Source organism: Variovorax sp. MPBD4-3, from assembly GCF_058809745.1.
The window spans coordinates 1-42,180 of the sequence record NZ_JBXASW010000052.1 but is presented as its reverse complement, the minus strand read 5'-3'; the positions used below and the strand labels follow the sequence as shown (position 1 = coordinate 42,180).

Sequence of the window (42,180 nt, the reverse complement as noted above, 5' to 3'; positions counted from 1 at the left end):
CCGCCCCCGGTTCCGCTGCGCGATCGTCTCCCCGCGCCCATCGCCAACCTGATCTTCGGCGGCAACATGCTCGTCAAGCTCGGCGTGCTGATCCTGTTCCTTGGCCTGGCTTTCCTGCTGCGCTACACGGCCGAACGCGTGACAGTGCCGATCGAATTGCGCTACGCGGCGGTGGCGCTGGTCGGCGCCGGCCTGCTGGTGCTGGGCTGGCTGCTGCGCAACAAGCGCGCGGGCTATGCGCTGATCCTGCAGGGCGCGGGCATCGGCGTCTTCTATCTCACGACGCTCGCGGCCATGAAGCTCAGCGGGCTGCTGCCGGCCAGCGTCGGCTTCGCATTCCTGTTCGGCGTGGCGGTGCTGAGCGCGGCGCTGGCGGTGCTGCAGAACGCGCCGGTGCTGGCGATCGTCGCGGCGCTCGAGGGCTTCGCCGCGCCGGTGCTGGCGTCCACCGGCTCCAACCAGCCGGTGGGGCTCTTCACCTACCTGCTGGTGCTCGATGTCGGCATCGTGCTGATCGCGTGGTTCCGGGCCTGGCGCGTGCTCAACCTGATCGGCTTCGTCGGCACTTTCACGCTGGCGGCCGGCTGGGCGCACAAGTACTACACCGACGACCAGTACGCGACGGTGCAGCCCTTCCTGATCGTCTTCTTCCTGCTGTTCACCGCCATCGGCCTGCTGTTCGCGCGCCGCACGCTGTTCGACGCCCCGGTGCAGCCCGCCCAGCCGCTGGCCACCCGCGCGCTCGACACCCTGCGCCGCGCAGGCCGTGTCGACAGCTCGCTGGTGTTCGGTACGCCGATGGTCGCGTTCGGCATGCAGGTCCTGCTGATGCGTCCGTGGGAATACGGCGCCGCGTTCTCGGCGATGGCGCTCGCGGCCTTCTATCTCGTGCTGGGCCGGCTGGTGTTCGCCACGCAGCCCAAGGGGCTGGCTTTGCTCGCGGAGGCCTACGCCATCGTCGGCGTGATCTTCGGCACCCTCGCGATTCCGCTGGGCCTCGAAGGGCGGTGGACCGGCGCCGCCTGGGCGGTCGAAGCCGCGGGCATGTACTGGCTGGGCGCGCGGCAGCAGCGGGTGTATGCGCGGGCCTTCTCGTTCGTGGTGTTCGCCGGCGCCGTGCTGAAGCTGTTGGAGGCCACCCGGCTCGACGCAGCACCGGGGCATCCTTTGCTCGACGGTTCGGTGATCGGCCCGGTGCTCGTGGCCGTGAGCGCGTTCGCGATGTGGGCCATCCACCGCCGCGCCCGGCTCGACGAGGACAAGGGCGTGGAGGCCGTGGCCGGCGGCGTCCTGCCGTGGCTCGGCATGGCCGCGCTCACGCTGCTGCTGTGGCAGTGGTGGACGCCGCCGTGGGCCGCCGCTGCAACGGCGGTGCTCGCCTCGGTCACCTTTGCGGTGGCGATCCGCTTCGCGTTGTCGCCGCTCGCGCGGGTGAGCTTCGGCATGCAGGCGCTGGCGGTTGCGGGATTCATCGCGACGCTGCACCGCACCGGCGAAGTCGTCGACGGGCGCGTGCTCGAAAGCGGATGGCAGGGTGCCGTGGCGGCCACTGTCATCGCGCTCAGCGTGCTCGGCAGCGCCGCGTGGTCGATGCTGCAGGCGCATCGCGCCGCGTTGGCGCGCGGCGTGCAGCCGGTGTGGTCGACGGGCAATGTGGTCGGCGTGCTGGCCGGCGTGAGCCTGCTGCATCTGGCGATGCTGTTCCAGCTGAGCCTCGCGCAGGCCGCGCTGCTGTGGCCGCTCACCGCCACGGTGGTGCTGTGGGTCGCGCTGCGCATGGCGCATTTCCCGCTCGCCGCGCTGGCCGGGGTGCTGCAGGTGATCAGCGCTCTCGCATTCGGCGCGACCCAGTCGGCTGGGCTCGATGCAGCCGGCGCACCGGCCTTCGCCAGCCTGCGTTTCTGGACGCCCGTGGTGCTCGGCCTGGCCGCATTGCTGGCAGGCGACTGGCTGCGCGACGAAGCGCGGCCTCGCATGAGCGAGCCTGCCGGCTCGGCGCGGCAGCGCTGGGCCAATGCGTGGTGCGCCATCCCTGTGGTGCTGTGGACGCCGGTGGTCTGGGGGCTCGGCTGGTGGCTGTTCGGCATGCTGGACGAAAGCGTTCGCGTGCTGGATCGCCACGGGTTGTCGATCTACGTGCCGGCGGCTGCGACGGCCGTGGCGCTCGTCACCTCCGCGCTGGCGGCGCTGGTCGCGCATCGCCGCGATTGGCAGCAGCTGGGCAGGGCGACCATCGCCACCTTGCCGGGCTTCGGCCTGATCGCGGCCTTTTGCATCGTGGGCGGGCCGACGCTGTTCTACGTGCCGTCGGGCGCGCTGGGCTGGATCGCCTGGCCCCTTGCGCTGGCCTGGCATCTGCGCCTGCTGCGCGCGCAGAAGCAGTGGTTCGAGACCGCGACGTTGACGCCTTTCCATGTCGCCGGCTTCTGGCTCTTCCTGCTGCTGGCCGCGCGCGAATGCCAATGGCAGCTCGGCCGGGTCGGCGCCGAGTGGTCGAGCTGGCAGCTGCTGGGCTGGGCGATCGTGCCGGCGCTGGTGCTGTGGGCGATGCGCTCGCGCGTGCTGCTGCAACGCTGGCCGCTGGCCGAATACCGCGGCGCCTACCTGGAGCTGGCAGCGACGCCGGTGGCCGCATACCTGCTCGCCTGGGTGTGGGTGACGAACGCCGTTAGCCCCGGCGACGCGGCGCCGCTGCCCTATGTGCCGGTTATGAATCCGCTCGAACTCGCGCAATGGCTCATGCTGTTCGCGCTGGTGCTGTGGTGGCGTGCGCTGCCGACGGCGTCGTTCGCACGCGTGCAGCCGATGGTCGCGAAGGGCGCGGCCGGTTTCACCGGGCTTGCGCTGCTCACCGGCATGGTGCTGCGCACCTGTCACCACTATGCGGGCGTCGAATGGCGCTTCGATGCGCTCTATGCCTCATGGCTCACGCAGGCCGCGCTGTCCATCACCTGGGCCGTCTGCGGCGTGGTCGCGATGGTGCTCGGCCATTCGCGCCGGGTGCGCACCCTGTGGGTGGCTGGCGCGGCGCTGCTCGGCGTGGTGGTGCTGAAGCTGTTCTTCGTCGAACTGGCGGACCGAGGCGGCCTGTTCCGCATCGTGTCGTTCATTGCGGTGGGAGCCCTGCTCCTGCTGGTGGGGTATTTCGCGCCCGTGCCGCCGAAGCGGGAAGAGGCACAGGATGCGTCGGAGAAGTCGCCGACGGAAGGAGGGGTTGCATGAGCCGAGATCTTTCTTCCATGCGGGCGCTCCGCGCGGTCACCGCGCTCCTGGCCGTGATGGCTGGGAGCGCCGTCGCGCAACCGGCGACCAGCGCGCCCATCACACTGCAAGGCCCCGGGCCTTACCACCGTCTCACGCTGCCGCTGTCCATCCATGGCCGCGCCGCCTATGCCGACTTGCGCGACCTGCGGGTGCGCAACGGCGCCGGCCATGCGGTGCCCTACGCATGGCTGCGCAGCGAAGCCGCGACACCACGAATCGCCTCGCGGAACGTGCCGATCTTCGCGTTGCCCGGTGTCGATGCCAGCGCGGCATCCGGCGATGCGGCGCTCGCCTTCACGGTGCGCCCCGACGGCTCCCTGGCGCTTGAAGGCAAGGCCGCCAGCCGCAAGGTGACCGACGCGGCCCAATGGCTCATCGACCTGAGCCGGGTCAAGGGCAGCCTGCTGCAGGCGCGCTTCGAGATCGCGCCCGACGCGCGCGGCCTGTTCGCTTTCCATCTGGAGGCCAGCGACGACCTGCGCCGCTGGCGCCCGGTGGGCGGCGAGGAGCAACTCGTGCGGCTGTCCCATGGCGGCCAGACCATCGAGCGCCTCGCGGTCGACCTGGGCAATTTGCGCACGCGCTTCCTGCGCTTGCGCTGGAGCGATCCGCAGCACGGCGTGGCGCTGACCGGCGTGGGCATCGACAGCGTGCAGGAGGTCGAACCGGCCGCGCCGCTCGAATGGTCTGCTTCGCTGAAGCCCGAACGCTGCGCCGCCGACTACTGCGACTACCTGCTGCCGCGCGGCCTGCCGCTGCAGAGCCTGCGCATCGACCTCGCCGACATCAACACCTTGGCGCAGGTCGCGATTTCTGGGCTGTCCGATCCCGCGCCCACGTCATCGGCCGTACAGCCGCGACCGGTGCCGCTCAATCCGCTTTACGCGCTGCGGCATCGGCAGCGCCAGCCGGTGCAACGCTCGGCCCTGGCGGATGAAACTCCGCTGGTCGACACCGTGGTTTACCGGCTCGCGCAGGCCGGCGGCGAAGCGCGTTCCCCGGTGCTGGCGCTCGACGGAGCGGCGCATGCGCGGTTGCGGCTGCGCACTTCCGGTCCCGTGAGCATGCTTGGCGCCACGCCGCCGACCATCTCCGTGGGCGCGGTGCCGCGCACGCTGGTGTTCCTGGCGCAGGGAGCGGCGCCGTTCTCGCTGGCATGGCGCTCGGCGCCGGAAGCCGCGGGCAGCGTGGAAGGCGCGGAGCCCGGTGCGCCGCTGGCGCTGTCCACGCTCATTCCCGGCTATGCGGCTGACAAGCCCGTTGCCGCCGACGGTGCATCGGTCGTGCTGCCCCTGATGAGCGTTGCCGCCGCCGTGGCGCCGGCTGTCCAGGCGCAAACCGCTCCCATGCAGGCGTCGTCGCGCAAATGGTGGCTATGGGGGGCTCTGGGTGCCGGCCTGCTGCTGCTGGCCGGCATGGCGTGGTCGCTGTTCGCGAGCCTGCGCAAGGCAAGGGAGCAGGCCGCGGGCGACTGATTTCAGTTCGGGTCGAAGGTGTCGCGGAAGGTGAACCAGGTAGAGCTCAGCGACATCGCCGCGAGCACCAGCGCCGTGCCGATGATCAGGATGTTGCCCACCGCCAGCGCGGCGCCGCCGGCGCCCAGTGCGCCCACGCCGACCAGCACCGTTGCCACCAGCCCCATGCCGATGCCGGCAATCAGGAACACGCCGAACCACGCGATGCCGAACAGCGCATAGGCGCCGAAGTTGCGGAACAGCGCGACGATGCTGAAGAAAATGCTCTTCACCGGCTCCACGCGGTGCCAGTGAATCAGCGCCGGCGCGTGCCACATGGCCAGCGACAGCGGCAGGTTCAGGCACATCAGCAGCATGCGCGAGAGCTGGAAGTCGCTGCTGGCAATGATCTCGGGCGTCAGCGGATCGTCAAGCAGATAGGCCTTTGCGAGCTGCCCGCCGTCGACCAGCGCGGTCAACAGCACGGCCAGCACGAAGTAGATGGCTGAAATGACGCCCAGCACCAGCAGCGCGCGCCACTCGGCGCGCATGGCGGAAAACACCGCCACGAGCATTGCCGAACCCGTGGGGCGCCGTGCATCGCCCGCGCGGCCGGCGCCCTCGGCGTTGTCGGTGTATGCCACCGACGTGGCCACCATCAGGCCCAGCGTCATGAACGGCACCAGCGCCGGCGCGATGATGCTGCCGATCACCGGCAGGATCGACACCGTCGACATCATCGCCATCAGCAGGAAGAACAGCGAGATGAAGGCCAGCGGCTGCCGCCAGAAGGTCTTGAGTCCGAGGCGGACCCATTCGGCGCCGGTTCGCGCCGGCACGAGGTTGAGTTTCATGGGTGAGGGTCAGGCTGCCATGAGCGGCGCGAGCGCCTGGGCCATGGCATGCGGGTGGGTGGCGCGGTCGCGCAGCACGCGCTCGAAATGCGCGGGGTCGTGGGGCTTGAGCATGCTCGCCTCGCGCGGCAGGTGGAAGTCCCAGAGGCGCGAGATCCAGAAGCGCAGCGCGGCGGCGCGCAGCATCGCGGGCAGCAGCGCGCGCTCGGCCGCGTTCAGCGGGCGCACGGTTTCGTAGGCGGACAGCAGTGCCTCGGAATGCTCGGCGTCGTGCCGGCCGCTCGGCAGGTCGATGGCCCAGTCGTTCAGGCACACGGCCAGGTCGAACAGCCAGGTGTCGGTGCCGGCGAAATAGAAGTCGAACACGCCGGTCAGGCGAGGCGGGGCGCCATCGTCGTTGTCGCCGGTTGCGAACATGACGTTGTCCCGGAACATGTCGGCATGCACCGGCCCGCGCGGCAGTGCCGCATAGGTCGACGATTCGGCGACGTGGTTCTGGTAGGCCAGCTCGGCGCGCAGCAGCGTCGCCTGCGATTCCTCGATATACGGCAGCACCACCGGCACGGTCTCGTTCCACCAGGGAAGGCCGCGCAGGTTGGGCTGGATGCGGGGGTAGTCGCGGCCCGCGAGGTGCATGCGCGCGAGCATCGCGCCCAGTTCGGCGCAGTGGGCGGGGCCGGGCGCCAGCTCGCTGCGGCCTGAAAGCTTCTGGACCACCGCGGCCGGCTTTCCTGCGACGGTGTGCAGCAGGTCGCACGCGGCTTCGGCGGTGCCTGCGGCGGGGGATTGCCCCTTCCTGGCGGCCTTCTCGGGCGCTGGCGGCTCGGCCACAGGCGCGGGCACCGGCAGGCCGGCGCTCGCCAGGTGCTTCATCAGGCAGAGGTAGTAGGGGAGCTGCTCGGCGCTCAGGCGCTCGAACAGCGTGAGCACGAACTCGCCGGACTCGGTGGTCGCGAAGTAGTTGGTGTTCTCGATGCCGCCCTCGATGCCGCGCAGCTCGCGCAGCGGGCCCAGGCCCAGGCGTTGGACGAGCGCGTCTGCCTCGCCGAAATCGACTTCGGTAAAAACTGCCATGACGGGGCTCAGCGCCGCGTTGCGCTTGCTGCTGCGGAAACGGAGAGGCGCACGGTCATCAGAACTTCATCACGTTCCAGACGCGGGGGCCGTTGGCGCCCGTTTCCGTGGAGCCCTGGCGACCGGTGGCCGCGTCGGCCGGGAGCACTTCGTAGCCGGGCATGTTCGACTTGGGCTTGACGTTGATGCTCTGCGTGCGGCCGCCGTAGCGGACTTCGTCGACGGTGGCGGCGCTGTCCTCGGTGTGCAGGTTCTCCACCTTCTGGTTGCGCCGGCCTTCGGCGGCTTGCTCCTGATTTTGTAGCGGATCGCCCGGCGGAGCGGCGGCCGGCGCGGGCGCAGGCTGCTGCGCGTGCACGGTGGCGGCAAACGGGGTTGCGAAAGCCAGCGCCAGCAGGATGCGGCGGGCGACCAGGAGTGTGGAGCTAGGCATGCACTGATTGTAGGCGTGCGCCTGCACGGGGGTGTCGGTTTGCACCTCGTTCCGGTGTGGTTCCGCAGGCCAGTGCGGGCACGGCAAAATGACCCGATGACCGACAAGAAAACGCTGCTGCTCGTGGATGGCTCGAGCTACCTCTACCGTGCCTTCCATGCCATGCCCGACCTTCGGGCCGTGCCCGGCGACCCGAAGAGCCCGGCCACCGGCGCCATCCGGGGAATGATCAACATGATGACCGCGCTGCGCCGCGAGGTCCGCGCCGACTACGCGGCCTGCATCTTCGACGCGCCCGGCAAGACTTTCCGCGACGACTGGTACCCCGAATACAAGGCCAACCGCTCGCCCATGCCCGACGACTTGCGCAGCCAGATCGACCCCATCCACGAGGTGGTCAGGCTGCTCGGCTGGCCCGTGCTCAGCGTGCCCGACGTGGAGGCCGACGACGTGATCGGCACGCTCGCCAAGATCGCCGCCGCGCAGGGCATCGAGGTGATCGTCTCCAGCGGCGACAAGGACCTGAGCCAGTTGGTCGACGAGCACATCACCATCATCGACACCATGAACGGCAAGAAGCGCGACGTGGCCGGCGTGACGGCCGAGTTCGGCGTGCCGCCGCACCTGATGGTCGACTACCAGACGCTGGTGGGCGACTCCGTCGACAACGTGCCCGGCGTGCCCAAGGTCGGTCCCAAGACGGCGGCCAAGTGGCTGCTGGAATACGGCTCGCTCGACGCGCTGGTCGAACGCGCCGCTGAAGTGAAGGGCGCCGCCGGCGAAAACCTCCGCGGCGCGCTCGACAAGCTGCCGCTGAGCAAGCGCCTGGTCACGATCCGCACCGACTGCGACCTCGATGGCCACGTCGCCGGGCTGCCGTCGCTCGAAAGCCTGCCGGTCGGCGCGCCGCAGACGGCCGAGCTCAAGCCCTTCTACGAGAAGTTCGGCTTCAAGAGCCTGGTGAAGACGCTCGAGGCACAGGAAGTGCCGCCCGAGCTGATCGAGGAAAGCATCAAGAAAAAGAAGGCCGGCGCCAAGGCCGGCAAGGACCAGGGCGGCCTGTTCGACGAGCCCGCCGACATGTCGGCGCTGGAGGCGGCCGCCCCCGCGAGCAATCTCAAGTACGACACCGTCATGACCTGGGAGCAGTTCGATGCGTGGCTCGCCAGGCTGGAGGCATCGGAGCTGGCCGCCATCGACACCGAGACCACCTCGCTGGACGAGATGGTCGCGCAGATCGTCGGCGTGAGCTTCAGCGTCACGCCCGGCGAGGCGGCCTACATTCCGCTCGCGCACAACTATCCCGATGCGCCCCAGCAGCTGCCCATCGACGAAGTGCTCGCCAAACTCAAGCCCTGGCTCGAGAACGGCGACAAGAAGAAGCTCGGCCAGCACATCAAGTACGACCGCCACGTGTTCGCCAACCATGGCATCGAGGTGCAGGGCTATGCGCACGACACCATGCTGCAGAGCTACGTGCTCGAAGTGCACAAGCCGCACGGCCTGTCGAGCCTGGCCGAGCGCCACCTGGGCCGCAGCGGCATCTCGTACGAAGACCTGTGCGGCAAGGGTGCGCACCAGATCCCGTTCAGCCAGGTCGACATCGCCAAGGCGGCCGAATACTCGTGCGAAGACAGCGATCAGACGCTCGACGTGCACAACACCCTCTGGCCCCAGCTGGAGCGCGACGAAAAGCTGCGCTTCATCTACCAGCTCGAAATGGATTCGAGCGAGGCGCTCTACCGCATCGAGCGCAACGGCGTGCTGATCGACGCGCCCACGCTGGCCTCGCAGAGCCACGAACTCGGCACGCGCATCATGGCGCTCGAGCAGGAGGCCTACGACATCGCCGGGCAGCCTTTCAACCTCGGCTCGCCCAAGCAGATCGGCGAAATCTTCTTCACCAAGCTGGGCCTGCCCGTGATCAAGAAGACGCCGAGCGGCGCGCCCAGCACCGACGAGGAAGTGCTCGAGAAACTGGCCGAGGACTACCCGCTGCCGGCCAAGATCCTCGAGCACCGCGGCCTGTCGAAGCTCAAGGGCACCTACACCGACAAGCTCGGCCAGCTCGCCAATCCGCGCACCGGCCGCGTGCATACGCACTATGCGCAGGCCGTGGCCGTCACCGGGCGCCTGAGCAGCAACGATCCCAATCTGCAGAACATCCCGATCCGCACGCCCGAAGGCCGCCGCGTGCGCGAGGCCTTCGTGGCGCCCGCCGGCAGCGTGATCGCGAGCGCCGACTACTCGCAGATCGAGCTGCGCATCATGGCCCACATCAGCGGCGACGAGTCGCTGCTGCGCGCGTTCACCGAAGGCATCGACGTGCACCGCGCCACGGCTGCCGAGGTGTTCGGCTCCACGCCGGGCGAGGTGTCGAGCGAGCAGCGCCGCTATGCCAAGGTCATCAACTTCGGGCTGATCTACGGCATGAGCAGCTTCGGGCTGGCCAGGAACCTCGGCATCGAGACCAAGGCCGCGGCGTCCTACATCGAACGCTACTTCGCGCGCTACCCGGGCGTGAAGGCCTACATGGACGAGACCAAGGCGCTGGCCAAGGAGCAGGGCTACGTGGAGACAGTGTTCGGCCGGCGCCTGTACCTGCCCGAGATCAACTCGCCCAACGGCCCGCGCCGCGGCGGCGCCGAGCGCGCGGCCATCAACGCGCCGATGCAGGGCACGGCGGCCGACCTCATCAAGCTCAGCATGGTGAAGGTACAGAACGTGCTTGACGAAGAGAAGCGCGGCACGAAGATGATCATGCAGGTGCACGACGAACTGGTGTTCGAAGTGCCCGAGGCAGAGGTCGAATGGGTGCGCACGGAAATCCCGCGCATCATGGCCGGCGTTGCCGCGCTGAAGGTGCCGCTGCTCGCCGAGATCGGCGTCGGCCCCAACTGGGACAAGGCGCACTGAAAACCACGCTCGAACACGAGACGAAAGAAAACACCTCCCCAATGAAATTCCCGCATCGCAAGTTCCTGCACACCGCCGTCTTTGCCGTCTGCGCCGCCACGCTCGGCACCGCCTTCGCCGCGCCGGACGCCCGCATCGCTGCGCTCGCCGCCAAGGAAAAGCCGGCGCTGCTCGAGACGCTGAAAGACCTGGTCTCCATCGAGTCGGGCAGCCGCGACCTCGAAGGGCTCGAGAAAATCTCGAACCTCATCGCCGACAGGTTCAAGGCGCTGGGCGGCGAGGTCGAGCTGATCGACCCCAGCGCCGAGGCCTACCGCATGGAAGACACGCCCGAGAAGATGGGCCGCGTGGTGCGCGCCACCTTCAAGGGCACCGGCAAGAAGAAGATCCTGCTGATCGCGCACATGGACACGGTCTACACCATCGGCATGCTCAACAAGCAGCCGTTCCGCGTCGAAGGCGACAAGGCCTACGGCCTGGGCATCGCCGACGACAAGCAGGGCATTGCCGTCATCACGCACATCGTGTCGATGCTGCAGGCGATGAAGTTCAAGGAATACGGCACGCTCACCGTGCTGATCAACGGCGACGAGGAAATCAGCTCGCCGGGCGCCCGCGCGCTCATCACGCGCATGGGCGCGGAGCACGACGCGGTCATGTCCTTCGAGGGCGCCTACGTCAAGGAAGACAAGCTCTCGCTTGCGACGGCCGGCATTGCCTCGGTCACGCTGCATGTCACGGGCAAGGCCTCGCACGCAGGCTCCGCGCCCGAGCTGGGCGTGAACGCGCTGTACGAGCTGTCGCACCAGATCCTGCAGATGCGCGACCTGTCCGACCCGGCCACGGGCCTCAAGATGAACTGGACCATCTCGAAGTCGGGCAGCAACCGCAACGTGATTCCGGCCAACGCCACCGCAGGCGCCGACGTGCGCGTGCTCAAGGTCAGCGACTACGACCGCATCGAGCAGCAGGTGAACGAGCGCGTGAAGAAGCAGCTGATTCCCGAAGCCAAGGTCCAGCTGAATTTCGAACGCCGCCGTCCGCCGCTGGAAGCCACGGACGCCTCGCGCGCCATGGCCCGCCATGCGCAGCAGATCTACAAGGACGAGCTCGGCCTGCCGCTGGGCGCCGACGACAAGGCCGCCGGCGGCGGCACCGACGCGGCCTTCGCGGCGCTGAAGACCAAGGCGCCCGTCATCGAGCGCTTCGGCCTGCAGGGCTTCGGCGCGCACTCGGCCGATGCCGAATACGTGCTGGTCGACTCCATCGAGCCGCGCCTGTACCTGGGCACGCGCATGGTGATGGACATCGCCCGCGGCAAGACAGCAGAAAAATGAGCTCGCCCCCAGTCTGCGCGCACTTCGTGTCGCTTCGCCAACCCCCTGCCGGGGGCAACACCGGTGGCCCGGCAAAGCCGGTTCCACGGTGTTCCGCGAAGAAGGCATGACCCACCGCTGATCATCATGCGCCTGCGCCACATCGAAGTCTTCAACGCGATCATGCTCACCGGCAGCGTGAGCGCGGCGGCGCGGCTCATCAACATCACGCAGCCGGCGGTCAGCCGCACCTTGCAGCATGCGGAACTGCAGCTGGGCTTTCCGCTGTTCCAGCGCGCCAAGGGGCGGCTGACGCCGACCACCGAGGCGCTCACGCTGTATCCGCACATCGAGCGGCTGTTCGCGCAGCTCGACGAGGTGCAGCGGCTTGCCGCCAACCTGCGCACGGCCGGCGACTCGGGCGAGCTGCGCATCCTGAGCGTGCTGGCGCTGAGCTACGAGATCCTGCCGCGCGCGCTCAAGGCCTTTCGCGAGCAGTACCCGGGTTATGCGATCACGGTCGAGTCGCTGCACTCGCCGCAGATCATGTCGGCGCTGCTGCTGCAGGAGGCCGACGTGGGCTTTGCGTTCAGCCCGGCGGTGCATCCTTCGCTCACGCAGGAGTCGCTGGCCGACAGCCGCATGGTGTGCATCGCGCCCAAGGGCATGCTGCCGCGCGCGCTGCTGCGCAACGGCTCGGTGGCGCTGCACGACCTGGTCGACCGGCCGGTGATCGGCCTGGACAGCCGCGACCCCGTCGGCACCAGCCTGAGCCAGGCCTGTCGGCAGGCCGGCGTGGGCTTCCAGCAGGCGGTGGTGACGGTGCAGACCTACCACGCGGCGCTGGCCATGGCGCATCACGGCATCGGCATTGCGCTGATCGACGGCTGCACCGCGCGCTCGGCCGATCGCGAGAAGGTCGACGTGCTCACGCTGGAGCCGCACATCCCGGTGCCGATACGGGCGCTTCGCTTCGCGGGGCGGCCCGATTCGGTGGTGGTGCGCGGCATCACGCGCTGCATGCAGCAGGCGCTGCAGGACGCCGTCTAGCGCGCTGTTCCGTTCGTGCCGGTCAATCCGCCAGCGCCCGCGCGATCCGCTGCGCGGAGCCGAAGGCCAGCGTGAACCCCAGCGCGCCGTGGCCGGTGTTGAACAGCATGTTCGACGGCGCGCTGTCCAGCCGGCCGATGATCGGCAGGCCCGTCGGCGTGGCGGGTCGCATGCCGGTCCAGGGGTGCAATGCTTCGAAGCGGCTCGCTTGCGGGAAGAGGGCGCGCGTCGCGGCCTCCAGCGCCTCGATGCGCGTGGCCGGAATGCGCGCGTCATGCCCCACCAGCTCGGCCATGCCCGCCACGCGCAGGCGCGAGCCGATGCGCGCGAACACCACCTTGCGCGCGCTGTCCGTCACGTTCACGCGCGGCGCCGCGCCGGGTGCGGGGTCGACATCGACCGTGATGCTGTAGCCCTTGAGTGGATACACCGGCAGGTAGGCACCGAGCAGGCGGCCCAGCCTGTGCGAGGCGGTGCCCAGCGCCATCACGAAGGCTTCGGCCTCCACGTCGCCATTGCTGGTGCGCACTGCGGCGATGCGCTCGCCGTTGCGCGCGAAGCCGTGCACGTCGGTGCCGAGCATGAAGCGCACGCCGCGTGCGCTCAAGGCGCGCATCAGCTCGGCGCACACCTTGAGGCAGTCGGCGGCACACTCGCTCGGCGTGTAGACAGCGCCAGCCATCCGCGCCCGATAGCCTGCCAGGGCGGGTTCGATGGCGACGCACTCGTCGGGCGTCACCAGCCGCTGTTCGCTGCCCATGGCGCGCTGCAGCTCCAGCTGCGCACGCGCGCTTGCCAGCGATGCCGCACTCGCATACAGCACCAGCTTGCCGGTGGCGGAGAAATCGCAGTCGGGCGAGATGTCGGCCCGCATCGCCTCGAAGCCCGCGCGGCTTTCGGCCGCCAGCGCCAGGAGCTGCGCCGTGGTGCGCTGCGAGGTTTGCGCGTTGCAGGCAGCCAGGAACGCCATGCCCCAGCGCCACTGCAGCGGATCGAGCTGCGGCCGCAGCTTGAGCGGCGAAGTGGGCGAGAGCAGCAGCTTGGGCAACTGCTTCCAGATCGACGGGTCGGCCAGCGGCTGCACATAGGAATAGCTGAGCTGCGCGCCGTTGCCGCCGCTGGCCCCGGCTCCCGGCGTCGCGCGATCGATCACAGTGACCTGGTGGCCCTGGCGTTCCAGCTGCCAGGCCGTGGCCAGGCCCACGATGCCGGCACCGAGCACACACACATGCATTGGGACAACTTTCCGGGAGTGATGAAGAAAGAAGAAAGAGGCGCGATGCAGACTTTAGAGCCGCGCGCCGCCCGCCGCCCATGCAAATAGCACGCCGCCCCATAGCCAAAGTGCATGCCCGGCAGACCCCGTCTTGCGCCCATAACCTTTGGGCATGGCCCGGGTTTCTATTGGAATTATTCGCCTGGGCCCGTCCTTCCTACACTGCCCTTCTGTTCAATCCAACCGAACGGAGCTCGAATGAAATCCTCTTCACTGATGGCTTCCATGGCCGCGGCGGTGCTCTTTGCCGGCACCGGCGCGCAAGCCGCCGACACGCTCGCCAAGATCGCCGAGTCCGGCAAGATCACGCTCGCCTACCGCGAGTCTTCGGTGCCTTTCAGCTACCTCGACGGCCCGGGCAAGCCGATCGGGTTTTCCGTCGAGCTTTCGAATGCCGTGGTCGAGGCGGTGAAGAAGAAACTGAACAAGCCCAACCTGCAAGTGGCGCTGATGCCCGTCACCTCGCAGAACCGCATTCCGCTGATCACCAACGGCACCATCGACCTGGAGTGCGGCTCCACCACCAACAACACTGCGCGCAGCAAGGACGTGGCCTTCGCCATCAATCATTTCTATACGGGCACGCGGCTGCTGGTGAAGAAGTCCTCGAAGATCAAGGACTACGCCGACCTCGCAAAGAAGACCGTGGCCAGCACCACCGGCACGACCAACGTGCTGGTCATGCGCAAGTACAACATCGAGAAGAACCTCGGCATGAACATCGTGCTGGGCAAGGACCACGCCGATTCGTTCCTGCTGCTGGAGAGCGACCGCGCCGTGGCCTTCGCGATGGACGACGTCCTGCTGTTCGGCCTGATCTCCAACGCGAAGACGCCTTCGGACTTCGAGGTGGTGGGCGAGTCGCTGCAGGTCGAGCCCTATGCCTGCATGCTGCCCAAGGACGACCCTGCGTTCAAGAAAGTGGTCGACGACACCTTCGCCGCCATGATGAAGAGCGGCGAATTCGAGAAGCTCTACGACAAATGGTTCATGCAGCCGATTCCGCCGAAGAACCTGCCGCTGAACCTGCCGATGAGCCCGCAGCTGAAGGAAAACCTGAAAGCCTTGAGCGACAAGCCAGCCATTTGAGTTCGCCCCCAGGCGGGGGCAATGCCAGCGGCCCGGCAGAGCCGGTTCCGCGGCATTCCTGAAATAGAAAGAGATCATGGTTTCGACGAACGTTGTCGGCATTCTTGGGGGCATGGGCCCCGCGGCGGGCGCCGATTTCGTCCGGCTCTTCGTGCAGGCCTGCGCGCAGCAGATGCGCGCGCGTGGCGAGCCGGTGCGCGACCAGTCCTTTCCCGAGCACTGGCTCGCGCAGGTGCCGGTGCCCGACCGCACCAACGCGCTGGCCTCCACCGAGCAGGGTGCGCACCAGCCGCTGGAGCCAATGCTGCAGGCGCTGGGCCGGCTGGCCGCGCTGGGCAGCCGGGCCGTGGCCATCGCCTGCAACACCGCGCACGCCTGGCATGCCAGCCTGCAGGAGCGCTTTCCGCAGGTCGAGCTGCTGCACATGGCGCGCGAGACCGCGCGGCAGCTGTCGGCGCAGGGCGCGAGCGGCGTGGCGCTGATGGCCACCGAGGGCACGTACCGCGTGCGCCTTTATGAGCAGGCGCTGGCCGACGTGGGGCTGCACTGCCACATCCCGCTGGCGGAAGAGCGCCGGACCATCACGCGCGGCATCTTCGACGGCGTGAAGGCCGGCAACATGGCGCTGGCCGAGCAGTGCTTCTCCGAAGTTGCGCTGCGCCTGGCGGAACGCCACGGGCCGGTGACCATCGTCATGGGCTGCACTGAAGTGCCGCTGGGCCTGCAGGGCTCGGCCGCCGTGGCCGGGCTCGACCTGATCGATCCGGCTCAGGTGCTTGCGGCCGCGCTGGCGCGCCGCGCCTACGGCATCGACCAACCCCACTGAAATTCCGGGCATGGAGGCCGCCGGCCGAATACCGCCTACATTGCGGCGGTGCGTTTTTCGCGCATCCCCCTTGTTCGACGATTCCACTGGAGCCTCCCCATGTCCCTTGACGACAGCCGTTCCGACTTCGACTCGCTTCGCCCCGGCGAGAGCACAGGGCAGGGCGCCACGCGCCGCACCGCGCTCAAGGCCGCCATCGGCGTGGGCTATGCCGCGGCCGTGCTGCCGGTCGCCGCGCAGACAGCCGTCGCCACATCGTCCGAGGGCCTGAAGGCCGGCCCGATCAAGTACACCGTCAACGGCTTCGAGGTGCCCGCCTATGCGGCGGCGCCCGAGGGCAAGACCGGTCTGCCGGTGATCCTCGTCATCCAGGAAATCTTCGGGGTTCACGAATACATCGCCGACACCTGCCGCCGCTTCGCCAGGCTGGGCTACCTGGCCATTGCGCCGGAGCTCTACGCGCGCCAGGGCGATCCGCGCGGCTACACCGACATTCCCAAGCTGCAGGCCGACATCGTCACCAAGGTGCCCGACGCCCAGGTCATGGCCGACCTCGACGGCGCGCTGGCCTATGCCAAGGCCCACGGCGGCGACACCAGCAAGGCCGGCATCACCGGCTTCTGCTGGGGCGGGCGCATCACCTGGCTCTATGCCGCGACCGGCAAGGTCAAGGCGGGCGTGGCGTGGTACGGCCGGCTGGTCGGCCAGGCCAGCGAACTGACCCCGAAGCACCCCGTCGACATCGCCGCCAGCCTGCAGGCGCCGGTGCTCGGCCTGTACGGCGGAAAAGATCAGGGGATCCCCCTTGACACGGTTGATAAGATGAAAGCTGCTCTGGCCAATGGGACTCCGGCGGCCAAGGCTTCGAGCTTCGTCGTGTACCCCGAAGCAGGCCACGCGTTCCATGCCGACTACCGCCCCAGCTACCTCAAGAGCGCGGCGGACGACGGCTGGCAACGCGCCACGGCCTGGTTCAAAGCCAATGGCGTCGCCTGAACACGGCGCCCTGTAGCCACCCCCGCCGAAGGCCGTCCGATGTGACGGCCTTTTTCTTTTTTATGATCGGGCAACGGCCCCGAGACCGTCTCGGTGGCCGCCCCTCTTGCGCAAGCAGCTATGAATTTGATAGTCATCATCGTGGCAACCCTGGTTGCCGGTATCGGGAGCGTCTGGCTCGCGGCCCTGTTGCTGAAAGTGGGCGTGCGCACTGGTTCGGGCGGCGTCAACCCGCAGCACCTGCTGAGCCTCGCGGCGGGCGCGCTGCTTGCCACCGCCTTCATGCATCTCCTGCCCGAAGCCTTCGAAAGCGGCATCGAGCCCGCGCTGCTGTTCGCGGTGCTGCTGTTCGGGCTGGTCTTCTTCTTCCTGCTCGACAAGGCCGAGCTTTGGCACCACGGCCATGAACACCACCACGGCGGCGGGGCCGACGCGCATGCGGGGCACGACCATGGCCACGATCACGGGCACTCTCACGGCCATGCCCACGGCCACGACAACACGCCGCGCACAGGCGGCTGGGCCGTGCTGACCGGCGACAGCGTGCACTGCTTCGGCGACGGCATCCTGATCGCCTCGGCCTTCACCGCAGACATCCGCCTGGGCCTGGTTGCAGCCATCGCCGTGCTGGCGCACGAGATTCCCCACCACATCGGCGACCTCGTGGTGCTGCGCCAGAGTTCGGCCAACCAGCGCGCGGCGCTGGTGAAGGTGTCGCTCGCCGGCACCATGACCACGCTCGGCGGCATCGTGGGCTGGTGGCTGGTCGACCAGTTGCACGGCTGGCTGCCGTACTTCCTGGTGCTGGCCGGCAGCAGCTTCGTCTACGTGGCGCTGGCCGACCTGATTCCGCAGTTGCAGAAACGCCTGCCGGCCCGTCAGACGGCGGCGCAGATCCTGTGGCTGGCCGCGGGCATCGTGCTGGTCACCGGCGTGAGCCGGCTGGCCCACGGCGAGCATGGCCACGATCACGGCCACAACGACCCCGGGCACGGCGAACACGGCCACGTGCACAAGGACTGACGCGCCCGGCGGGAAACGTTCCGACACCGACGCTGCGTGCCGGATGAACCGGAACGGCTGAAACAGGCGCACCATAGGGGGCCTGTCAGCAATCAGCCTAGGAACCGATCATGAACAACGTCGACGCCACCGCGCGCTCCGCTTCGCCCTCAGACGACGATGAGGACAACACGCCAGCCGACGACTTCGATGAGATAGAGAGCGATGCCTCCGACGACCTGTCGGATGAAACCGGCATCGATCTCACCGATGCGAGCGAACTCGATGCCGACAACGTGCCGGCGGACGAGGAATTCGATCGCGTGATGAACGCCCCCGACTGAACGAGTCCTTGAAGGGGGTCAGGCCGCCTTCGTCTCGCGCCGCGTGATCACCTGCCCATTGCGCGCACCGCTGTGCACGCCGTCGCGCCAGGTCACGGCCCCGTTCACGATCACCGCGTCGATGCCTTCGGCTGGCTGCATCGGCGTTTCGTAGTTCGCGGTGTCGCGCACCGTCGCGGCGTTGAAGATCACCACGTCGGCGTGGTGGCCCGGCTTGAGGGTGCCGCGTTCATGCAGGCCGAAGTTGCGGGCGGTGAGGCCGGTCATCTTCCACACCGCCGTTTCGAGCGGGAACAGGCCGATGTCGCGGCTGTAGTGGCCGAGCACGCGCGGGAAAGTGCCCCACAGGCGCGGGTGCGGCTTGTCGCCCAGTGGAATGCCGTCGGAGCCGATCATGGTGTCGTCGAACGCGAGGATGCGCTGCACGTCGTCCTCGTCCATCATGAAATAGATCGCGCTGCCGGGTTGCAGCCGCTGCGCGGCCTCTTCCCCCGACACGCCCCATTCTGCGGCGATGTCCTTCAGGTCGCGGCCGGCGCACTCGGGGTGCGGCACGCTGGACGCGATGAGCACGCGGCCTTCCATCATTCCGCGGTCGGTGCGGATCATGGTGGAGCCGGCGGTGTAGGGGTAGCAGTCGAGCCCGATGCACTGGTGCCGCATGGCCTCCTTGATGAAGGGCAGCGTGACCTTGGTCTTGCCGAAGTTCTGCGTGTTCTGCACCTTGTGGTGCGACACCACCACGGGGATGTCCAGCGCACGGCCGATCTGGAAGGTTTCTTCGAGCGATTCCATCACGCGGTCGCTCTCATCGCGCATGTGGGTCACGTACAGCGCCTTGCGCGCGCTGAGCGGGCGGCCGACTTCGATGATTTCCTCGGTCGTGGCCTTCACCGCAGGCGGGTAGAAGGTGCCGGTCGACATGCCGATGGCGCCGGCCTGCATGGCTTCTTCGACGAGGGCCTGCATGGCGGCGATCTCGCTGTCGTTGGCGGGGCGGTCGAGGTCCGCCATGACGACGGCGCGCAGGGTCGAGTGGCCGACCATCGCGGCGACGTTGACCGAGGAGGGGGTGGCGCGCAGTGCGTCCAGGTAGGCGGCAAAGCTGGTGAAGCGGCCTTCGGCGGGCGACTCGAGCAGGCTCAGCGGCATCGGCAGGTCCATGTCGATGCGCAGCGGCGCGGCGCTGATGCCGCAGTTGCCGGCGACCACCGTGGTCACGCCCTGCGAAACCTTGAACGGCATCTGCGCCTGGGACAGCACGGCCTGGTCGTCGTGGGTGTGCGAGTCGATGAAGCCGGGTGCGACGATGCGGCCGGTGGCGTCGATGGTCTGTTCCGCGGTGTGGCCTGCGAGGTTGCCGATGGCGGCGATGCGGCCGGCGGTGATGCCCACGTCGGCGTCGAAGCGCGGCGCCTTGGTGCCGTCGATGACTGTGCCGCCGCGGATCAGCAGGTCGTAGTGGGGTGTGGGTTCGGTCATGTCGGGTCCTTTCGTGTTTTTTTGGGCGTTTTTTCCTTGGTGCTCTGGTTCAGGGTGCGTGCACAGGCCGCCGGGTACTCCACTCCGCGAATGTCCCCCGGCCTGCGGCCTCCTCCTTTATTTCGCTGCGGGGAGTACCCGGCGCCCTGTGTACATGGACGCAGCGCTTGTGCGAGCCAATCAACCAGGGCTCTGAACGATCGTGCCGGCGGGGTGCCTTGCGCAGCGAAATAAAGGAGGAGGCCGAAGGCCGGGGGACATTCGCGGAGCAAGGTACCCCGTCGGCACGATCGCACCCCGAACAACCGACCTGAGGAACAAGCAAAGTCATCTCAGCGGAAATGGCAGGCAACCCAATGCCCGCCATTGGAAGAAGAAGGGCGCTCACCGAGCTCGGGCACCTTCTCCTTGCACACCGCCTGCGCCATCGGGCAGCGCGTGTGAAAGCGGCATCCCGAAGGAGGATTGGCGGGGCTCGGCGGATCGCCCTGCAGCAACATGCGCCGCGCGGGCGTGCGCGGGTTGGGTACGGGCACGGCCGACAGCAGGATCTCCGTGTATGGATGCAGCGGCGCCGAGAACAGCGTGTCGCGGTCCGCGATCTCGACGATGTGCCCGAGGTACATCACCGCCACGCGATGGCTGATGTGCCGCACCACCGCAAGGTCGTGCGCCACGAACAGATAGGCGATGCCGAATTCGGACTGCAGGTCCATCAGCAGGTTGACCACCTGCGCCTGCACCGACACGTCGAGCGCGGACACCGGCTCGTCGCACACGATCAGCTTCGGGTTCAACGCCAGCGCGCGTGCAATGCCCAGCCGCTGCCGCTGGCCGCCCGAGAACTCGTGCGGATACTTCTTCGCCGCCTCCGGCCGCAGGCCCACGCGCGAGAACAGCCACTGCACGCGCTCGCGCCGCTCGGCCGCGCTGCCGCCCGTGCCGAGGTTGCTGAAATTGCGCATCGGCTCGGCCACGATGTCGCCGGCGGTCAGGCGCGGGTTCAGCGAGGCGTACGGGTCCTGGAAAATGATCTGCAGGTCGCGCCGGCGCATGCGCATGTCTTCGGACGAGAGCGTCAGCAGCTCCTCGCCCTCGAGCTGCACCGAGCCACCGCTGGGCTCCACCAGCCGCAGCACCGACTTGGCCGTGGTCGTCTTGCCGCAGCCCGACTCGCCGACCAGCGACAGCGTCTCGCCGCGCGCCACCGAAAAAGACACGCCGTCGACCGCCTGGATCGGCGGCTTGCGAGGGCTGAGCCAGCGCTTGGGCGCGGTGTAGTGCTTGCGCAGGTCGCGCACCCGCAGCAGCGGTGCGCTCGCCGTGGCCGTGGTCGTTGTCGTCATGCCGTCACCTCTTCCACGCCGGCCCATTGTTCTTCGACCGCGAAGCAGGCCACCACGTGGTCGCCGCCTTGCAGGGTGAGTTGCGGCGCCTCGGCGCGGCAGCGTGCGCGCGCGTGGCTGCAGCGCGCCGCGAAGGCGCAGCCGCGCCCCAGCTCGTGCGCGGCGGGCACCAGGCCCGGTATCTCGGTAAGACGCGTGCTCGCGGTGTTCATCGCGGGCATCGAGGCCATCAGCGCGCGGGTGTAGGGGTGCAGCGGGCGGTCGAACAGGTCGACCACGTCGGCTTCCTCCACCTTCTTGCCGGCATACATCACCACGACGCGGTCGCAGCTCTCGGCCACCACGCCCAGGTCGTGCGTGATCATCACCACGCCCATGCCCAGCTCCTTCTGCAGCCGCTTGATGAGGTCGAGGATCTGCGCCTGGATGGTCACGTCGAGCGCGGTGGTCGGCTCGTCGGCGATCAGCACCTCGGGGTTGCAGGCCAGGGCCAGCGCGATCATCACGCGCTGGCGCATGCCGCCGGAGAGCTGGTGCGGGTACTCGTTCACGCGGCGCTCGGGCTCGGGGATCTGCACCACGCGCAGCATTTCTACCGCGCGCTTCAGTGCGTCGGCGCGGCTGGCCTTCTGGTGCAGCTGCACCGTCTCGGCGATCTGCCGGCCCACGGTGAGCACCGGGTTCAGCGACGTCATCGGCTCCTGGAAGATCATCGAGATGCGGTTGCCGCGGATCTGCCGCATCTCGCCTTCGCTGAGCTGCATCAGGTCGGTGCCGCGCATGCGCACGGCGCCCATGTGGCGGCCCGGCGGCGTCGGCACCAGCCGCAGGATGGACAGTGCCGTCACGCTCTTGCCGCAGCCCGATTCGCCGACCACGCCGAGCGTGCGGCCGGCGCGAACGGTGTACGAGACGCCGTCGACCGAGCGCACCACGCCCGCCAGCGTGTGGAAGTGGGTGCGCAGGTTGTCGACCTCGAGCAGCGGCTCGCCCGGGGCGAGCGCGGTGTGGGACATGTGGATCGTCATGGCATGTCCTTCACAGTTGCCGCGCCAGGCGGGGGTCGAGCGCGTCGCGCAGGCCGTCGCCGAGCAGGTTGATGGCCAGCACCGTGGCCGCCAGCAGCAGCCCCGGGTACAGGATGATGTGGAAGGCCACGGTCACGAAGTTGCGGCCCTCGGCCATCATGTTTCCCCAGCTCGGCGTCTGCGAAGGCACGCCCACGCCGAGGAAGGACAGCGCCGCTTCCGTCAGCACCGCGGCCGCCGCCACGAAGGTGGCCTGCACCACCAGCGGCGCCACGATGTTCGGCAGCACGTGGCGCACCAGGATGGTCGGCAGCCGCGTGCCCACCGCGTGCGCGGCCTCCACGAACAGCTGCTCGCGCAGCGTGAGCGCCAGCGAGCGCACCAGCCGCACCACGCGCGGGATCTCTGGCACGGTGATGGCGATGATCACCGTCGTCAGGCTGGCGCGCGTCACCGCCATCAGCGCGATGGCCAGCAGGATGCCGGGGATGGCCATGAGCCCGTCCATGACCCGCATCACGGGGCCGTCGGCCCAGCGCACGAAGCCCGCCACCAGCCCCAGCGCGATGCCGAAGAAGGTGGCCAGCACAGCGACCGTGGCGCCCACGATCATCGACACCTGGCCGCCCCATACGGCGCGGCTGAACACGTCGCGGCCCAGCGCGTCGGTGCCGAACCAGTGCTCGGCCGAGGGCGGCTGCATGCGCGCGAGCGGGTCGATGTCCTGCGGATCGTGCGTGGCGATCCACGGCGCGGCAATGGAAAGGGCGGCAATCGCGATCAGCAGCAGCGCGCCGATGATCAGCGTCGGGTGCTTGCGCACCCAGCGAAAGCGCGGCGGCACGAAGGGCGCTTCGTCATCGGCCGGGGCGGCCGAGGCAGCCGAGTCGGCAGGGGCTTGTGCGGTGTTCAAGGGAAGGACCGTGGACATTGCGTGGGGTTCTTCTTCGTCAGTACTGGATTCGCGGGTCGAACAGGCGGTAGCTCAGGTCGATCAGCAGGTTGATCAGCACGTACACGCCCGCCGACAGCAGCAGCACGCTCTGGATCACCGGGTAGTCGTGCCGCTGCACAGAGTCGATCACCAGCCGGCCCACGCCGGGTATGGCGAACACCGTCTCCGTGACCACCACACCGCCGATCAGCAGCGCGATGCCCGCGCCGATGGTGGTGGCGATGGGAATGGCCGCGTTGCGCAGCGCATGCCCCAGCACCGGCAGCACGCCCAGGCCCTTGGCGCGGGCGGTGCGGATGTAGTCCTCATGCAGCACCTCGAGCACGGTGGCGCGCGTCATTCGCGTCACCAGCGCGATGTACACCAGCGCCAGGTTCACGCAGGGCAGCACCAGCGAGCGCAGCCATTCGCCCGCGCCGTCCGCGAAGCGCACATAGCCCTGCACCGGAAACCACGGCAGCTGGATGGCGAAGCTGTACACCAGCAGGTAGCCCACCAGGAACACCGGCACCGAAAAAGCCAGCACCGCGAACAGCATCACCAGCCGGTCGATCCAGCTGCCCGCGCGGTAGGCCGCGAGCGTGCCCAGCGGCACCGCCACCACCAGCGTGATGAGCATGGTCAGCGCGGCGATCGACACCGTGGGCTCCAGCCGCTGGCCCAGCAGCTGCGCCACCGGAACCTGCGTGAAGATCGATGTGCCGAGGTCGCCGGTGAACAGCTTGCCCAGCCACAGCCTGAACTGCTGCCACAGCGGCAGGTTCAGCCCGAGCGTGGCGCGCAGCTTCTCGATGTCTTCGGTGGTGGCGAGGTCGCCCGCGATGAGCGCGGCCGGGTCGCCCGGCGACAGGTGGATCAGCAGGAACACCACCACGGCCACCACCGCCATGACCGGAAGCGTCGAGAGAAAACGTCGAACGATGTAGCCCATGGAATGACCCGCGTGCGCCGTTCGGGCGCGTTATTTGTCGAGCGCCCAGAACACCGGCATGCCGGCCCAGAGCTTGTCCAGCCCCTTGAGGCTGGAGCGCGCGGCATACGCGGCCGAGTACTGGCCCGCGTTGATGTACGGCACGGCCTGGTACGCGCGGGCCTGGAAGGCGTCGAGCAGTTCCTTGCGCTTGGCGGGAGCGGTCTCTTTCAGCCAGGCGGTGCGCAGCTCGTCGAGCGGCTTGTCGCAGGGCCAGCCGGGCAGGGTGTTGCCGCAGGCCGCGCCCAGGTAGGCGTTGGCGATGGGCGAGTTGGCGTCGAACTCGCCGGCCACAGTGACGTACATGTTCCAGCCGCCGGCATCGCCCGCGTCGCGCTTGGCGCGGCGCGCGCCGATGGAGGCCCAGTCCATGGTCTGGGCATCGACGTTCAGGCCGATGCTCTTCATGGTCTGCGCGGCCATCAGCGCCTCGGCGTTGAGGTAGGGCACGTCGCTGGGCACCATCAGCACCACCTTCTCGCCCTTGTAGCCGGCGTCGGCGAGCATCTTCTTGGCCTTGGCCACATCGGCCTTGCGGTAGGGCTCGGCGCCGGCGGAGGTCTCGTTGGGGCTGCCGCAGATGAAGTAGGTGGCGCAGTAGGCCATGCGCATGTCCAGCGGAAAGCCCATGCCCGCCATGAAGCGCTCCTGGCTCACACCCTGCAGCAGCGCCTGGCGCACCTTCGGGTTGTCGAAGGGCGGGTGCAGCTGGTTCATCACCAGGAAGGCCTGGTAGGCTCCGCCGGAGCCGATCTTGACGTTGGAGTCGGTGCGCAGCGGTGCGATGTAGTCGGGCGGCAGCTGCTCGATGAAATCGACCTCGCCGCGCTTGAGCGCCGACACCGCGCTGTTGGCGTCGGGCAGGTAGAGCCATTCGATGCGATCGAAGTTGCTCTTCTTGCTGCCCGCCAGGCCGTTGGATGGCTCGCTGCGCGGCACGTAGTTGGGGTTGCGCACGAACACCGTCTTGTTGCCCGGCACCCATTCGTCGCGCTTGAAGATGAAGGGGCCGGAGCCCAGTACTTCAGGCAGCGGTGCGGAGGCGGGCATCTTGGCCAGCCGCTCGGGCAGGATCACCGGCGGAAAGCCCGAGGGCTTGGCCAGCGCGTCGAGCACCATGCCGAAGGGCTCGTTCAGCGTGAGCGTGAGGGTGCGCGCGTCGGTCGCCTTCCATTCGGCGCCGACGGCCGTCATGGCGCGGCCCAGGCTGTCGCGCGCGGCCCAGCGCTGCAGCGAGGCCACGGCGTCGGCCGCGGTCACGGCGCTGCCGTCGGAGAACTTCAGGCCCGGGCGCAGGGTGAAGCTCCACTGCTTGCCGTCTTTCGAGGTGGTGTATTTCTCGACCATCTGCGGCTGCGGCTTGCCGGTGGAGTCCTGCGCGAACAGGGTGTCGTACACCATGTACCCGAAGTTGCGCGAGATGTAGGCCGTGGTGAAGGTCGGGTCGAGGATCTTCAGGTCGGCGTGCGCCACCACCTTCAGGGTCTTGGGCTGCGTCTGGGCCAGTGCCGGGAAGCTCGCCGCGCAAGCGGCAAGACCCAGGGCTGCAAAGGCGGCAAGCGTTCGTCGTTTCATCGTCGGTTCTCCGGTCGGTGGGGGCGAAAGAAAGGCAGGAAGAAAATCAGGCCGCGACGCCGATCGGCCACTTGGGCAGGCGTGCCTTGCGGTAGGGCAGCGTCGTGAGGTCGAGCGTCACGGCGCCCGGCGCGCCCGCGTAGATGACGTGCTTCGCCACCTTGGCGTACGACGCATAGAAATGCTGCGAGGACTTCACGACCACGATCTTCTTCGCGGCCAGGTCGCAGCCCAGTTGCGTGAACAGGTCGGTGCCCATGGCCTGGTTGCGCCGCGTGATCAGCACGATCTCGATGCCGCCTGCCTCGACCAGCGCGCAGTCGCCCATGGCCGTGGGCGTGTTCGACAGGCCCGTCATCACCAGGTCGTGCATCAGCGCCTTCACGGTGCAGTCAAGGTCGAGCGGGTCGCCCGACAGCGGGCTGATCTTGCCGCCGATGCGCATCTGCAGCCTGGCGCCCACGCCCGCGTCGAATGCGATGCGCACCGCGATCGGGTCCCACATCGGGCCCAGAGCCGCGTTGGTGATGCCGCGCTCCAGCATGCGGCGCAGGATGAAGGTGGAGTCGCTCGCCGCGCCGCCGCCGGGGTTGTCGGCACCGTCGGCCAGCACCACCGGGCCGCCGTCGAAGGCCAGTGCTTCGTCGAGCGAGGCGTCGATGCTGGGGTAGTTGACCGTGAGGCCGTCGCGCATGGCGATGACTTCGTCTGCCAGCTGGCGCGCCAGCGCATCGGCCTTGGCCTGGTCGCCGTCTGTGTACACCAGCACCTTGGTGCCCATCTCGGGCACGTCGCCCCACGAGAAGCCGTGCGTGAGCGAGACAGAGAGCACGCCGTCCTTTCCTTCGAGGGCCTGCATGCGCTCGACGAAGCTGCGCGCCGGCTCGCGCGAGGTGTGCACGGTGACGATGATGTCGCAGTCGACCATCGCATGCACCGGCTTCACCTTGCCCTCGACTGCCGCGGCGCAGATGTCCACCAGCTCCAGCCCGCGCTCGAGCACGTCGGTGTGCGGATATTCCTTGAAGGAGACCATCACGTCGGCGTTGTCGACCATCGCGGGCGTGAGGTGGTTGTGCGGATCGAGCTCCGCACCGACGACCACGTCGGGCCCGACGATCTGCCGCACGCGCTGCAGCATGTCGCCTTCGCAGTCGTCGTAGCCGTCGGCCACCATCGCGCCGTGCAGGCCGAGCAGCACCATGTCCACCGGCAGCGCGGCGCGCAGGTCGGCGAGCATTTCCTCGCGCAGCGTCTCGTAGGCGTGGCGGGTGGTGATGCCGCTGGGCTGTGCGCCGGCCACCATGCCTTCGAGCAGCGTCCAGCCCTTTTCCTTGCCGCGGATGCGCGCCGCCCACAGCGGGCCCGAGTAGATCGTCAGCGCATCGGGATGCTGGCCGGCGGGGAAGTAGCCGCGGTCCTTGAAGGAGGCGAGGCCGGTCGGCATCGGGCCGAAGGTGTTGGTCTCGGTGGCGAGGGAGGCACTGAACACACGCATGGATGGTCTCTTTTGTGGTTGTGGGTTTTTCTGTTCAGGCAGCCGCGGCGGCGGTGCGCAGCCGCTGCGGGCCCAGCATCTCGGCCGTGAGCCCGAAGTCCGCGATGCGCTGCGGCAGCGGCAGGCCGCGCGCCAGCGCGGCGCAGGCCTCGCCCATGGCGGCGGAGGTCTGGATGCCGTAGCCGCCCTGCGCGGCCACCCAGAAGAAGCCGGGCGCGGCGGGCTCGAAGCCGCCCACCAGGTCGCCGTCGGCCACGAAGGAGCGCAGGCCCGCCCAGGTGCGCGTGGGCCGGCGGATGCTGAGCGTGGTGGCTTCCTCGATGTGGTGGATGGCGTAGGCGATGTCCAGCTCTTCGGGCTGCACGTCCTGCGGCTCGACGGGGTCGGCGTTGGCCGGCGAGCCCAGCAGCATGCCGGCGTCGGGCTTGATGTACCAGCTCTCGTCGGCGCCGAACACCATCGGCCAGTGGGCCACGTTCTCGCCCTCGGGCGGCGCGAAGATGAAGGCAGAGCGCCGGCGCGGCTCGATGCCCAGCGGCGGCACGCCGGCCAGGCGCGCGATGGTGTCGACCCATGCGCCGGCCGCGTTGAGCACCACGGGGGCTTCGTACACGTTGCCGCCGGCCGTGATGCGCCAGACGTCGCCGGTGCGCTCGATGGCCGTCACGCCCGCATCGCACACCAGCTTGCCGCCGGCCTGCCGCATGCCGCGCAGGTAGCCCTGGTGGATGGCGTGCACGTCCATGTCGGCCGCGTCGGGCTCGTACACCGCGCCCTGCACCTGCTCGGGCCGCAGCGCGGGCACCAGTTCGCGGGCCTGCTCGCCGGTCAGGCGCGAGGCGCCGGTGTCCATGGCGCGCAGCACTTCCCAATGGGCTTCGAGCTCGGCCATGTGCTCTGCGCCCGCGACCATCATGGCGCCGCGCGGCGTGAGCAACGGGTGCTCCGAGAAACCTTCGGGCGGATGCTCGAGGAAGGCTCGGCTGGCCATGGTGAGGGCGCGCACCTGCGCCGTGCCGTAGCTTTCCATGAAGAGCGCGGCCGAGCGGCCGGTGGAGTGGTAGCCCGGCTGGGACTCCCGCTCCAGGAGGATCACGCGGGCGTGCGGCGCGAGCCAGTGGGCCACCGAAGCCCCGGCAATGCCGCCGCCAATCACAAGGTAGTCGGCCACGAGGGGCGCTGGTGTATTGGAAGTCATCGGCGAAAAGTGTAGGAACAAATTTGCGGATACGCAAATTAAAAAAGGCCGACCAAGGGGAAACCATGGTGCACCGTCGTGGTGAAATTTGCGTTCACGCAATTTGCGGATACGCAACTTCCGGGCCCGGCGAGCGCCGCCCCGCATGGATGGGGCGGCACCGGGCTGGCAGAATCTCCCTGCATCACAAGAGAAAGCCAAGCGTGAATCCACACACAGGGACCAAGCCGGCGACCAGGCCGAAGGACGAGCCGCCCACGCTGGACCGCACCACTTTCGGTCATCGCCTGCGCAGCGCGCGCAAGCGTTTCGGCTGGACGCTGGCGCAGCTTGCCGAGCGCTCGGGCGTGTCGATCACCACCATTTCGCGCGCGGAGCGCGGCCAGCTCGCGCTGGGCTACGAGAACTTCACCGCGCTGGGCCGCGCGCTCGAGATGGACATGAACGCGATGTTCGCGGGCGCCGGCGTCAAGCCCGCGCAGCTCGACGGCCCGGTGGTCACGCGCGCGGGCAAGGGCGTGGTTTACCGGGGGCTTGCGATTGCCTACGAGTTCCTGGGCACCACGGCGGCAGGCAAGCAGATGAGCCCCATCGTCGGCACGGTGCACGCGCGCCGCATCAACGGGCCCGAAGATTTCGTGCGACATGCGGGCGAGGAATTCGCCTATGTGCTGTCGGGCGAGATCGACGTGCACTTCGACAACGGCGAGGTGGTGCGCCTGTCGCGCGGCGACTCGCTGTACTTCGACAGCCGCCTGGGCCACGCCTACGTGAGCGTGAGCCGGCAGCTCGCGCGCATCGTCGGCATGACGATCGGCGAGAGCGGGCACATGCAGTCGGCACGCGAGGCTCCTGCGCTGAAGCCGCCGCGCATCGCCAAGGCGAAGGCCGGGCAAACCGCGAAGAAGCAGGCGGCCCGCGGCAAGGGCTGAGAGCCGGCAGGCGGCAGGCGGCAGCGGGTGTCGCCGATTTGCTGGCCGCCGGCGAAGCGGCCGATATGCTGTGCGCCGCTCATCAACCAGAGTCGACAACACACATGACCCAGCACTCTTCCTTCTTCGTCCTCCGCTCCATTGCCGCTGCCTGCGGCCTTGCATTCGGCGCCATGGTTGCCGCCCACGCCGCACCCGACGCCAGGCTGCTGGCCGCCGCCGAGAAGGCGCAGCCGGCAGTGATCGACAACCTCAAGGAAATGGTGCTGATCGAATCGGGCAGCCTCAACGTCGACGGGCTGCTCAAGATGGCCGACGTGGTGGAAGGGCGCCTGAAGGCTGCCGGCTTCAAGACCGAGCGACGCAAGGCGACGGCCGGCGCGGGCGCCGACATCGTGATCGCCACGCTCAAGGGCACGGGCAAGCGCAAGATCATGCTGCAGGGCCACATGGACACGGTGTACCCGGCCGGCATCCTGAACGGCCAGCCCTACAAGGTCGACGGCAACCGCATCTACGGCCCCGGCATCGCGGACGACAAGGGCGGCCTCGCGGTCATCATGGCCTCGCTGAAGATCCTGGCCGACGCCGGCTGGCGCGACTACGACACGCTCACCGTGGTGATGAACCCCGACGAGGAAGTGGGCTCGGTCGGCTCCGGCGAACTGATCGCGACCCTGGCCGACCAGCACGACACGGTGCTGTCGTTCGAGCCGACGGCGGCCAAGTCGGTGGCCAAGGGCGAATCGCTGCTGCTTGGCGCGGCCGGCATCGCCACCGCCACGCTCGAGGTGAAGGGCCGCGCGGCGCATGCCGGCGCCGCGCCGGAGCTGGGCCGCAATGCGCTGTACGAGCTGTCGTACCAGATGCTGCAGACCAAGGACCTCGCCAAGGACATCCCCGGCGTGACGCTCAACTGGACCGTGGCGCGCGCCACCGGCCCGCTCAACCAGATCACCGAGAAGGCGCAGGCACAGGGCGACGTGCGCATCATGCAGCCCGGCGCGGAGAAGAAGCTCAACGAAGCGCTGCAGGCCAAGGTTGCGGCCGGCAAGCTGATTCCCGACACCGAGACCACCGTGAAGGTGGAAGTGGGCCGCCCGGCCTTCATTGCGGGCGAGAAGGGCCGCGCGCTGGCCGAGAAGGCGCATGCCATCTACAGGGAAATCGACCGCGACCTCGCGCTCACGCCCATGACCGGCGGCGGCACAGACGCCGGCTACGCAGGGCGCTCGGGCAAGGCCACGGTGGTGGAGAGCTTCGGCCTCGCGGGCTTCGGCTATCACGCACGCGACGAATACATCGAAGTCGATTCGATCGTGCCGCGCATCTACCTCGTCACGCGGCTGCTGACCGAGATCGGCAAGAACTGATCGAGCCTTGATGAAAAAAGAGCCGGCCTGCGCAAGCAGCCGGCTCTTCGTTTATCAGGGAATCATCAAGGATGCTGCGGCGGCTGTCCCGGCTCGCCGGGGCGGGGTGGGCGATGGGCGGCCGCGGCCGCGGCCACGCGCTGTTGTTGCTGTTGCGCCTGTTGCTGGGCGTGCTGCTGCTGTTGCTGCGCCTGTTGTTGCTGCTGCCGCATCTGGGCCTGACGCGCCTGCTCCTGCTGCATGTGCTGCTGCTGTTGTTGCATTTGCTGCTGCTGGCGTTGCTGCTGCATCTGCATTGCCTGTTGCTGCTGTTGATGGGCTGCCTGTTGCTGAGCTTGCTGCTGCTGGCGGCGCATCTGCTCCATCTGTGCCTGCTGTTGCTGGCGTGCCTGGTTCTGCGCCTGTTGTTGCTGCTGCTGCTGTTCCCGCTGGTGCTGGAGCTGCTGCTGTTGTTGCTGCTGCGCCTGGGCCTGAGCCTGAGCCTGCTGCTGCGCACGCGCCTGCTGCTGGGCCTGCTGTTGCTGCATCTGCTGGCGCCTTGACTGTTCCTGCTGCGCCTGTGCTTGTGCCTGCTGCGCCTGTTGTTGCTGGCGTTCCTGGCGTTGCTGTTCGCGCTGTTGCTGCTCATGCTGCTGCGAGCCCGGTGGCTGGCCCGCGAAGCGGGCCGGCTGGTGCTGTTGCTGCGCCTGCTGTTGCGCCAGTTGTTGTGCCTGCTGGGCCTGTTGCTGGCGGCGCTGCTGGTCTTGTTGCTGCTGTTGCTGGACCTGTGCCTGCCGCGCTTGCTGCTGCTGTTGCTGCAATTGCTGCGCGTGAAGCTGCTGGGCCTGCTGCTGCGCACGCTGCTGTCCCTGTTGCTGCATCTGCTGCTGGCGCAGCAGGGCTTCCTGCTGGCGTGCCTGCTGCTGTTGCTGCTGTTGGGCCAGCGCGGCTTGCTGCTGCATCTGCTGTTGCTGCTGCGGCGCAAAGCCGGGAGCGGCAGCGAAGTTGGGTGCGGCGGCGCCTGCCGGCAGTCCGCGCGGTGCACCGTTGTTGTTGTAGACGTTGCGCACGTTGGTCACGCTGTTGACCACCGTGGTCGAGCGCGAGACGTAGGTGTTGTTGTTGTAGACCACCGCGGGGCGGTAGGCCGGTGGCGGCGGTGCGCCGGTGTCTCGGCCGCGCCAGCCCGGTGCGCCCCAGTTCATGTTCCACGAATGCCAGCCCCAGTCGTGGCGCTCCAGCGCGGCGCCGACCACCACGCCCGCACCGAACGCCAGCGCGCCGGCCGCGAGCACTTGCCCCTGGCTGTAGCCCGGCGCCACCTCGACCGCCGGTGCATAGGCATAGCCCGGATACACGGGCTGGGGCGTGCCGTAGATCACTTGCGGGTCATAGGCGGGCACGTACACAACGTCGGGCTGCACGGGCTCGATGGTGATGTACTGCGGCGGCGCCTCGATCACGGGCGGGCCGCTGTAGTACACCGCCTGCGAATCCGCAGCGGGTGCGTAGTTGCGCGGCGGCGTGGTCGCCGCGGTGACCACGCGCAGCTTGTCGTTGTTCTTGAGGCGGCCGGCCTTGGCCGCGCGCTGCCGCATGACCTGGATGGCGTTCATCACGTCGGTCGGGTCGTTGTAGTAGGCCTTGCCCAGCGATTCGGTCCACGGAATGTTGGCCGCCATCTGGTTGACCACGCTGCGGAAAGCGGTGAGCGACTTCACGCTCGGGTCCCAGGGTTGCTGGTTGGCCGCGTCGGCGAGCGGACCGGCCTTGAGGTTCGGGTTCTGCGCAAGCCAGTCGTGCGCGGCGGTGATCTGTTCGGGGTAGGTGGCGCCGGCAAGGATCTGCGCGATCAGCTTGTCCGGATAGAGCGCAATGGGTGCGACCATTTCATAGAGCTTGTCGGCCGAGGGCGGCGTGTAGGCCACCGGCACCGCGGCGGGTGCGTTGTTCTGCGGGACCGAGGGCGCCGGGATCGACGAGGCGGCAGGGTCGACGGCGGCAGCCGGCGTGCCGGGTGTCTTGTTGTCGCAGCCGGCCAGGGCAATGGCCCCTATGCACAGCGAAATCGTAAGGAGCCGCGGGACTGTTGGACGATGGTTTTTTGTCATCTGGAGTTCCTTTTTGCGCCGGTGTCGTGCCCGGAACTCTTTCAACGGCGCGCGGCAACAGGCGATGACAGAGCCTGCGCCTCGGATGCAACGGTCTGTGTCGGCGGCGCGCCGTCAACACTGTCGGCGCGGGACCACAGGCCGCTGCTGCCGGCCTGAAGACCTACTTGGCGCCGCCCGTGTACTTGGTCACGTTGGCCGCGCTGACGTGGTAGCCGCTCACGCCCATCATGGAGTCGTTGCGCAACGTCTGCAGCTTGCCGGTGACCCACACGGTGTCCATGGCGCGGAACTTGGCACCCTTCTGCGGCACCACGTGCAGGATCTGGTTGGCCGGCGGCGGCGGTGTGTGGATGCAGGCGCCGAAGTAGGGCACCAGCAGGAATTCGGTGACCTCGCCCTTGGCTTCCTCGAGCGGCACGATGAAGCCCGGGATCTTGACTTCCACGCCGTTCATAGCGGCATTGGTCGGTGCGTTGTTCGACACCTCCTGCATCTTCATGAGCAGCTCGTTGGCGCGCGGGTCGCCGTCATCGAGGGCGCTCAGGTCCATGCCCTTGAACTCCTTGGCCGGGTCCCAGTCCTTGGGCACCAGTTCTTCCCAGGTGATCTGCCGCGGCTGGCCCGGCGTGGCCTTGGCGGCCGCAGGGGCCGCTGCCGCCTTGCCGCCCAGCGGGTTGGCGGCGGTGGTGTCCTTGGGTGCGGGGTCTGCGGCCCAGGCCGCGGCGGCAAGGCCGGCGCCGGCAAGCAGCATTGAAAGCCGCATGAAAGGCTGGACCGTGGGTGTCTTCTTTGCAATGCGCATGTTCATATCCTTGGGGAAAGGCCGTCCGCCAGCGAGAGGCGGTAGGCGCGGATGCCAGGCAAGAGGCTTGCCAGCCAGCCCGCGACCAGCAGGCTCGCCATCAGCAGCCATTCGTTCAGTGTAGGTTCGGAAAGGCTCAGTGTCAGCCCGAACTGCGCCTGCAGCCATGGCGAGAGCAGGGCAATGCCCAGCACCGCCATCACCACGCCGAAGGCCACGCCCAGCACGGTGACCATCGCGCCCTCGAGCGCGAGCAGTGCCAGCACGTGGCGCAGCCCGGCGCCCACGGCGCGCAGCACGGCGAGTTCGCGGCGGCGTTCGTTGAGCCCCGCCATCACCACCGACACCAGCCCCGCGAGGCTCACCAGCGCGACCAGCGCCGACATCAGCAGCAGCGCGTTCTCGCCGATGCCGATCACGCTCCAGAGTTCGTCGAGCGCCACGCCGGGCAGGATGGCCATCAGCGGTTCGCCGGTGTAGGTGGAAATCCAGCGCTGCACGCCGAACACGGCGGCGCGGTTCTTCAGGCCCACCAGCGCGGCCGTCACGTTCTTGGGCGTGAGGTCGAACTTGCGCACCTGCTCTGCCGGAATGTGCACGCCGGGCATCGGCGCGCCGCCCACCCATTCGAGGTGGATGGCTTCCATGGCCGGCAGGCCGATGTGCACCGTGCGGTCGACCGGCGTGCCGGTGCGCGCGAGCACGCCCACCACGGTGAAGGGCTTGTCTGCATGCTCGGCCACGTTGAGTTCGCCGCTGCCGTGCGCGAGCGTGATCTTCTGGCCCACGTGGTAGCCGAGCTTGTCGGCCACCTCGGCGCCGACCACCGCGTCGAAGAGTTCGCTGAAGGGCTTGCCTTCGCGCATCTTCAGCAGTTGCCGGTCGCCGTAGCGAAAGCGCGTGAAGTACTCGGGCGAGGTGGCCAGCACCGCGAAGCCGCGGTGCGAATCGCCCAGCGACAGCGGCACCACCCAGTCGACGCCTGGGTGCGCCTGCAGCGCCTGCACGCTCTTCCACGAGATGTTGTTGGTGGCCGCGCCGATGCGGAACACCGAATACAGCAGAAGCTGCGTGGAGCCGGTGCGCGCGCCCACGATCAGGTCTGTGCCGGACACGGAGGACGCGAAGTTCTCGCGCAGCTCGGTGCGGATGCGCTCCACGCCCAGCAGCAGGAAGGTCGACAGCGCGATGGAGAACACCGTGAGCGCGAGCGTGAAGCGGCGGTTCCATGCACTGCGCCAGGCAATCGAGAACAGCGCCTTCATGCGTCCACCGCCATCGCGCTGCTCGCTGCGCGGTTGATCTCGGGCAGCAGCACGTGCCGCACGAAACGCTGTGCGATGCGCTGGTCGTGGCTCACGAACACCAGCGCGCTGTGGTTCTGCGCGCAGGCCGTCAGCAGCACGTCGAGGAAGGCTTCGCGGCGGTCTTCGTCGAGCGCCGAGGTGGGCTCGTCCGCGATCACCACCTCAGGCTGGCCGATGAGCGCGCGCGCCGCGGCCACGCGCTGCTGCTGCCCGACCGACAGCTGCAGCGCCTGCCGCTTCCACAGGTTGCGGTCCAGGCCCATCTGCGCGAGCAGGTGCTCGGCTTCTTCGCGGGCGCTGCCGTTGCGTGAGGCCTGCGCCTCGCGCCGCGCGGAGAAGCGGCAGGGCAGCAGCACGTTGTCGATCACGCTCAGGTACGGCAGCAGGTTGAACTGCTGGAAGATGTAGCCCACGTGCGCCACGCGGCTGCGGTCGCGCTGGGTGCCCGAGAGCTTCGACCAGTCGTGGCCTAGCAGCGTGACGCGGCCTTCGTCGGCCACCAGCACGCCGGCCAGCAGCGACAGCAGCGTGCTCTTGCCGCAGCCGCTGGGGCCGTGCAGGAACACCGATTCGCCGGCGGTGATGCGAAAGGCCTCGATGTCGATGCACGGCGTCTTCACGCCGGGCCATGAGAAGCGCAGCGCTTCTGCGGCAAGCACGACGCGCAATGGCGTCGTCTCGCCCTGCGGGAAGTTGCTCACAGCGTCACTTGCCCCAGCTCAGCCGGACCGGCTGCGACGCCTGAGCGCCGGCGGGGCGCTTGAGCTGGCGCTTGAACTGGCCTTGCGCGGAGGCGATCTGCGAATCGATCTGGCGCAGTCCCTTGAACGCGCCGAACAGGTTCACGTCGATGAACTTCGCGGCGGACGCATTGGTGCAGTTGAAGGAGAAGGTGGCGTCGAGGTCGGCATGGCCGACGGGCTCTGCCGGGTCGGGGTTGCCCAGGCCCAGCGCGCCCGAGCGCAGGTCGACCGGGCCCAGCTTGCAGTTGGCGGCCGGGTCGACCACGAAGAGCTTGTCGGCCGCGCGCAGCACGGCCACGGCGTCTTCGACGGCTTTTTTCTCGGCGTCGGTCTTGGGCGCGCGTTCGAAGCCGACGATGTTGTCCAGCGGGGACTCCATGTCGATCACCACCGTGGGGCCGTCGACGGCCACGTCGAGCTTGAGCTGGCCGTGCACATGCGCATGCTGCTGCTGTGCCTGCGCGGAAAGGAACGGGGCGGCCGCGAACAGCGCGGCTGCCATTGCGAGACCGGTGGTGCGTCGGAGTCGGGTGTGCTTCATGGTTCAGCGCCTTGCCGGGTCGGCAGCCCCGGCGTGTTGCTCCATTCGCTCCAGCTGCCGGCATAGAGCGCGGTCGTCCCGAACCCCGCGATCTGCATCGCGAGCAGGTTGGGCACGGCGCTCACGCCACTGCCGCATTGGTGGACGACGGTCGCCGGGTCGCGTCCCGCGAGCAGCGTTTCGAACTCGGCACGCAATTGCGATGCCGGCTTGAACTTGCCGTCCGGTCCGATGTTCTCGGCGAAGGGCCGGTTCAGGGCCCCGGGGATGTGACCGGCAATCGGGTCCAGAGGTTCCACCTCTCCGCGGTAACGTGCACCGGCGCGTGCGTCGATCAGGTTCTGGTCAGGCTGGCCGAGCCGGCGCAGCACGGTGTCGGTGGTCACGAGCTTTGCAATGGGCTCGCCCGTCACGAAGTTCGACTGGAAGCGCGCGGGCTCCTCGCGGTCGGTCACCTCGCCGCCCGCGGCCTGCCATGCCTGCAGCCCGCCGTCGAGCACGGCCACTGCGTCGTGGCCCATCCACTTGAGCATCCACCACAGGCGGCCGCAGTAGTTGGCGCCGTTGCGGTCGTACACCACGGCCTGCATGTCGTTGGCAAAGCCGATGCCCGAGAGCCAGGCCGCGAACTTCTCGCGGCTCGGCAGCGGGTGGCGCCCGCCGGATGCGGGCACGCCGTCTTCCTGCGCTGTCACTACTTCGCCGTGAGCGCCGGGTACGCCGTGCTTCGCGCTGAGGTCGGTGTCGAGGTTGGCGTACAGCGCGCCCGGAATGTGCGCGGCGGCGTACTGCTGCGCGCCGGCTTCGGGCTTCATGAGGTCGAAGCTGCAGTCGAACAGCATGAAGGGCTTGTCGCCGGCCTGCAGTTGGCGCAGCTGTTCGACGGTGACGAGGTTGGTGTACATGGCGTTTGTCCTTCGTTGCCGGGGCCTGCACAGGCCCGCTTGATGCGTTTCAGTTCAATGTTCTTCGGCCGGTGCCTTGGGCACCGCCCGCTGCCGCAACACAGTGGCGGCAATGCCGCTTGCGATGATAAGAGCCATGCCGCCCCAGCCTGCGGCGTCGATGCGGTCGTTGAACAGCACCACGCCGTAGAAGGCCGCGAACACGATGCCCGAATACTGCAGGTTGGCCACCACCAGCGTACCTGCCTGGGTCTTGGCGGTGGCGTAGGCGCGGGTCATGCAGAGCTGTCCGAGGGCGGCGAGCAGGCCGATCGGCAGCAGCCACAGCGCATGCTGCCATGTCCACGAGGCACCGCCCGAAAACCCCGTGGCGGCCGTGGCGAAGGCCCCGGCCACGGCCGAGCCCACCGCGAAATAGAACACCGTGCGCAGCTCGGGCTCGCCGATGCGCGACAGCGCCACCACCTGCATGTAGGCGAAGGCGGCGGTCAGGCCCGACAGCAGGCCCAGCATGCCGGCGAAGCCTTCGTTGCCGCTGACCGTGGGCTTGAGCATGAGCACGACGCCCGCGAAGCCCGCGAGCACCGTCATGGCCAGCGTGCCCTGCAGCGGCGGGCGCTCCACCCGGCCGTCGCGCCCGGGCACCGGCACCCAGGCCAGCAGCGCGCCGCCGACCAGGAAAGCCGCGACCCACACGCTGCTCATGTAGTTGAGCGTGACGGCGGTGGCCAGCGGCAGGTGGGCGATGGCATAGAACCATGCGCCGAGCGAGATCACGCCGATGGTGCTGCGCCAGGCGTGCATGCCGGGGTAGCGGGTGGCGAGCGAGACGCCGCGGTTGCGCGCCAGAAGCCACAGGAACACGATGCCGATGAGGCCCCGGCCCAGCACCATCTCGCCGCTGTTGAACCACTCCGAGGCGATTTTCACGACCACGCTCATCGTGGCGAACAAAAAGGCGCCGAGCACCATCCAGAGCGCTTGCATCGTCAGTCAGTCTCGAAAACTAGAGGGAAATAAAAAAGCCCGATGGTTCCATCGGGCCGTGGGCGGCAGGGGCTCAGGGCTGCTGCATCGCAGCCTTGTACCACTCGTGGAACTGCTGCATGCCGTCTTCCATGGGGCTCTGGTAGGGGCCGGTCTCGTTGTCGCCGCGCAGCATCAGCGCGCGGCGGCCCGCGTCCATGCGCTCGGCGATCTCGTCGTCTTCCACGCAGGTTTCCATGTAGGCGGCCTGCTGGGCTTCGACGAATTCGCGCTCGAAGGCGACGATTTCCTCGGGGTAGAAGAACTCGACCATGTTGAGCGTCCTGGTCGGGCTCACCGGGTGCAGCGTGGACACGGTGAGCACGTGCGGATACCACTCGACCATCACGTGCGGGTAGTAGGTGAGCCAGATGGCGCCGTACTTCGGCGGTTTGCCGTCGCGGTACTTGAGCAGCTGCTCCTGCCACTTCTGGTAGATCGGGCTCCCCGCGCGGCCCAGTCGGTTGGCCACGCCCACCGTCTGCACCGAATAGCGCGGCTTGAACTCCCAGCGCAGGTCGTCGCAGGTGACGAAGCTGCCCAGCCCCGGGTGGAACGGGCCGACGTGGTAGTCCTCGAGGTAGACCTCGATGAAGGTCTTCCAGTTGTAGTTGCACTCGTGCAGCTCGACGCGGTCGAGCGCGTAGCCCGAGAAATCGAGATCGGCCTGCGGGCCGAGGCCGGCCATGTCGGCAGCCACGTCGGGGCCCGAGCCGTCGGCGTTCTTCTCGAACAGAAGGCCGTTCCATTCGGTCAGCGGGTAGTTGTGCAGGTTCAGGCAGGGGTCCTGCTCGAAGTGCGGCGCGCCGATCAGGGTGCCCGTGGTGCGCGGGTCGCTCGCGGCGTAGGTCCAGCGGTGCAGCGGGCAGACGATGTTGCCGCCGGTCTGGCTCTCGAGCCGGCCCCGGCCCTGCAGGATCAGGGCCTGGCGGTGGCGGCAGACGTTGGAGATCAGCTCCACGCCCTTGGGCGTGTGGACCAGCGCGCGGCCCTGGTGCTCCTGCGGCAGGGTGTGGAAATCACCCTGTTCGGGCACGGCCAGGCGATGGCCGACATAGCGGGGCCCTCGCGCGAAAAGGTTTTGCATTTCGCGGGCATAGAGCGCCTCGTCGAAATACGCGGAAACTGGAAGTTGGCTCGCGGCCTGCTGCAGTTGAAGACTTAAATCAGACATGGAGGACCTGACCAAGCTCCCCACAGGGAGAAAAAGGAAAAAAGAACGGAAAGGCGCCGCCTGGATGGCTCGGCGGCCCGAAGAATGTGCTGGCGTTGCCAACGAGAGAAGTTCGCATTGTACCCGGGGGGCATCTTTTGGCTCGGTCCGTGCCGGGGTGGCCCGCAGGCGGTGGCCGCTTGTTCCCGTCCCAGTCCTAAAATGCCCGGTTTCACCCACGTTTCGCTTGCATGCCCAAGGTGCCAACCCCTTCCTCGTCCAGCCCGGCGGCAACGCCTGATACGGGCCCGCTGCCCGCCAGTTACGAAGCCGGGCTCCAGGAGCTGGAGAAACTGGTTGCGGAACTCGAATCAGGCCAGCTGCCCCTCGACCAGTTGCTCGTCAGCTACCAGCGCGGCGCCGCGCTGCTCGCCTTCTGCCGCGACAAGCTGCAGGCGGTCGAAGACCAGATCAAGGTGCTCGATGCGGGCAGCCTGAAGGTCTGGACTTCCGAATGAGCGCGGCCACGACCACGGCTCCCCCCCGGTGGGACGCAAAGACCCTGGCCGGCTGGTGTGATCCCCATCTGGCGAACGTCGAGGCGGCGCTCTCGCGCTGGGTCGGCGTCGACGCCCCCGTGCTGCTGGGCGACGCCATGCGCTATGCCGTGCTCGACGGCGGCAAGCGCCTGAGGCCCCTGCTGGTGCTGGCCGCCAGCGAGGCCGTCGGCGGCAACAAGGCCGCCGCGCTGCGCGCCGCCTGCGCCACCGAGCTGATACACGCCTATTCGCTGGTGCACGACGACCTGCCCTGCATGGACAACGACGTGCTGCGGCGCGGCAAACCCACGGTGCACGTCAAGTTCGGCGAGGCCGACGCCCTGCTGGCCGGCGACGCGCTGCAGGCACTGGCCTTCGAGCTGCTCACGCCTGAAGGCGATGAGATCCCCGCGGCCACCCAGGCCCTGCTGTGCCGCCTGCTCGCGCGCGCCGCGGGCAGCCAGGGCATGGCCGGCGGCCAGGCCATCGACCTGGCCAGCGTGGGCATCGCGCTCGACGAAGCGCGGCTGCGCGAAATGCACCGCCTGAAGACCGGCGCGCTGCTGCAGGGCAGCGTCGAGATGGGGGCCGCATGCGGCGCTGTGTCGCCGGCCGCGCTGGCCGCGCTGCGCGACTACGGCGCGGCCATCGGCCTCGCGTTCCAGGTGGTCGACGACATCCTCGACGTCACGGCCGATTCGCAAACCCTGGGCAAGACCGCCGGCAAGGATGCCGCGGCCGACAAGCCCACCTACGTATCGCTGCTCGGCCTCGACCGGGCGCGCGCCCAGGCCCGCCAGCTGCTGGCCGACGCGCTCGCCGCGCTGGAAAACAGCGGCCTGGCCGACACCGCCGCCCTGCGCGCACTGGCCCACATGGTGGTCGACCGCGATCGCTGAGAGAAAAGAACAAACCTCCCCCATGGCTGCTCCGCTGCTTCCCACACTCCACGACCCCGCGCCGATCCGCAAATACGACCGGGCGCAGCTGCGCCAGCTGTCCGACGAGGTGCGCGCCTGCGTGCTCGACAACGTCTCGCGCACCGGCGGCCACCTGAGCTCGAACCTCGGCACGGTCGAGCTGACGGTCGCGCTGCACCACGTGTTCAACACGCCGCACGACCGGCTGGTGTGGGACGTGGGCCACCAGACCTACCCCCACAAGATCCTCACCGGCCGGCGCGAGCGCATGCCCACGCTGCGGCAGATCGGCGGCATCTCGGGCTTTCCGCAGCGCAGCGAGAGCGAGTACGACACCTTCGGCACGGCCCATTCGTCGACCAGCATCTCGGCCGCGCTGGGCATGGCCATGGCCGCCAAGCAAAAGGGCGAGGACCGCCACACCGTGGCCATCATCGGCGATGGCGCGCTCACCGCCGGCATGGCCTTCGAGGCGCTGAACAACGCGGGCGTGTGCGACTGCAAGCTGCTCGTGATCCTGAACGACAACGACATGTCGATCAGCCCGCCGGTGGGCGCGCTCAACCGCTACCTCGCGCAGCTGATGAGCGGCAATTTCTACGCCGCCGCCAAGAGCGTGGGCAAGAGCGTGCTGCGCAACGCGCCGCCGCTGTTCGAGCTGGCCAAGCGGCTGGAGCAGCATGCCAAGGGCATGGTGGTGCCGGCCACGCTGTTCGAGCAGTTCGGCTTCAACTATGTCGGCCCCATCGACGGCCACGACCTCGATTCGCTGGTGCCCACGCTCGAGAACCTCAAGCATCTGGAAGGCCCGCAGTTCCTGCACGTGGTCACCAAGAAGGGGCAGGGCTACAAGCTGGCCGAGGCCGACCCGGTGGCCTACCACGGCCCCGGCAAGTTCGATCCGCAGGTGGGGCTGGTCAAGTCCACCGCCCCGGCCAAGCAGACCTTCACGCAGGTGTTCGGCCAGTGGCTGTGCGACACGGCCGCCGCCGACGGCCGCCTCGTGGGCATCACGCCCGCGATGCGCGAGGGCTCGGGGCTCGTGGAGTTCGAAAAGCGCTTCCCAGGCCGCTACTACGACGTCGGCATCGCCGAGCAGCACGCCGTGACCTTCGCCGCCGGCCTGGCCTGCGAAGGGCTGAAGCCGGTGGTCGCCATCTACTCGACCTTCCTGCAGCGCGCCTACGACCAGCTGATCCACGACGTGGCCATCCAGAACCTGCCGGTGGTGTTCGCGCTCGACCGCGCGGGCCTCGTGGGTGCCGACGGCGCCACGCACGCGGGTGCCTACGACATTCCGTTCCTGCGCTGCATCCCGAACATGAGCATCGCGTGCCCGGCCGACGAGCGCGAGTGCCGCCAGCTGCTGTCCAGCGCCTACGAGCAGAGCCACCCGGTGGCGGTGCGCTATCCGCGCGGCTCGGGCGCTGGCGTGGCGCCGCACCTCACGCTCGACGCACTGCCCCTGGGCAAGGGCGAGATCCGCCGCGAAGGCAAGCGCATCGCGGTCCTCGCCTTCGGCACGCTGCTGTATCCGGCGCTCGCGGCAGCCGAGTCGCTCGACGCCACGGTGGTCAACATGCGCTGGGCCAAGCCGCTGGACGTCGAACTGCTGCTGCAGGTCGCGCGCACGCACGATGCCATCGTGACGCTGGAAGAGGGCGCCATCATGGGCGGCGCCGGCAGCGCGGTGCTCGAGGCGCTGCAGGCTGCCAACGTGCAGAAGCCGGTGCTGCAGCTGGGCTTGCCCGACCAGTTCATCGAGCATGGCGATCCGGCGAAGCTGCTGGCCGGCATCGGGCTCGATGCGGCGGGTATCGAGAAATCCATCGCGGACCGCTTCGGCGGCAACTGACCCGCATTCGCTCCTTCCCCCTCTGGGGGAAGGCTGGGATGGGGG

General features: G+C 68.5%; 35 protein-coding genes. 15 read left to right on the top strand and 20 right to left on the bottom strand.

Annotated elements, in window-relative coordinates; translation table 11 throughout:
* Both AC1RVW_RS24090 and AC1RVW_RS24085 read left to right on the top strand, forming a co-directional pair.
* On the top strand, window positions 1-3,222 hold a 3,222-nt coding region (locus AC1RVW_RS24090; protein WP_493202983.1), incomplete at its 5' end, for a DUF2339 domain-containing protein.
* Window positions 3,219-4,739, top strand: coding sequence for a DUF3999 domain-containing protein (locus AC1RVW_RS24085; protein WP_493202981.1), 1,521 nt, complete (start codon window positions 3,219-3,221; stop codon window positions 4,737-4,739). The genes AC1RVW_RS24090 and AC1RVW_RS24085, both read left to right, overlap by 4 nt.
* 2 nt (window positions 4,740-4,741) lie before the next feature.
* Here the strand turns inward: AC1RVW_RS24085 and AC1RVW_RS24080 are convergent, their stop codons facing one another.
* From AC1RVW_RS24080 to AC1RVW_RS24070, 3 genes are read right to left on the bottom strand one after another with little or no spacing between them, the layout of a single operon-like run.
* Window positions 4,742-5,572: a BPSS1780 family membrane protein gene (locus tag AC1RVW_RS24080; protein WP_493202979.1), complete on the bottom strand. Its 831-nt coding sequence runs from the start codon at window positions 5,570-5,572 to the stop codon at window positions 4,742-4,744.
* Between the two features lie 9 nt (window positions 5,573-5,581).
* Entirely contained in the window at window positions 5,582-6,646 is a 1,065-nt protein-coding gene (locus AC1RVW_RS24075; protein ID WP_493202977.1) for a homoserine kinase, read from the bottom strand.
* Between the two features lie 58 nt (window positions 6,647-6,704).
* Window positions 6,705-7,079: a hypothetical protein gene (locus AC1RVW_RS24070; RefSeq protein ID WP_106937515.1), complete on the bottom strand. Its 375-nt coding sequence runs from the start codon at window positions 7,077-7,079 to the stop codon at window positions 6,705-6,707.
* Window positions 7,080-7,175: 96 nt separating this feature from the next.
* On the opposite strand from AC1RVW_RS24070, the gene polA reads away from it, so the two are divergent.
* The 3 genes from polA to AC1RVW_RS24055 all read left to right on the top strand — a co-directional run bounded on the left by polA (window position 7,176) and on the right by AC1RVW_RS24055 (window position 12,361).
* A complete protein-coding gene (gene polA / locus AC1RVW_RS24065) occupies window positions 7,176-9,995 on the top strand; it encodes a DNA polymerase I (RefSeq protein WP_285412014.1) in 2,820 nt (939 codons plus the stop codon).
* Window positions 9,996-10,036: 41 nt separating this feature from the next.
* Window positions 10,037-11,332 (top strand): M20/M25/M40 family metallo-hydrolase, encoded by a 1,296-nt coding sequence (locus AC1RVW_RS24060; RefSeq protein WP_493202974.1) that lies wholly within the window; start codon window positions 10,037-10,039, stop codon window positions 11,330-11,332.
* Window positions 11,333-11,458: 126 nt separating this feature from the next.
* The gene (locus tag AC1RVW_RS24055) at window positions 11,459-12,361 is read left to right on the top strand and encodes a LysR family transcriptional regulator (RefSeq protein WP_081266874.1); all 903 of its coding nucleotides are present in this window, start codon (window positions 11,459-11,461) and stop codon (window positions 12,359-12,361) included.
* A 22-nt stretch (window positions 12,362-12,383) separates the two neighbouring features.
* On the opposite strand, the gene AC1RVW_RS24050 is transcribed toward AC1RVW_RS24055, so the two are convergent.
* Window positions 12,384-13,595: a D-amino acid dehydrogenase gene (locus AC1RVW_RS24050; protein ID WP_493202972.1), complete on the bottom strand. Its 1,212-nt coding sequence runs from the start codon at window positions 13,593-13,595 to the stop codon at window positions 12,384-12,386.
* A 240-nt stretch (window positions 13,596-13,835) separates the two neighbouring features.
* On the opposite strand from AC1RVW_RS24050, the gene AC1RVW_RS24045 reads away from it, so the two are divergent.
* From AC1RVW_RS24045 to AC1RVW_RS24025, 5 genes are all read left to right on the top strand, one after another.
* Entirely contained in the window at window positions 13,836-14,726 is an 891-nt protein-coding gene (locus AC1RVW_RS24045; protein WP_106935213.1) for a transporter substrate-binding domain-containing protein, read from the top strand.
* Window positions 14,727-14,802: 76 nt separating this feature from the next.
* Complete coding sequence (locus AC1RVW_RS24040) at window positions 14,803-15,552, top strand: aspartate/glutamate racemase family protein (protein ID WP_493202969.1); 750 nt, start codon at window positions 14,803-14,805, stop codon at window positions 15,550-15,552.
* Between the two features lie 99 nt (window positions 15,553-15,651).
* Window positions 15,652-16,548 carry a dienelactone hydrolase family protein gene (locus AC1RVW_RS24035; protein WP_081266870.1) on the top strand — a complete coding sequence of 299 codons (897 nt, stop codon included), beginning with the start codon at window positions 15,652-15,654 and terminating at the stop codon, window positions 16,546-16,548.
* Between the two features lie 120 nt (window positions 16,549-16,668).
* Entirely contained in the window at window positions 16,669-17,571 is a 903-nt protein-coding gene (locus tag AC1RVW_RS24030) for a ZIP family metal transporter (RefSeq protein ID WP_493202967.1), read from the top strand.
* Between the two features lie 110 nt (window positions 17,572-17,681).
* A complete protein-coding gene (locus AC1RVW_RS24025; RefSeq protein WP_493202965.1) occupies window positions 17,682-17,894 on the top strand; it encodes a hypothetical protein in 213 nt (70 codons plus the stop codon).
* Window positions 17,895-17,912: 18 nt separating this feature from the next.
* Here the strand turns inward: AC1RVW_RS24025 and AC1RVW_RS24020 are convergent, their stop codons facing one another.
* From AC1RVW_RS24020 to AC1RVW_RS23985, 8 genes are all read right to left on the bottom strand, one after another.
* The gene (locus AC1RVW_RS24020; RefSeq protein ID WP_493202964.1) at window positions 17,913-19,376 is read right to left on the bottom strand and encodes an N-acyl-D-amino-acid deacylase family protein; all 1,464 of its coding nucleotides are present in this window, start codon (window positions 19,374-19,376) and stop codon (window positions 17,913-17,915) included.
* A 332-nt stretch (window positions 19,377-19,708) separates the two neighbouring features.
* Window positions 19,709-20,722, bottom strand: a complete 1,014-nt coding sequence (locus AC1RVW_RS24015; protein ID WP_493202962.1) for an ABC transporter ATP-binding protein — start codon at window positions 20,720-20,722, stop codon at window positions 19,709-19,711.
* Entirely contained in the window at window positions 20,719-21,750 is a 1,032-nt protein-coding gene (locus tag AC1RVW_RS24010; protein WP_493202960.1) for an ABC transporter ATP-binding protein, read from the bottom strand. The genes AC1RVW_RS24015 and AC1RVW_RS24010 overlap by 4 nt, the downstream gene beginning before the upstream one ends.
* Window positions 21,751-21,760: 10 nt before the next feature.
* Window positions 21,761-22,681: an ABC transporter permease gene (locus AC1RVW_RS24005; RefSeq protein WP_493202958.1), complete on the bottom strand. Its 921-nt coding sequence runs from the start codon at window positions 22,679-22,681 to the stop codon at window positions 21,761-21,763.
* A 19-nt stretch (window positions 22,682-22,700) separates the two neighbouring features.
* The gene (locus tag AC1RVW_RS24000; protein ID WP_493202956.1) at window positions 22,701-23,636 is read right to left on the bottom strand and encodes an ABC transporter permease; all 936 of its coding nucleotides are present in this window, start codon (window positions 23,634-23,636) and stop codon (window positions 22,701-22,703) included.
* Between the two features lie 30 nt (window positions 23,637-23,666).
* On the bottom strand, window positions 23,667-25,250 hold the full coding sequence (locus AC1RVW_RS23995) for an ABC transporter substrate-binding protein (RefSeq protein ID WP_493202954.1): 1,584 nt from the start codon (window positions 25,248-25,250) through the stop codon (window positions 23,667-23,669).
* A gap of 46 nt (window positions 25,251-25,296) precedes the next feature.
* A complete protein-coding gene (locus AC1RVW_RS23990) occupies window positions 25,297-26,748 on the bottom strand; it encodes a M81 family metallopeptidase (protein ID WP_493202952.1) in 1,452 nt (483 codons plus the stop codon).
* A 34-nt stretch (window positions 26,749-26,782) separates the two neighbouring features.
* A complete protein-coding gene (locus tag AC1RVW_RS23985; RefSeq protein WP_493202950.1) occupies window positions 26,783-27,946 on the bottom strand; it encodes an NAD(P)/FAD-dependent oxidoreductase in 1,164 nt (387 codons plus the stop codon).
* 203 nt (window positions 27,947-28,149) lie between these two features.
* Here AC1RVW_RS23985 and AC1RVW_RS23980 point away from each other — a divergent pair, with 203 nt between their 5' ends.
* The gene (locus tag AC1RVW_RS23980; protein ID WP_493202948.1) at window positions 28,150-28,878 is read left to right on the top strand and encodes a helix-turn-helix domain-containing protein; all 729 of its coding nucleotides are present in this window, start codon (window positions 28,150-28,152) and stop codon (window positions 28,876-28,878) included.
* 104 nt (window positions 28,879-28,982) lie between these two features.
* Window positions 28,983-30,251 carry a M20/M25/M40 family metallo-hydrolase gene (locus AC1RVW_RS23975; protein WP_493202946.1) on the top strand — a complete coding sequence of 423 codons (1,269 nt, stop codon included), beginning with the start codon at window positions 28,983-28,985 and terminating at the stop codon, window positions 30,249-30,251.
* 65 nt (window positions 30,252-30,316) lie between these two features.
* Here AC1RVW_RS23975 and AC1RVW_RS23970 read toward each other — a convergent pair whose 3' ends face one another.
* The 8 genes from AC1RVW_RS23970 to AC1RVW_RS23935 all read right to left on the bottom strand — a co-directional run bounded on the left by AC1RVW_RS23970 (window position 30,317) and on the right by AC1RVW_RS23935 (window position 38,842).
* Window positions 30,317-32,341 (bottom strand): DUF3300 domain-containing protein, encoded by a 2,025-nt coding sequence (locus tag AC1RVW_RS23970; RefSeq protein WP_493202944.1) that lies wholly within the window; start codon window positions 32,339-32,341, stop codon window positions 30,317-30,319.
* Between the two features lie 163 nt (window positions 32,342-32,504).
* A complete protein-coding gene (locus tag AC1RVW_RS23965; protein WP_081266943.1) occupies window positions 32,505-33,146 on the bottom strand; it encodes a DUF3299 domain-containing protein in 642 nt (213 codons plus the stop codon).
* A 2-nt stretch (window positions 33,147-33,148) separates the two neighbouring features.
* Window positions 33,149-34,411 carry an ABC transporter permease gene (locus AC1RVW_RS23960; protein WP_081266856.1) on the bottom strand — a complete coding sequence of 421 codons (1,263 nt, stop codon included), beginning with the start codon at window positions 34,409-34,411 and terminating at the stop codon, window positions 33,149-33,151.
* Window positions 34,408-35,154 carry an ABC transporter ATP-binding protein gene (locus AC1RVW_RS23955; protein ID WP_285412001.1) on the bottom strand — a complete coding sequence of 249 codons (747 nt, stop codon included), beginning with the start codon at window positions 35,152-35,154 and terminating at the stop codon, window positions 34,408-34,410. The genes AC1RVW_RS23960 and AC1RVW_RS23955 overlap by 4 nt, the downstream gene beginning before the upstream one ends.
* Window positions 35,155-35,158: 4 nt before the next feature.
* Window positions 35,159-35,737: a DUF2796 domain-containing protein gene (locus AC1RVW_RS23950; RefSeq protein ID WP_285412000.1), complete on the bottom strand. Its 579-nt coding sequence runs from the start codon at window positions 35,735-35,737 to the stop codon at window positions 35,159-35,161.
* Window positions 35,734-36,642, bottom strand: coding sequence for a sulfurtransferase (locus AC1RVW_RS23945; protein WP_493202940.1), 909 nt, complete (start codon window positions 36,640-36,642; stop codon window positions 35,734-35,736). Before AC1RVW_RS23945 ends, AC1RVW_RS23950 begins: the two co-directional genes overlap by 4 nt.
* 54 nt (window positions 36,643-36,696) lie before the next feature.
* The gene (locus AC1RVW_RS23940) at window positions 36,697-37,629 is read right to left on the bottom strand and encodes a DMT family transporter (protein WP_234382721.1); all 933 of its coding nucleotides are present in this window, start codon (window positions 37,627-37,629) and stop codon (window positions 36,697-36,699) included.
* Window positions 37,630-37,702: 73 nt separating this feature from the next.
* Window positions 37,703-38,842, bottom strand: a complete 1,140-nt coding sequence (locus AC1RVW_RS23935) for an aromatic ring-hydroxylating oxygenase subunit alpha (protein WP_081266852.1) — start codon at window positions 38,840-38,842, stop codon at window positions 37,703-37,705.
* Window positions 38,843-39,072: 230 nt separating this feature from the next.
* On the opposite strand from AC1RVW_RS23935, the gene xseB reads away from it, so the two are divergent.
* The 3 genes from xseB to dxs are packed head-to-tail and all read left to right on the top strand — an operon-like array spanning window position 39,073 to window position 42,135.
* Complete coding sequence (gene xseB / locus AC1RVW_RS23930) at window positions 39,073-39,339, top strand: exodeoxyribonuclease VII small subunit (protein ID WP_081266851.1); 267 nt, start codon at window positions 39,073-39,075, stop codon at window positions 39,337-39,339.
* Window positions 39,336-40,259 (top strand): polyprenyl synthetase family protein, encoded by a 924-nt coding sequence (locus AC1RVW_RS23925; protein ID WP_493202937.1) that lies wholly within the window; start codon window positions 39,336-39,338, stop codon window positions 40,257-40,259. Before xseB ends, AC1RVW_RS23925 begins: the two co-directional genes overlap by 4 nt.
* A gap of 22 nt (window positions 40,260-40,281) precedes the next feature.
* Entirely contained in the window at window positions 40,282-42,135 is a 1,854-nt protein-coding gene (dxs, locus tag AC1RVW_RS23920; protein ID WP_493202935.1) for a 1-deoxy-D-xylulose-5-phosphate synthase, read from the top strand.
* The last annotated feature ends 45 nt before the right edge of the window (window positions 42,136-42,180 follow it).

What these genes read in the sequence shown, in the direction of transcription:
- AC1RVW_RS24085 (WP_493202981.1), top strand. Translation starts at nt 3,219, where the DNA reads ATGAGCCGAGATCTTTCTTCCATGCGGGCGCTCCGCGCGGTCACCGCG.
- AC1RVW_RS24080 (WP_493202979.1), bottom strand. Translation starts at nt 5,572, where the DNA reads ATGAAACTCAACCTCGTGCCGGCGCGAACCGGCGCCGAATGGGTCCGC.
- AC1RVW_RS24075 (WP_493202977.1), bottom strand. Translation starts at nt 6,646, where the DNA reads ATGGCAGTTTTTACCGAAGTCGATTTCGGCGAGGCAGACGCGCTCGTC.
- AC1RVW_RS24070 (WP_106937515.1), bottom strand. Translation starts at nt 7,079, where the DNA reads ATGCCTAGCTCCACACTCCTGGTCGCCCGCCGCATCCTGCTGGCGCTG.
- polA (WP_285412014.1), top strand. Translation starts at nt 7,176, where the DNA reads ATGACCGACAAGAAAACGCTGCTGCTCGTGGATGGCTCGAGCTACCTC.
- AC1RVW_RS24060 (WP_493202974.1), top strand. Translation starts at nt 10,037, where the DNA reads ATGAAATTCCCGCATCGCAAGTTCCTGCACACCGCCGTCTTTGCCGTC.
- AC1RVW_RS24055 (WP_081266874.1), top strand. Translation starts at nt 11,459, where the DNA reads ATGCGCCTGCGCCACATCGAAGTCTTCAACGCGATCATGCTCACCGGC.
- AC1RVW_RS24050 (WP_493202972.1), bottom strand. Translation starts at nt 13,595, where the DNA reads ATGCATGTGTGTGTGCTCGGTGCCGGCATCGTGGGCCTGGCCACGGCC.
- AC1RVW_RS24045 (WP_106935213.1), top strand. Translation starts at nt 13,836, where the DNA reads ATGAAATCCTCTTCACTGATGGCTTCCATGGCCGCGGCGGTGCTCTTT.
- AC1RVW_RS24040 (WP_493202969.1), top strand. Translation starts at nt 14,803, where the DNA reads ATGGTTTCGACGAACGTTGTCGGCATTCTTGGGGGCATGGGCCCCGCG.
- AC1RVW_RS24035 (WP_081266870.1), top strand. Translation starts at nt 15,652, where the DNA reads ATGTCCCTTGACGACAGCCGTTCCGACTTCGACTCGCTTCGCCCCGGC.
- AC1RVW_RS24030 (WP_493202967.1), top strand. Translation starts at nt 16,669, where the DNA reads ATGAATTTGATAGTCATCATCGTGGCAACCCTGGTTGCCGGTATCGGG.
- AC1RVW_RS24025 (WP_493202965.1), top strand. Translation starts at nt 17,682, where the DNA reads ATGAACAACGTCGACGCCACCGCGCGCTCCGCTTCGCCCTCAGACGAC.
- AC1RVW_RS24020 (WP_493202964.1), bottom strand. Translation starts at nt 19,376, where the DNA reads ATGACCGAACCCACACCCCACTACGACCTGCTGATCCGCGGCGGCACA.
- AC1RVW_RS24015 (WP_493202962.1), bottom strand. Translation starts at nt 20,722, where the DNA reads ATGACGACAACGACCACGGCCACGGCGAGCGCACCGCTGCTGCGGGTG.
- AC1RVW_RS24010 (WP_493202960.1), bottom strand. Translation starts at nt 21,750, where the DNA reads ATGACGATCCACATGTCCCACACCGCGCTCGCCCCGGGCGAGCCGCTG.
- AC1RVW_RS24005 (WP_493202958.1), bottom strand. Translation starts at nt 22,681, where the DNA reads ATGTCCACGGTCCTTCCCTTGAACACCGCACAAGCCCCTGCCGACTCG.
- AC1RVW_RS24000 (WP_493202956.1), bottom strand. Translation starts at nt 23,636, where the DNA reads ATGGGCTACATCGTTCGACGTTTTCTCTCGACGCTTCCGGTCATGGCG.
- AC1RVW_RS23995 (WP_493202954.1), bottom strand. Translation starts at nt 25,250, where the DNA reads ATGAAACGACGAACGCTTGCCGCCTTTGCAGCCCTGGGTCTTGCCGCT.
- AC1RVW_RS23990 (WP_493202952.1), bottom strand. Translation starts at nt 26,748, where the DNA reads ATGCGTGTGTTCAGTGCCTCCCTCGCCACCGAGACCAACACCTTCGGC.
- AC1RVW_RS23985 (WP_493202950.1), bottom strand. Translation starts at nt 27,946, where the DNA reads ATGACTTCCAATACACCAGCGCCCCTCGTGGCCGACTACCTTGTGATT.
- AC1RVW_RS23975 (WP_493202946.1), top strand. Translation starts at nt 28,983, where the DNA reads ATGACCCAGCACTCTTCCTTCTTCGTCCTCCGCTCCATTGCCGCTGCC.
- AC1RVW_RS23970 (WP_493202944.1), bottom strand. Translation starts at nt 32,341, where the DNA reads ATGACAAAAAACCATCGTCCAACAGTCCCGCGGCTCCTTACGATTTCG.
- AC1RVW_RS23965 (WP_081266943.1), bottom strand. Translation starts at nt 33,146, where the DNA reads ATGCGCATTGCAAAGAAGACACCCACGGTCCAGCCTTTCATGCGGCTT.
- AC1RVW_RS23960 (WP_081266856.1), bottom strand. Translation starts at nt 34,411, where the DNA reads ATGAAGGCGCTGTTCTCGATTGCCTGGCGCAGTGCATGGAACCGCCGC.
- AC1RVW_RS23950 (WP_285412000.1), bottom strand. Translation starts at nt 35,737, where the DNA reads ATGAAGCACACCCGACTCCGACGCACCACCGGTCTCGCAATGGCAGCC.
- AC1RVW_RS23945 (WP_493202940.1), bottom strand. Translation starts at nt 36,642, where the DNA reads ATGTACACCAACCTCGTCACCGTCGAACAGCTGCGCCAACTGCAGGCC.
- AC1RVW_RS23940 (WP_234382721.1), bottom strand. Translation starts at nt 37,629, where the DNA reads ATGCAAGCGCTCTGGATGGTGCTCGGCGCCTTTTTGTTCGCCACGATG.
- AC1RVW_RS23935 (WP_081266852.1), bottom strand. Translation starts at nt 38,842, where the DNA reads ATGTCTGATTTAAGTCTTCAACTGCAGCAGGCCGCGAGCCAACTTCCA.
- xseB (WP_081266851.1), top strand. Translation starts at nt 39,073, where the DNA reads ATGCCCAAGGTGCCAACCCCTTCCTCGTCCAGCCCGGCGGCAACGCCT.
- AC1RVW_RS23925 (WP_493202937.1), top strand. Translation starts at nt 39,336, where the DNA reads ATGAGCGCGGCCACGACCACGGCTCCCCCCCGGTGGGACGCAAAGACC.
- dxs (WP_493202935.1), top strand. Translation starts at nt 40,282, where the DNA reads ATGGCTGCTCCGCTGCTTCCCACACTCCACGACCCCGCGCCGATCCGC.